The sequence below is a fragment of the Flavobacterium sp. genome (assembly GCF_040382755.1).
GTDB lineage: Bacteria > Bacteroidota > Bacteroidia > Flavobacteriales > Flavobacteriaceae > Flavobacterium.
In genome coordinates, this window is record NZ_JBEIET010000004.1 from 1 (window position 1) to 45,077 (window position 45,077).

Here is a 45,077-nt window from a genome sequence, read left to right on the forward strand (position 1 = left end):
AAAACAAACCCATTAAACGAATAAATGAATATATCATTAGTAATTCCCTTATTAAACGAACAAGAATCGTTACCCGAATTATCAAAATGGATTGAGAAAGTTATGACGAGTCATAACTTTTCTTATGAAGTATTGTTTATAGATGATGGTAGTACTGACGCGTCTTGGCAAACTATTTTAGACTTACAAAAGTCAAATTCCAACATTAAAGGAATAAAATTTTTACGCAATTATGGTAAAAGTCAAGCCCTACACGCTGGATTTGCGAAAGCATTAGGTGATGTTGTTATTACTATGGATGCCGATTTACAAGATAGTCCAGATGAAATTCCAGAATTATACGATTTAGTTCAAAATCAAGGATTTGATTTAATTTCTGGTTGGAAGAAAAAACGCTACGATTCTGTAGTATTTAAAAATATTCCCTCAAAATTATTCAATTGGGCAGCAAGAAGAATTTCTGGAGTGAAACTAAACGATTTCAATTGCGGACTAAAAGCTTATAAAAATACGGTAATTAAAAACATAGAAGTTTCTGGTGAAATGCACCGATACATTCCGGTTTTGGCAAAAAATGCAGGTTTTTCAAAAATTGGTGAAAAAGTAGTGATTCATCAAGCCAGAAAATATGGAAGTTCTAAATTTGGTATCGATAGATTTGTGAATGGATTTTTAGATTTAATTACCATTTGGTTCATTTCAAAATTCGGCAAACGTCCTATGCATTTCTTCGGATTGCTTGGAAGTTTAATGTTTTTTATAGGATTTATTCTAACAGTATATTTAGGAATCGATAAGCTTTTTATCCATAAAACAGCACGTTTAATTACGAATAGACCCGAATTTTATATCGCCTTAACTACTATGATTATTGGAACACAATTGTTTTTAGCTGGTTTTTTAGGCGAAATTATTTTAAGAACAAAAAGCAACGAAGAACGATATAAAATAGCCGAAATAGTTTAATTGAAAGGTTAAAAAAACAACGTTTGTCTCGCTGAAAGCGTCTCAACTTAGTTTTCGAGATGCTTTCATCATAACAAGATTGGGTTTAAAAATAATAAATTTAGACAATGCAAAAATACATTTTCATTCTTACTTTATTAATTTCAACGACTTTTCTTTTTGGACAAAATGAAGAAGAAATTAAGGCTATTAATAAAGTAGTTGAACTTATAAATAAGGACTCAACTTATATAAAAAAGGTTCTTGACAACGATCAATGGTTAGAAAATGGAACTGATAATGGTTCAGAGCTTACAGCTTATTTTAAAAACGGACAAGTAGTTAAAATAATTGAGTGGGTAGGACTCTCAAACTATACAAGCATTTATGAATACTACTTATATAACAACTCCTTAATTTTTGTTTATGGACAGGAAAAGGCGTTTAAGTATGACAATAAAACTGATAGTTTTGATTACAATATTCAAACTGTAATATGCGAAAATAGATATTATTTTAATAATGAAAAATTAATCAATTCAGAATTTAGCGGTGAAACACGAAATCCTAAAAGAGCAACAAATGATTATTCAAATAATTTATTAGTTGATTGTAAAAAATATTTGAAACTCTTTTTGAAATAATAAAAATAAAATAATGCACATAGAACAAAACATATTAGATCAAGTGAATGAATGGCTTACGCCTACTTTCGACCAAAATACAAAAACTGAAATTGAAGCCTTAATGACATCCGATCCAAAAGGTTTAGAAGATGCTTTTTATAAAAATTTAGAATTTGGTACAGGTGGAATGCGCGGCGTTATGGGTGTTGGAACCAATCGTATAAACAAATATACTTTAGGTAAAAACACACAAGGCTTGTCTAATTATTTAAAAAAATGCTTTCCTAATGAAGAGCTAAAAGTAGCTATTGCTTACGATTGTAGAAAAAACAGCGATACATTAGCGAAAATAGTAGCGGATATTTTTTCAGCAAATAATATAAAAGTGTATTTGTTTTCTGAATTACGCCCTACTCCAGAATTATCATTTGCGCTAAAACACTTAGATTGTCACGCTGGAATTGTATTAACAGCATCACACAATCCACCAGAATACAACGGATACAAAGTATATTGGCAAGATGGCGGACAAATTGTACCACCACAAGATGGCGAAATTATCGCAGAAATTGAAGCCTTAAAATACAGTGATATTCAATTTTCAGCAAATGAAAGTTTAATTGAATATATTGATGAAGCTGTTGATGAAGCCTTTATTAATTCGACCATTGAAAACGCCAGTTTTAATACACCAAAATCGGCTAAAGAAAATTTAAATATTGTTTTTACACCGTTACACGGAACATCTGTAAAATCAATTCCTGCTGTTTTAGCAAAAGCAGGTTATACGAATGTAAACATTGTTGCAGCACAAGAAATTCCAGATGGAAACTTTCCAACTGTAAAATCGCCAAATCCAGAAGAACCAGAAGCATTAGCTATGGCTTTAGAATTAGCTGACCAAGTAAATGCTGATATCGTAATTGGTACGGATCCTGATTCGGATAGATTGGGCGTTGCTGTTAGAGATACAAATGGTAAAATGATGTTGTTAAACGGAAACCAAACTATGGTAGTTATGACAGCATTTTTACTTGAACAATGGAAACGTGCTGATAAAATTACAGGAACAGAATTTATTGGTTCTACAATTGTTTCTACTCCAATGATGCTCGATTTAGCAAGTGCTTACGGAATTGAATGTAAAGTAGGATTAACGGGATTCAAATGGATTGCAAAATTTATTAAAGACTTCCCAAATCAGAAATTTATTGGCGGCGGCGAAGAAAGTTTCGGATTTATGGTGGGTGACGCGGTTAGAGATAAAGATGCCGTTGCAGCAAGTTTATTAGTATGCGAAATTGCTGCACAAGCCAAAGCTTCTGGAAGTAGTTTATATAAAGAACTGATTAACTTATATTTAGATTTCGGATTTTATAAAGAACATTTAATATCTTTAACCAAAAAAGGTAAAGAAGGTTTGGTAGAAATCAATCAAATGATGGTTGATTTACGAGACAATCCAATGGAAACTATAAATGGACAACGCGTAGTTTGTATTGAAGATTATCAAAACACAACGGCTCGAGATTTAATAAATAATGAAACGTTTGATTTAGACATTCCAAAATCGAATGTATTAATTTATTATTTAGAAGATGGTACTAAAATTTGCGCCAGACCAAGTGGAACCGAACCAAAAATTAAGTTCTATTTTAGTGTGAATGCCATTTTAGAAGAAGCAAATGATTACGAAGAAGCCAATAGATTTTTAGATACCAAAATTCAGAATATAATCACTGAAATGAAATTAAACTAATGGATCAAAATTTAAAAAAAATAATTCCTTTTGCGTTAAAGTATAAGAAAAATGCCATTTTAAATGTTGTATTCAATGTTTTTTATGCGTTTTTTTCTTCTATGTTAATGGTAACATTAATACCTATACTAAACGTATTATTCAAACAAACAGAAGAAGTTTTTGAAAAACCAAAATTTACAGGAATTTTAGAAATTAATAAGTATGCTCAAGAATATTTAGGATTCTATATTACAAAATTAAATGACGATTATGGAGCAAAATATGCTTTAATGTTAGTAGTTGGAATAGTAATCGTAACTGCACTTTTAAAGAATATTTTCAATTATTTAGCTTCTTTTCAAATTACAATTCTTAGAAATGGGGTTTTGAAAGACTTACGCGAAAAATTATATGCTAAAATTATCCATTTACCTATTTCTTACTATTCGGATCAAAGAAAAGGAGATGTAATGACAAAAATGCTTGGTGATGTGGGTGAAGTTCAAAATTCCTTTTTCCAAATTTTAGAATTAATTGTTAGAGAACCTATGACGATTGTTTTTTCAATCTTTTTAATGTTAGCTATAAGTGTAAAATTAACATTATTCGTATTTATATTCATTCCAATTTCAGGAATTATTATCTCAAGAATTGGTAAAAATTTAAAAGCAAAATCAATTCGAGCACAAAATGAACAAGGGATATTTATTTCAACTTTAGATGAAACTTTGACGGGATTAAAAGTAGTTAAGAGTTATAATGCGGAGAATTCTTTTATACAAAGATTCAATGATTCCTTAGATAAATTGCTTAAATTAACAACCAGTATAGCTAATAAAAACAACCTTGCTTCACCAATGAGTGAATTTTTAGGAATTGTTACAATTGCAGTTTTACTTTGGTTTGGGGGTATTATGGTTTTGGAGGAAGGAACTCTAAAGGGACCGCAATTTCTTGCATATATTGGTTTAGCCTATGCAATTCTTACTCCTGCAAAAGCTATTTCTAAAGCGTCTTACCAAGTAAAAAGTGGTTTAGCTGCAGCTGAAAGAGTGTTTACGTTATTAGAACAAGAAAATGTAGTAGTTAATAAGCCAAATGCGTTTGTAAAACATACTTTTGAAAATAAAATTTCTGTAAAAAATATCAACTTTGCCTACCAAGACGAAAATGTATTGAAAAACTTTTCATTTGAAGTGGAAAAAGGAAAAACAATTGCTTTAGTAGGACAATCGGGTTCAGGAAAAAGTACAATTACCAATTTATTAACGCGTTTTTACGATATTAATGAAGGTTCAATTGAAGTGGATGGTGTAGAAGTTAGAGATTGGGATATGCACGCTTTACGTGGTTTAATCGGATTGGTTACTCAAGATTCTATACTATTTAACGAATCTATAAAAAATAATTTACTTATTGGAAAGCCGAATGCCACAGATGAAGAAATTATTGACGCTTTAAAAATTGCAAATGCCTATGAATTTGTAGTTTCTCTTCCTAATGGAATTGATACCAATATTGGTGATGCTGGTGGAAAATTATCTGGTGGACAAAAACAACGTTTATCTATTGCGAGAGCCGTGTTGAAAAACCCTCCTATTATGATTTTGGACGAAGCCACTTCTGCTTTAGATACGGAAAGTGAAAAATTGGTTCAAGATGCTTTAGAAAAAATGATGCAAAACCGAACTTCTATTGTAATTGCACACCGTTTATCTACCATTCAAAAAGCAGACAACATTATTGTAATGCAAAAAGGTGAAATTGTAGAACAAGGAAAACACGCGGATTTAATTGCGAAAAACGGTACTTACGCGAGATTAGTTGCTTTACAAACTTTAGAATAACAAATTACAAAGGAAAATATTCCGATACTTTATTGTCTTTTAAATTAACTACGTGATAGTGGATTCTGTCTTTTTTATCGAATTCGCCGTTTTTGTTAGCATCTTCTATCGTTCTAAAAAATAGTTTATTTGACGATTCTATATGTTTCCAATCAATCAACTCTTGTAATTCTGTAGAAATTTTAGTGAAATTTTTTCCTAATTCTGAACTAATGTAAAGTGATTTAATATCATTCGAATCAATCATTGCGTCTTGATTGGTATCGGCATCAGCCAAAACATATACTAACATTTTATTGTTTTTTAGATACGAAACACGCTCAATTTGCATTACTTTATCTGATAAAACGTATAACGAATCAGAACCAATTTCTTGAAATTTTAAATTTTGTAAATAACCTGTAATTTCATTTTCCATTGAATTAGAAACGTGAAAACCTGAAACACCTTCGTAAGCAGAGCTGCTTTCATAACTTCCTTTTCTATTAATATCGCCAACGGTTAAATTTCCAATAGCATAAACCAATACATTACTGCCTTCAAACTGAATAGGCAAATCAACAACCTCTAACTTAGTGGTGTCTTTTTGTAATGATTTAACTTCTTTACCAGTATATTTTACTTTTGGTTTGGCTTTTTCTTCCTGACAAGAAAAAATCATCACACTAGACGCTAAAAGGATATATATGTAATTTTTCATATGTAAATATTTATTGTTTTTTAAAGTCATATGGTATCGCTTTATTTTTATTGGTGTTTGCAAGCAAACGAGTTTGTTTATGGCGATTTCATAGTTTCTGTTTTGAATATCAAATATACTAAATTCTAAATCATTTAGTTTTAAAAATCTGTCAAATCTGTGTTCCCCACCTTAAATTCTCATACTTAATTTCAAATTAAACGTTCGTGTGGTTAAATAATTTGGCACACCGTATTGCGTTTTGGTATACACATCTCGCACCCAAGTATTCGTTATTGAGTTTTGATTATTAAACATATTATAAATTTCAAAACCCAAACTAAATTCGGAAAAATTAGCTAACCATTTTCTATGTCCACCCAATTTTGCATCTTTAAAAACATAAGAAAATCCGGTATCAGCTCTTCTATAATCGTTTAATCTTGTTTGATATAAATAGGGATCAGCATAAGCAGGCGAACCTCCAGGTAAACCAGTATTATATACTAAATTTAAATACATTTTTAAACTTGGAATATTTGGCATATAATCTTGAAATAAAATTGCAAATTTCAATCGTTGGTCTGTCGGACGTGCAATAAAACCTTTACCACCTTGATTTTCTTCTGTTTTTAAATAACCAAACGTAAACCAAGATTCTACACCAGGAACAAATTCACCATTTAATCTTCCATCAATTCCATATACATAAGCCGTGGCGTTGTTATTTGCTTCATATCTAATTCTGACATTATCTATTGTATAAGCGTTTACATCTGTCATCGTTTTGTAATAGGCTTCACTTACTAATTTAAACGGTCTGTTCCACAATTGAAAACTATAATCGTGTCCAAAAACAAAATGAATGGATTTTTGATCTTTTACATTTGGATTTACCGAACCATCGCTGGCACGTAATTCTCTATAAAATGGCGGTTGATTATATACACCGACAGAGAATCGGAAAATCATTTCTTTGTTCCAATTTGGTTTTAAAATAAATTGTGCTCTTGGCGAAAAAGTGAATTGATTATTTCCTGAAATTCCATTATTTGAAGCCATCCAACTTTGCCCACGAACTCCAGCATTTACATAATAAGTATGCGAACCAATCATTCCTTCATAATTCCAATTTAAATAAGAATTGAATCGATTTATGGTGGTATTATTTTTAGCACGAACATTTTGGTATGGCGCTAATGGACCGAAATACGGATTATAAGGTTGGTCATTAATATATTCTAATTCTGGATTTGGTAATGAAAATCCTGCAGAATCAATTACTTCCCACTCTACTACTCTATCTCTAATGTTTTCGAAATTATGTTTAAAACTCCATTCTATCGCATTGTCATCATTTAATTTATGATTTCCCTTAATTTCATTCGTTACAATTAAAGCATCTAAATTATTTCTGGCGTGATTTAGTTGCGAACCGATTCCGCGAGAAAAAACAACATTTCCAAAGGTTTCAGATCCAATATTTGCATCTACTTCACCCAAACGATATTGTGCTAAAATATCATAATATTCTTGTTCTACAGTGTGATATATAGATGAAATATGTTTGTATTTATTATTTTTATTAGGTTCATATACCGATTTTAAAGCGCCAAAAAAGGTTGTATAAGTATCTTTTTCTTGTCCTTCGTACTGAATTAATAAAGCAATTGGCTCGCTAATCGTACCAAAATTCGTTTGACGAGAAGTCGGCTGATAGTTATAATTATTTTGTGCAATATTTCCTAAGAAACTAAAATTCCATTTGGTGTTTAAATTGAAATTAAATAGCGATTGCACATCTAAAAATGATGGGTTAAAATTAGCAGATTGCGTTTCCTGGCTGTTAACCAAAAGTGCATTATTTCTGTAACGTACTCCAGTGATATTACTCCATTTTTGATTTTTAGATACACCTTCAGCAAAAATACTTCCACCTAAAAAACTGGCTTCTAAACCGGCGTGAAATGATTTTGGATTTCGATACGCAATATCCAAAACAGATGCCAATTTATCACCATATTTGGCTTGAAATCCACCTGCGTAAAAATCGATATTTTGTACCATATCGGTGTTGGTAAAACTCAAACCCTCTTGTTGCCCAGAACGAACTAAAAAAGGACGATAGACTTCAATTTCGTTTACATATACTAAATTTTCATCGTAATTTCCTCCACGTACAGCATACGAAGTACTTAATTCATTATTTGAATACACACCAGGAAGGGTTTTTATCAAATTTTCAACACCCGCATTTCCTCCAGGGATTCGTCTCAATAAAACAGGAGAAAGCGCTGTGGCTCCATTAATTTTTCTGTTTTTACCTGATATTACAACGGTTTCAATTACTTCATTAATAGTTCCTAAAATCGGATTCCATTCAAAATCTTCATTCGGTTTTAAATTGACTTTATACGTAGACTTTTTAAATGACGAATTATAATACGAAATTATAACTTCCACATTCGCAGCTATTTCTAATTCATAAAATCCATTTTTGTTGGTGATGGTATTCGAAGTAGGTGAACTTACTGAAACATTTTCAATAGGCAACTGATTTTCGTTTAAAACCACACCTTTAATTCTGGCTTTTTGAGCAAACGAAAAGGTAGAAATAAATATAAAAAACAGAATAATTCGAAATAACTTACTATGTATAAGCATACTTAATATATAAAATTTGATGTAAATGTGGCTGTATTATCCAATTTATCCGTAACCACAATTTTAATGGTATTGTTTCCTGAAATTACTTTACCATCTTCAAAATTATGAATTAATTTTTTGGTTTTATAATCGTATTCCATTAAAATCCATTGATCATTTAAATAGGCATTATAACTATCAATACCTGAAAGCACATCGTTAATAGATACACTTAACGTTTTTAATTTAGAAATATTGCTGTTTTCAATAAAATTAGGGTTGTAAATTCGAGGTGGTACATTATCAACACCTACTTTATACTTTCCAAATGATTTTACTTTAGCAGCTATTTTTGTTCCTTTTTTGAAAGAAGAATTGTACTCTAACTTATATCCCGAAACGTTACCAATAAACGCTTTTTTTCTATCTTCTTCAGATAAATCTGACATATCCATTGTTACAGTAAACGCATTTTGTATGGCTTCGGAATTATTTTCTATATCTAAAACACCATCTTTCTCAACAATATTTAAAGTAGCATTTTCATACAAAGCATTCGGTGGAAAGTATACTGCCGTTTTATCAAATTCAAAATTATATTCCGATTTGTGTTTTATAAAATAGTTTTCTTTTGCTACTGGTTTTGATGTTTCAGAAAATTGAATTGCTTTTTCATAAGAAATTGGAACATTCACTACTGTGGTGTTTCCGTGAAAATCAGAAACTACAATTTTATAAGTATAATTTACATTGGGTTTAATATCGATAAACCCATTTTTAGTATTCCCGCTTACTATAGATAAAGGATAATTTTCTTTAATAAATAATTTTTGAAAGCGTTGCTTTAGTTTTTTAAACGTTTTAAAATCGATAAAATAATTTATATGTTTCGATTCGTCAAAAGCAAACGTTTCAAATTCGTATTTAAAATTTGGCGAACCATTTAAATAACTTTCTACTTTATATACTCCGTTTTTATTGTAATTATTGGTGGATATATCATACGAATTTAGCGCAAAACCAATTTTCCCACTGGCTACGACTTTTGTAGCTAAAAAAGTGCCGTCCACTTGTTTTTGTAACGACAAACTAACTGGGTTTCTACTTTTATTTACTGATATTGAATCGTTTGCAGGATATACCATTAAACTGGAAATCACAGGATTTGATTGATCTTTAATCAATTTATTCATTCCAAAAGCCATTGGATTGATGATTTTTTCAGTAGCCGTATTTCTAAATTCAAAATGCAAATGGGGTCCGCCACTTCCTCCAGAATTACCAGACAAAGCAATAATTTCAGATTGTGATACTTTAATGTTGCTGGGATATAATTCTACTTCAAAACTTTTCTGACGGTATTGTTGTTCTTTAACGTACGCTTCAATTTTATCGCTAAACTTCTGTAAATGCCCGTAAACGGTAGTGTATCCATTAGGATGTGCAATATATAACGCTTTTCCATAACCAAATGGCGATACTTTAATTCGTACAACCATTCCGTCTGCAGCAGCGTATACAGGTAAGCCTTCAATATTATTGGTACGAATATCTAACCCTGAATGAAAATGATTGGAACGTAATTCACCAAAAGTACCTGATAAATTTATAGAAATATCTAAAGGAGAACGAAAGTAATCCGTTGGATATTGCGCAAAAACTAAGTGGCATATAAAAAATAATAAAAAGAATGACTTCCGCATACTGATTCTGATTTGTGCTAAAATAGTAAATTCAGAAGCAACAGCAAAAACTAAATTCAATTTCGGTCTAATTTTTTACTTTTTTGAAATACAGATTTTAGAAATTTAAAAAATTAGTATAATCTATGTTGTAAATAACCGATGATAAATTGGTTGATATTCTTTAAATATTAAAATTAAAACACTAAATATCAATTCATTAGAAATCATTAACAAGTTATTATCAAATCGTTATCACATACATTTTTTCTTTTGGCATAGCAATTGAAAATAACTAAATAACAATAACAATTAGAAAATGTAGAACCTTTAAAATTTAGAAATCATGAGAAAAATTACATTTTTAGTGAGCAGTTTTTTTATCCTATTAAACGCAGTACATGCTCAAGAAATTAGAACCGAAAGACGTGGAAGCAGAAATGAACACCAAAATGGGTATCCTAATTATTACGCAATTGATTATAGAGATGCAGAACCTATTGTATTTTTAGAACGAGGTATTTTGTTTTATGTTTTTCCAAATGGTGATTTTGACTTCAATATTGGAAACAACAATTATATAGCTCGACGTGGAGGCATTCCAGCTACAACAAATATCGATGAAAGAGGTAGTAGAGGAATTAAAATTGAGTACGACTATTATGGTAGAATCAGAAGAATTGGAACGGTATTCGTGAATTATGACTATTATGGAAGAATTAAGCGAATTGGAAGTGTATTTATGACCTATAACAGTTTTGCTTTAACCAGAATTGGAGGCATGCGTTTATTCTATAATTACCACGGACAAATTGTTGGAGTTGTGGGTTTTGTTAACAGAATGAGTTATGGTTATACCTACAATCCTTGCCCTGCAGGATATAATGGTGGTAACTATCATAATGAAGATGCTGAAAACGATGGCGATTATTACTACTATAAAAAAGATGGTAGCAAAGAAAAAATGAAAAAAGAAGACATCGACGAAATTAAAAAAGATACCGAAGAACGAAAAAGAAATTAAATGTTAGTTTGTTAAAAGTCCCGTTCCGTATTTACGAAGCGGGATTTTTATTTTTTATTAAAAACCTTATTAAATACATTTCTAATCACAAAATTAATATCACTTGAAACCTTGAAATAATAATGTAAAGCCAAATATAAAACGGAAAGGAGTACCGATTTTAAACCAATATTAATAATGGGGTGAAAAGGAAATTCCCAATAGTAAAATCCGAAAAACAACGCTAATGTAATTGCAATTGAAATCACGGTTTTTTTAGTAAACGGAAATAATTTCATTTTAAAAACCACAAATAATAGCTTGGCTAAACTATACATTCCAATTGCGATTAAAGTCGCTAAAGCTGCACCGTTTATTCCGTATTTTGGAATAAAAATTAAATTTAATCCTACAATAACAAATACCAAAAGCACACCTAAAAGCAATACTGTTTTATAATACTTAGAATTAAATATTATGGAGTTATTATTACCTAAAATAACGTCAAAATATTTAGATAAACCAATGGTAAAAACAACAATCAATCCTTGACTATATCCTTCATTTGGAAGAATTTCATACACTTGATTTATGTTTACTAAAATTCCAATATAAATTAACCCTCCAATAACTTGAAGCGTTACAGACGATTTTTTATACAATTCGTTTAATTCTTGCCATTTATTTTCGCTAATTAATTTTGCCGTAATTGGATAAGTAATTTGATGCATCGCGCGTTGTGGTACAGAAATAACCATAGCCAAGTACACAGCTAAAGAATAAAAGGCAATATTTTCAATTTTTAAAAACTGATTGATCATATATTTATCAATATCTAATAGCATATTGGCTACACTTGCCGATAAAATAATGAAAATAGTAAATACAAAAATAGACTTGGTTTTCTTCGGGAACTTTTTACTTAACGTAATGCTTTTCGTTTTATTGGCATAGTAAATAATTACTAACAAACTAATACCGTACACCAAAACCAAGGAATGAACAAATTGTGGTAATGTTATGAATTTAAAATAAACGGCAAAAAGTGAAATAGTTACTAATATTCTTACGAATACTTCTTTAACAAAAGATCCAAAAACCGATTTCATATGGGCACGCAACCAGGCATAAAAAATCTCAAAATAACCAATAAATAAAGCAATTAGTGGAATTTCCCATACAAAGTCATACACAATTGTGTTTTTTGACGATTCATACAAAGCAATATTTTCGTAAAAAAGATAAAACAACGCAAAAAACGGAATAATGATAAGTAATGGCAACAACAGCATATAACTAAAATAACTGCTTAGCTCTTCTTCTGTTTTATTATTTTCATTGAAAAACTTTATCAATGTGTTTTGTATTCCAAATGATAAAATAGGATACAAAATATTAGCCGCCGATAAAACATAATTGGTTAATCCTAAATATTCCTTACCTAAAAAAACAGGATACATATACAAAACATTAATCGCACCAATAGCAAAACCAATAAAAGTAATGATGGTGTTTTTAATAGATTGTTTAATTACGATACCCATTTTAGATTGTTAGATTGTTAGATGGTTAGATGTTTAGATTATTTAGATGTTTTAACTTTTTTAGATTTTTTAGATTTTAAATATTTCTCTAATCTGTGTTATTAACATTACGTTTTACTATTAAATTTTGAAATTGTTTTTGCTAATTGTTCTGTTAAATTTTTTCTGCTAAATTGTTGTAAACCGACTGCATTAACTTTTAAGTTTTTATCTAAATATTGATTAAAATAGCTTAAAATTTGACTTTTTAGCTCGTTTTTCTCGTTATATTGATAAAAAACGCCTGTATTTGTCTGTTTTATAATATTCTCAAAATCGGAATTTTTAGGTCCGATGGCTAAAATAGGTCTTTCTGAAACCATATATTCAAAAAGTTTTCCTGGAATGATGCATTTTGTGTCATCCGAATCAATTTCTATTAACAATAGAACTTGTGAACTTCTTTGATGTATCAAGGCTTCTTCGTGCGAAACATATCCTAAATTTTGAACAAAAGTATCTAACTTATAATCTGAAATTGATTGTATAACTTCTTTACTAACCGCTCCAATTAATTTTAATTTAAAATGAGTTGCAAATGCTTCATTTTCATCGATTAATTCCGATAAAGATTCCCATAAAATTTGTGGATTTCTTTCCGATAAAAACGAACCAATATGCGCTAAAGTAAACGCTTCATCTAAAGGTTTTTTTTCAATTTTCTCTACATCATATCCATTTGTAATGACTTCAATAGGTTGATTTGTAATTCGTTCAAATTCAGATTTTGTTGTGGGTGAAGTTACTAAAATCGTATCGCAAGTTGTCATTACTTCTTTTTCCAAAGATTTGTGCTTGGCACTCGCCCACTTTGACAATTTAAGTTCTTTATGATAGCCAATAGTCGTCCACGGATCTCGAAAATCAGCAATCCAATTTACATTAAGTTGCTTTTTCAGATCCAAGCCTATTAAATGCAAACTATGTGGCGGACCTGAAGTAATTATGGTTTCAATATTGTTTTCTTGAATGTATTTTTTAAGATATTTTACCGAAGGTTTCACCCAAAAAACGCGAGCATCTGGTATGAAAACATTTCCACGAATCCAAAGCATTATTTTTTCAACAAAGGATTGCTTTTTCTTTTGAGTAATGATACCTGCTCCTAATTTCTTTGTTTTGTTTTTCGATAAAAATGAAGCCAAAGCATATGGTTCGAATATTTTGTTTTTCAGAATTATCGTTTTATCAGAAACATCAGAAAGTAATTTTTCATCAAGTAACGGATAACTTGGATTTTCAGGAATATATACAATGGGTTCTATACCAAAATCCGGTAGGTATTTTACAAATTTTAACCAACGCTGCACGCCAGGCCCACCAGCTGGCGGCCAATAATACGAGATGATTAAAACCTTATTTGTACTCAAAATGTTATATTTATAAACTTGTCAGGTTTAATATGAATTTATTTTATTTCAGCTAATTGATTATTTTGTTTTCTCCAATAAAAAATCCCTAATCCTATAGCGATAAGCATTAAAAGAGTGGAAATTAAAGCAATTGTACTTCCTGTTTTTACAACATCTGGTTCAAATATAAACTCGATTTTATGTTTTCCTGCTGGAATTTCTAAACCACGTAATACGTAATTTACGTTTAAAATTTTAGCTTCTTTTCCATCAATTGTAGCTTTCCAACCTTTTTCGTAATACATTTCAGAAAATACACCAAAACCATTTTTAGAGTTATTAGAAACGTATTTTAAATGATTGGGTTTGTATGACATCAGCTCAATAATTGAAGTGGAATCTTTTGAAATTTTACCCAATGATTTAATCGACATCGCATCATTTGATGTAAAACTAATAACGGCTTCATCATTCGTTTTCAACTTATCTAAAGCTTTCATTTCTTGGTCTGCAGTCATTACATCTTTTACTCTCGAAACAAACCAAGCACTTCCATTCGCATTAGGATTTTCTAATGCCTGTTGATTGCCTTCCTCATTAGATTTTAAAATATATTTCACATTTAGCATATTCAAGACTTCAAAATTGTTTTTTGCAATTTGATAATCGAATACTTCTTGGATTTTCTTAGGTTTCGCTGCGTGATATCCTCCGATAGATTGGTGATAAAAAGACGTTCTTGCACTATTCATATTTCCATCTACATCAAAAACACGGAAATGTGTGGAATCTTCTAAAATTCGTAAATCAGCTTCTGTTGGTTCGCCAAATGGTCGTTCTATTTGACTTTTCGAAACAAAATCATCAGCTTTAACGTAGTTTTTCGCCACTATAAATAAATCTAATACCATTACAATTCCCACTAAAAGAACTGTTGTGAATTGTGAGAATGTCCTTTTAGTATAAAAATATAATATCCCGAAATCGACAACTAAAAACCCTAATGAACGATAAATGGTAGACATATACATATTTGCTCTGTCTTCTTTTAAGACTTTCATAAATTCAGGACCGTATTGTTGTGTATATATTTTATCATTATCACAAGTAAAATCGAACATACTGCTTCCAAAAAACAATAGAATTAAAATACCACCAACAATTGCTAATGAATATAATAACGGTTTTTTTCGCTCAGCTTCTTCAGTATTTATATAAGCTGACAAGCCTAAAATAGCTAAAACAGGTAAACATAATTCTAAAATTACTTGAATAGAAGAAACCGCTCTAAATTTATTATACATTGGCATATAGTCAATAAAAAAGTCAGTTAATACCGATAGATTTTTACCATATGAAAGTAACAAAGAAAGCGTTATTGCTCCTGCTAAAGCATATTTAATTTTACGTTTTTCTAAAAACATAGCCAAAATAGCTAAGAAAAACACCACTATTCCAATATACGCTGGAGCGGCTACAATAGGCTGATCGCCCCAATAGGTTGGCATATGTTTTACTAAATCTCTTGCTTCCGTTTCTGGCACATTTTGCCCCACAATAAACTGATACATTGATGATTTATCGCCTAAATCTTCAGTATTGGATCCTCCAAATAACTTAGGGGCAATTAAATTTAAACTTTCAGCAACGCCGTAGCTATATTGTGTAATATAGTCGTAGCTCATTGCATTCGTATCGGTTTTCTTTTTGCCGTTTTCATCAAAAGTTAAATTACTATTACTTCTCGTAGAATATTTAGCATATTCAGCGGTAGCTAATAAATTTGTTGCATTCGCGCCAATAGCTAAAATAGCACCTAAACCTAAAATTGCGAATGATTTATATAAATGTTTGAAATCTTTTTCTTTAACAATTTCGTAGATATAAAATCCAATTACGAAAGCAAATAAGAACAAGAAATAATACGTCATTTGGAAGTGATTCGCCTGAATTTCTAATCCAGCAGCAAGCATCGTTACAATTCCACCAATCAAATATCGTCTACTAAAAACAAATATAATTCCTGCTAAAACCATTGGAATATAAGCGATTGCGTGTGCTTTTGCATTATGTCCTACTCCTAAAATAATGATCAAATACGTTGAAAATCCAAACGCTAAAGCCCCAAAAAACGCTTGTAAGGGTTTCACTCTTAAACTCATTAATAAGATATAAAAACCTAAGAAATATAAAAATAAATAATCGGCAGGACGTGGTAAAAAACGTAATGCACTATCTAAACTTTTAATATAATTATGAGGATATTTTGCACCTAATTGATACGTTGGCATACCACCAAATGCGCTATTTGTCCAATACGGCTCTTGATGAAATTCATTTCTAAAGTCGTTTTGTTCTTTTGCCATTCCGGTATATTGTGCAATATCCGATTGCATTATTTGTTTTCCAGACAATACCGGATAAAAATAAATAATAGCAATTACTATAAAACCAAAAATGGCATATAAATGTGGTGCAAATTTTTCTAATTTCTTCATTTTATTTTAAAAAATAATATAGGTTTTGTCAATCTGAACTTGTTTCAGATTCTTAAAATATGAAAATAAAAAAACGATAGATTCTGAAATAAATTCAGAATGACAACCGTTAGATTTTAATTTTTATTCAACTTCTTCATAATCGATGTAATCACCAACTACTTTTTTATCTTTTTTTGGAACTTCCTGATTGTTATCTGCTGTTGACTGATAGTTTTGTTGCTGTTGCTCAAACTGTCTTTTAATATGTTCTTCTGCTTTTTTCGCCACTTTTTGCATCAAATATGGTGCTAATAGCCTCATTGCGAACTTAAATAAATAATAAAACAAAATGATGTAGAAAATGGTTCTAATAAATCCCGGCACACTTGCTGTATCCATAATTGTATTTTTTTTGTCAAAAATAAGGAATATATCAAATCTAATACTTAAAATTATGATAAAATATTTACATTTGGGTTTTAAATGAATCATTATGACGTTTTCCTCAAAAGTTGTTTTAATTACAACATTACTTATATCATCTATTTGCGCGGCTCAATATACCGATGAAGTCAACTCAAACCGTCCTGGAAAATCTATGATGGCCTTTGCAGTTGGTAAAAGTGTCATTCAAACAGAAACTGGTGTAAATTACATTACTGAAAACCACGATAAACTGAACTATAACGCTAAAGGATATTTTGCCGATTTAGCTTTACGTTGGGGATTATTTAAAGAAGAATTGGAGCTTATTGCCGAAATTCAATACCAAAAAGATTCGTATCAAAAATTTGATGTTACTTCTAACAGAAGTGCCTTACGTCAAACTACTTTTGGGGCAAAATATTTAATTTATGACCCATTTAAAAAAGGACCCGAAAAACCAAGTATCTACAGTTGGAAAGCCAATCATCGATTCAAATGGAAACAATTTATTCCAGCATTTTCAGCATATGCAGGAGCCAACTTGAACTTTTCTGAAAATAATTTGTTTGCAAATACGTCCGTAGTGGAAGCAAAATTTAGTCCTAAAATTATGGCGATTGCACAAAACCATTTTGGAGATAGAACGGTTTTGGTAACCAACTTAATTTACAACAAAATAGGAACTGATTTTGCCAGTATCGATTATATTTTAACCGTAACGCACGGAATCAATCAAAATTTATCTGTATTTATTGAAAATCAAGGTTACAATGGCAAATATTATAGTGATGGTATTTTCAGATTAGGTGCGGCATTTTTACATAAAAAAGATATGCAATTTGATGCTTCGATTGGTACCAGTATTAAAAATACTCCAGGTATATTTTATGGTGGTGTGGGTTTCACTTGGCGTTTTACTAAAAATTACAAAGAAGTAAAAATGGACAAACCCGGCACCAGAAGTAAAATGGATAAAAAAATGGATAAAAAAGCAGCGAAAAACAAAAGAAAAGACGGGGTGGAATAATGATAAAAGTAAAAGAAATTTTCTCGAAACAAGAACTGAAAGCATTTGTAACCTTTCCTTTCGAGTTGTATAAAAACAATAAAAACTGGGTGCCTCCGCTTATTCAAGAAGAATTAGAGACGTTTGACAAAACCAAAAATCCTGTTTTTAAAACGGCTGATACTCATTTTTATTTGGCCTATAAAAACAATAAAATTGTAGGTCGTGTAGTGGCAATTATCAATTGGGATGAAGTAAACATTTTAGGCAAAAAGAAAGTGCGTTTTGGTTGGTTTGATGTCATTGATGATATTGACGTTACGAAAGCACTTTTAGATAAAGTAATTGCTTTTGGAAAGGAACATAATTTAGAGAATATTGAAGGTCCAATGGGATTTTCAAATTTGGATAAAGTGGGTTGCTTAATTGATGGTTTCGAAGAAAGAGGTTTAATGATTACTTGGTATAATTTCCCTTATTACGCGACGCATTTTGAGCAATTGGGTTTTGCTAAAGAAAAAGTATATTTAGAGAGTAAATTTCCTTTTTCAAATATTGATGCTACAAATTTTCAGCGCGTAGCGGATATGATTGAAAAAAGATACGATTTAACCCATTTGAATTTTACAAAAACCAAAGACATTATGCCGTATGTAGACAAAATGTTTACGTTATTTAACGGAAGTTATGCCTCTTTACAATCATTTGTGCCTATTAACGATATTCAAATTGAGTATTTTAAGAAGAAATACATTTCGTTTATCAATCCTGAATTTATAAAGTTTGTGATGGACAAAGAAGGAAAAATGGTGGCTTTTAGTATTGTAATGCCTGATTTTGCTGAAGCGTTACAAAAAGCAAAAGGAAAACTATTTCCAACAGGATTTTTACATTTATTAAAGGCAAAAAATAAATGTAAAACCGCAGTTTTTTATTTAATTGGCGTTTTACCCGAATACCAAAGTAAAGGCGTAACTGCAATTTTGTTTAATGAAAACCACATCAGTTTTAAAAAAATAGGAGTAGAAAATTGTATGCGAACACCTGAATTAGAAGACAATCACGCGATACACAATTTATGGAAAAATTTCGATCCAGAATATCATAAAAAACGTTGTACGTTTATAAAAGTATTGTAAAAAAATAAAATTAAAACACATACAAAATGGACTTAATGGGAATGATGGGTAAATTAAAAGAAACCCAACAAAAAATGGAAGAAACTAAAAACAGATTAAACAGCGTTTTAGTGGACGAACAAAGTAACGACGGTTTATTACAAGTAACTTTAACAGCTAACAGAGAAATTAAAAACTTCAAAATTTCCGATGAATTACTTCAAGATAAAGAAATGTTGGAAGATTATTTGGTAACTGTTTTAAACAAAGCCATTGCAAAAGCAACAAACGTAAACGAAGCTGAAATGGCTGCCGTAGCCCAGTCAGGAATGCCAAGTATTCCTGGAATGGATATGTTTAAATAAATTTATTTTCTTAAAAATTGAACTATCTCATTACTATAATCGGACCCACTGCTATTGGAAAAACATCCTTAAGTATTGCTTTGGCACAACATTTTGGTTGCGAAATCATTTCGTGCGATAGTCGGCAATTTTTTAAAGAAATGAAAATTGGTACAGCTGTGCCTTCGGATGATGAATTGGCTGCTGCACCTCATCATTTTATTCAAAATAAATCGATTTTAGAACACTATTCAGTGGGTGATTTTGAGAAAGAAGCGTTAAACAAATTAGACGCACTTTTTACTAAAAACAACATCCAAATTATGGTGGGTGGTTCTGGTTTATATGTAGATGCCGTTTTAAAAGGTTTTGACGAATTTCCGGATATTGAGGAAGGTGTTCGTACAGAAATTAACCATAAATTTGATACTTTAGGCATAACCTTTCTTCAAGAAAAATTACAAGAATTAGACCCCGATTATTATAAAAGATTGGAAATAGAAAATCCGCAAACCTTACAGAATCCTCAACGAATGAAACGTTTTGTAGAAGTTTGTGTTGGAAGTGGTCTGCCCTATTCAGATTTCATTGGTAAAAGAAACATCAAACGTAATTTCACTCCAATTATCATTGGTTTAGAATCTGATAGAGAAATTATGTACGATCGAATTAACCAACGTGTCGACCTAATGTTTGAAGCAGGTTTGGTTGAAGAAGTAAAACAATTACTTCCTCATAAAGATAGAAATGCCTTACAAACAGTAGGTTACAGAGAATTATTTGATTATTTTGAAGGGAAAAGCACATTTGAATTTGCTGCAACACAAATAAAACAAAACACCCGCCGATTTGCTAAACGTCAAATGACTTGGTTTAAGCGTACAGAAAATGCTGTTTGGTTTGATTTTGAAACAGATAGAAATAAAATTATTGAAATTATAAATTCAAAAATCCAAAATAGGTAAATCCCAATTCGTAAATCGTAAATCGTAAATCTCAAATCGTAAATCAAATGCCAATTTCATCCAACTTTACCTCTATTTACAAACAAAATTTTGAAATTGGTTTTCAACATTGCTATCCAAACGGCTTTTTAAAACATACCGAAATTTGTAATTTATTTCAAATAGTTGCGGGCATTCACGCCGATTTAGGCGGTATTAGTTATTTAGACATGCAGCAGCATAATCAAGCTTGGGTGTTGAGTAGAATGCGAATTGAAATATCAAAATTACCAAAATGGAAAGATGTTATCACCATTAAAACCTGGATTAAAACCTTAGAAAATTCGCGCTCCATTCGTTGTTTAGAAATGTATTTGAATGATGAAAAACTAATAGGTTGCGAAACTTTTTGGGTGGTAATAAATACAACTACCAGACGACCAGATAATTTAGCATTACCGCATTCGCATTTTGAAAAATATGATACAGATAGTATTGCACAACCTATTCAGAAAATAACAATTCCGGAAGTGTTTACAAATAAAAACGAAAGAAAAATTCTTTTATCGGATATTGATATTGTAAATCACGCCAATAATGTCAAATATTTAGAATGGTGTTTGGATGTAGCTAACGTAGAAATGGTATTGAGTAATTCAATTAATGCATTAAACTTAAACTACTTACAAGAATTAAATTATAATGATACGATTGAAATTCAGCACAATGAAAATTCATTTTTAATTACTAAAGAAGGAAAAAACTGTTTTGCTTTGGAGATTGAAATGTAGTTTATAAATTCGTAAATGAAAAAATTTCTTTTTTACTTTTATCTCTTAAAATATAAAAACAATTAATTCTTATTGTTTCATATTTGATACTATCTTTTAAATTATATTTTATAAACCATTTAGGTTCTAAATTTTTTAATTTATTAATTTTAGAGTCAAATTCTAAAAAAGTAATTTTTTGATTATTTAAAAAAATCACATCGTAATTAATATCATTTGAATAATTAAATTTACTATAAGCATTACTTTCAATATAAGAACAACTTTTTAAATCAAAAGCATCAGATTTTATTATATCTGGAAATTTTCCACTTAACCTTTTATTATACTTAATTTTTAAATAATCTGAATGATTTGAGAATTGTTGATAAAATGCCCCATCATTACAAGAAATTAATATAAAAAAAGATATAAATAATAATACTTTCTTCATTTATCAAATACTTATTTTAATCAACGTTTCCATTACATAATCGTGCATTACTTGTTTGTAATCCAAATGAGTAACCATTCGTAATTTACCTTGTCCCATATTGCTGATATTGATGTTTTTCTCTTTCAACTTATCAATAAACTGCGTTTCATTGATATCACTTTTCAGTTTAAAAATAACTATATTGGTTTCAATAGGTTCTACTTTATAAATAAAAGGTAGCGTGGCTAAAACCGTTCCTAATTCTTTAGCTTTTTTGTGGTCTTCTTCCAAGCGAGTGATGTTATTTTGTAACGCATACATTCCAGCCGCAGCTAAATAACCTGCTTGACGCATACCGCCCCCAAATATTTTACGAATCCGAAGCGCGCGTTTCATATCTTCTTTTGTACCTAACAAAACCGAGCCAACAGGTGCACCTAAGCCTTTAGATAAACAGACTGAGATGGTATCAAACAATTCGCCATACACTTTTGGATGTTGTTTTTTGGCAACTAAAGCATTCCAAAGTCGCGCGCCGTCTAAATGAAATTTCAAATTATGTTTTGTGCAAACTTCTTTTATTTTCTTTAATTCTTCTATATCATAACAAGCGCCGCCGCCTTTGTTTGTTGTGTTTTCCACACAAACTAATTTCGTCATTGGCGCATGATAAAACTCAGGATCATTTATAGCGTTTTCTACTTGTTCAGCGGTAATCATACCTCTTTCACCATCAATTAAATTACAAGAAACACCGCTATTAAAAGCTACTCCACCCGCTTCGTATAAAAATACGTGTCCCCATTTATCGCAAATTAATTCGTCACCCGGATTGGTGTGTAATTTTATAGCAGTTTGATTTGCCATCGTACCGGAAGGAAAAAACAAAGCGGCTTCTTTACCAAATAAATCAGCTAAAGACGCTTCCAATTCATTAACTGTCGGATCTTGTTTAAAAACATCATCACCCACTTTCGCGTTAAACATATATTGTAACATTTCTGGAGTGGGCTTGGTAACCGTATCGCTGAATAAATTAATTTCCATAAATCGTATAAATAGTCTATTTTTGTTGTGTAAAATTACAAATAAAATGGTAAATACCGAACAAATAAAAGACATTATTAATCGCCTTGGTGCGTTAAGGAGGTATCTTTGACGTTGATGCCAAGCTTGTAGAAATATCTAACGAAGAAGAAAAAACCTTTGCTCCCGACTTTTGGAACAATGCTAAACAAGCAGAAATTGTAGTACGAAATTTACGTTCGAAAAAGAAATGGGTAGACGACTACACCAATTGTGAAGATTTAGCTGAAGAATTGCAACTGACTTATGATTTTTATAAAGAAGACGCCGTTTCGGAAGAAGAATTAGATGCAATTTTTGAGAAAACAATCAACCATATTGAAGATTTAGAATTTAGAAATATGCTTTCGGAAGAAGGTGATAATTTAAGTGCTGTGCTTCAAATTACAGCAGGTGCAGGTGGAACTGAAAGTTGCGATTGGGCAAGTATGATGATGCGAATGTATTTGATGTGGGCTGAAAAACAAGGGTATAAAGTAAAAGAATTAAATTATCAAGAAGGCGATGCTGCTGGAATAAAAACCGTAACATTAGAAATTGAAGGCGATTTTGCTTTTGGTTATTTAAAAGGTGAAAATGGCGTGCATCGTTTGGTACGAATTTCGCCTTTTGATAGTAATGCCAAGCGCCATACTTCATTTGCTTCGGTGTATGTATATCCTTTGGTTGATGATACCATTGAAATTGAAATTAATCCTGCAGATATTGAAATCACTACCGCTCGTTCAAGTGGTGCTGGTGGTCAAAATGTAAATAAAGTAGAAACTAAGGTTCAATTATATCATAAACCTTCTGGAATTCAGATTCAATGTTCGGAAACGCGTTCGCAACACGACAATAGGTCGCGTGCCTTACAAATGTTAAAATCGCAATTATACGAAATTGAGTTGAAGAAACAATTAGCACAACGGGACGACATTGAAGCCGGTAAGATGAAAATTGAATGGGGTTCGCAAATTAGAAACTACGTTTTACATCCGTACAAATTAATTAAAGATGTGCGTTCTGGTTTTGAAACCTCCGATTCTGAAGCCGTATTAAACGGTGAAATTGATGGGTTTTTAAAGGCCTATTTAATGATGATGGGACAAAAAGAAGACTAACAAATTAGATAAAAAAATTCGACCTGTCGAGTTGTAAAACTTAACAGGTCGAATTAAACAACTCGACAGGTCGAGTTTAAAAGTTTAACAGGTCGAAATTTATTGCTTTGGTTTCATAGCATTTTCAATTCTTGCCACTAAATCATTTAAGTGAAATTTAGTTAAACGATCTGTAGAAACTGCACTTGCTTTTTTCAATTGTGCTTTCAATTCCAACAATTGTCCTTTAGCAATAGAAGGAATATCAGTATCTAAAACACTAATTCTTTTTCCATCAAAATTTCCAGTAGCGGTTTTATCAGCTAAGGCAACATCAATAATTCTACTTACAAATACTTTTTGAAGATTTCTTCTGTAAATATCAATAGCAGCATTTGATTTTAATTCTGAGAAAATACCTCTTCTTAAATCTGAAATTAATTCATCAACTGAATAATTGGCTTTATTTAACGATGAAGTTTCAATTAATCGAACCAATCTATCATTTGATAATAAACTTGAAAGTGTTGCATCTTGCATACTCTTAATCGCATCTACACCAACATCGCCTTTTATTTTAGAAATAATATTTTGATTTAATAACCAAGTTGGCGTTTTAAACAATTGCTCATTTAAGAAAGCTACTGCTTCATTTTGAATTGCTGAAGGTGTAACTTCGTAAGCATTTCCTGCCATATCATAGGTTTTCGGGTTTTCATAAACACCACCTACGTTTTTAGTTACGTGCCCCATATATCTTCTAAACTGTCCAACTAATGAATTGTATAATCCTTCTAATTCTGAATAGTCTTCGCCATTTTCTTTACTCCATTCCGTTAGATTAGGTAAAATTCTTTTCAAATTTTTAATTCCATAAGCTGATGCTTTCATAGAATTATCTCCTAAATCTTCTGTTTGATAACGAGGATCGTATGGATTTGTTTCTGTACCAAACCATAGTCTTCTATCTTTGTAAGCGTCTTTAGTCATTTCATTTAACAATGCTTTTTCCACTTTTTCATCGGCAGCATCTTTAAAATAAGAATACCCCCATTTGATTGCCCATTTGTCATAATCTCCAATTCTTGGAAATAAATCTTTCACATTATCTTCAGGTTGTGCAACATAATTGAAACGTGCATAATCCATAATTGATGATGTATGTCCGTTTTTCTTTTGGAACTCTGGATTTCTCAACATTTCTACTGGAGTAGCATTACTTGCTCCCATATTATGACGTAATCCAAGCGTGTGACCTACTTCGTGAGCCGCCACAAAACGAATTAATTCGCCCATTAATTTGTCATCTAATTTTTTATGTCTCGCGTTTGGGTCAACTGCAGCCGTTTGAATTAAATACCAATCGCGTAATAAACTCATAATATTGTGGTACCAACCAATATGGCTTTCCATAATTTCGCCCGTTCTTGGGTCGTGTACATTAGGTCCGTATGCATTTTGAATTTCTGCAGCAAAATATCTTAATACAGAAAAACGTGCATCTTCTAAACTCATAGTTGGATCGTTTTCTGGCCAATATTCACCACGAATGGCGTTTTTCCATCCTGCAAATTCAAATGCAGCTTGCCAATCATCGATACCTTGTTTGATAAACGGTTTCCATTTATCTGGCGTAGCAGGGTCTAAATAATAAACGATAGGTTTTTTTGGTTCAATTAATTCACCTCTTTTTTGTTTTTGAGCGTCTTCTTCATTTTTTGGTTCTAAACGCCATCTAACAGCAAAAACATCTGTATCTGCTTTTTGAGAATCTTCTTCAAAAACATCGTATCCATTTGCAAAATAACCTACTCTTTTGTCAAAAGTTCTTTTACGCATTGGATTTTCTGGTAATAAAATAAACGATGTATTTAATTCCATTGTTACTACACCAGCATCAAGAGCTGCTGGAAAATCAACACCAATTTTAGGCATTGGCGTTCTTGAAATTTGAGGTGCTACAGTTGTAAACGTTTTTGTAGTTCTAATTTCCGTGTTGATTGGAAAACTTTTTATAAACTGAATAAACGATTTGTCCTTTTGAAACGCCTGAATGCTTAACATTTGCTTGTTAATTGAATTCAAAGAAAACGTTTGTAAATCAGCATCAAAAGCCGCGTTCATATCGATTACGCTTGCGATATTGTTTTTTCCAGTTTCGTCTTTTTTATAAGCCAAAATATCATAAATACCAATAATTGGGTCGGCACTAGAATTTTTTACCGATTTTGTAATTGGTTTATCTTCATCTGGAGTCATAATTACATACGTAATTGAACGTAAAATGATGGTATTGTTTTGCCCTTTTTCAAAACGAACAACTTGTCTGTTAATTTCTTCTCCACCAAAAATTCCACCTCCAGCAGGAGTTTTAGAATATCGGGTAATGGTCATAATTTCTTTACCAATTAAAGCATCAGAAATTTCAAATAAATATTTGTCTGCCACTTTATGTACATCAATTAGACCTTTTTGCGTAACGGCTGTAGAGTCAATTACTTTTTTGTACGGTTTTGGTTCTTTTTTAGCCTCTGGTTTTTTTGCGTCTGCTGCTGGTGGTGCAGGAGCATTTTTACTTTTTTGGTCTTTCTTTTGTGCCACACTATCAAAGGTGCCTAAAAGCAAAAAGCAAAATAAAATTTGTATTGATTTTTTCAACATAATACTATTTTTTTGGTTAGTTATATATAAGACTCTAAATATACATTTATGTTACTCAAATGCTAAAAATTTTATGTTAATTTTAACAAATGATGAAACATAAAAAAAGCCGATTCTCTATTTTGAAAATCGGCTTTTTTTATTAAAAATTAAATTGTGCTTGCAATCGCAATAAACTTCCAGTTTGTTTGTTATCCGATAAAACAGCGTCTTCATATCGTCTAGATGAAATTGTATAATCTGCAACTAATTCAAAACTTTTAAAAGGTTGCCATTCAATTCCTATTTCTAAATCATTTACTTTATAACTTCTTGCATCTAATTCATGCTTTTTACCTCCATTGTAATAGTGATATTTCAAAAATGGAAATACAATATTATTATTAATTTTTGTTTTTGCATTTAACAATACATACCCTCCTTCAAGGTGGCTATTTTCAATAGTATTGGAAGCTGGGTTATATCTTGGACCACGCCCAATGTTATACTCGGCTTGAAATCCAAAAGGTTTTGGATATAGAATTAAAGAAGCTGCCGTTCTTTGATCTAAATATTCTGGATTGTTATTTTCTAATTTTGCTTTTGCAGCACCAGTAGTTAAAGTATTTACAACATATTTACCATTATATGCCTGAACACCCGCTTCAAAAATTTGTCCGTTATCAAACTCTATTGGATAGGTAAATCTAGCTACAACATGTTGATTATTGTTTCTTTCAATTGAATTAGCTGTTTGTCCATTATAAATACCTATTCCAAGTAAACCATAATCGCCACTACCTTTTAAACCATCATCAACTAATTTCTTAAACAACTCTCTTTTTTGTTTTGTAGCCCAATAGAAAAACACACCCAAATCCCTTTCATTTGAAACAGCACTATTTAGGCCATCATTTCTATCCAATGATAATCGATTTTGAGACGATTGCATGTTTTCAAATCCGAAAGGAACTTTACTTTGTCCTATACGAAAACGGTATTCTCTATCTTTATCTAATGATAAATCAAAATAAGCATCTCTTATTTGAAAAATATGGTTTGTAGTACCTGCAGATGATGCGAAATCAGGTTGTATGTAAATAAAAACTCTGTCATGAACTTGTCCTGATAAAATTATCCTTCCACGTCTTATAAAAAAACTATTATTTCCTCCCCAAGATCTATCACATTGCTCACAGCCTAAATTAGAATTTGTTTCAAATAATTTATTATATCTAACTTGAACATAACCTCTAATATTAACTAATTCAAACCATTTTTTCTTTAATGATTCTTCATTTTTAATCTCTATGAGTTCTTTATTATTCACTTTCGGTTCAATAGAATTTTGAGAAAATGATGTAATAGAAATAAAAAAAACAAATAGATTAAGGTATAATAATTTTTTCATTTGTGTTTACTTTACAATGTTAAGAATTAGTTGTTTAATTGTATTTAGATTGCAAATTTAATGTTAAGAACCTAACTGTAAATACATTTAATATTAACTTATCTTTAAGATATTTTATTAAAATTTACAATAACTTAACATATACTTTTTTTTCACAAAAAAACCGTCTCAAATGAAACGGTTTTTATAAAAAATTATAATATTTTTATACAAATAAAGTTGTAATATAATAAAACAAAGCTGCAATTAATGCCGAAACTGGAATGGTAAGTATCCAAGCCCATAATAAGCTAATAGTAACACCCCATCTTACCGCACTTAAACGTTTGGTTGCTCCTACTCCAATAATAGAACCCGTAATAGTATGTGTAGTTGAAACCGGCACACCCATTTGAGAAACTGTAAATAAAGTTAAAGCACCAGCTGTTTCAGAACAAACGCCTTCAAGTGGAGTTACTTTGGTAATTTTGGTTCCCATCGTTTTTACGATTTTCCAACCTCCCATTAAAGTACCTAAACCAATCATTAAATAACATCCAAATGCAATCCAAGTTGGCATCGTGTCTTTAGTTACTTTCGTTTCTAATTTATGACCTTCTATTAATTTACCTTCTTTATCGATGTATTTTGAAAAGATTTTAGCGTATCTGTAATCAGGATTAATTTCTTTGCCTTTAAATATTACTTCGTTAGTAACAACATCTTTAATGTCTTTTTTATCCGAATATACTTCTAATTTAGTAAGTTTTTTTGAGGCTTTTTCAAAGTTTTTTATATCTACTTTATCTTTAATTAATGATGATAAAAAAGGATTAGTAGAAACATTAACCTTTGAATTTAATTTTTCATCTTCATATATTTTTTCGCCAGTTGATAAATCAATAATTTTTTTACCATCTACAAACAAAGTATCTTTTCCAAAAACACCAACCGCAGGTTTAAACTTCTTAATTTTTCCCTCATCATTTTTATATACAACTTGAAGAATTTCTGTTGTATTTAAAAGATTATGTTCTTTAACAAAGTCTGGCATATTTGCATCAGGATTTGTTCTATAACCATTTGCATAAACGATACAAGCAGCACAAATAATACCCATTACTTTTTGAGAATCGGCACCACCATGTCCTAAAGAAAAAGCAGCTGAAGATAATAACTGAAGTTTTTTATACATATTTCCTTCTTTAGTATGCGAAGGATTTTTACTGTTTACAATTTCGTACCAACAATATACTATAATGAATAATGCTAATAATGATCCTATAATCCAAATCATAATCGGCTTAATATCTAAAGTGTCTTTTAATGCATATGTTACATAAACCGTTAACACAGATATTAAAATAGAAATACTGATTTTTTTGAAGAAACTTCTTTGAATCGTCACCATAGCAATAAAGAAAGATATAATACCTCCAATAAATGGCGCTAAGAAAATAAACAAAACTGTAAAACCAATAGATTCTAAATTTAGAACTCCGAAACCTGCATGTGCAACAGCAGCACCTGCAAAACCTCCAATTAATGTATGTGATGATGAAGACGGAATCCCTAATTTCCATGTTAATAAATTCCATACTGTTGCTGCCAATAATCCAGATAAAATTACCCAAAGATTAATTACAGAACCATCCACCGTTTTTGCTACTGTATTTCCCACACTCATATCAAATACCCAATAGGCTATGAAGTTGAAAAAGGCAGCCCAAATTACAGCTTGTGTTGGAGATAATACCTTTGTAGAAACTACAGTTGCTATTGAATTGGCGGCATCGTGAAACCCGTTAACCAAATCAAACAACAATGCAATTACTATAATTACTATTAATAATGTAAACATAGTACTTAATTAAGAATGTTTAACAGCTACCGCTTCTAATACTCGTGCCACAGCCTTGCATTTATCTGAAGCTTTATCTAAAGAAGCTAATACTTCTTTATATTTGATGATATTTTTAACGTCAGTTTCGTTTTCAAAAATATCAGCAATCGCTTTTTCAAAAACAGAATCCGACTTTCTATCTAACTTGTTTATTTTCTTAACCGATTCAAAAATATTTTTGAAATTACTCATTTCTTTCAATTCTTTCACAGAAACCATAATAAGCTGACAAGCCTCCAGGTTAATTTCTGTGATTTTTCTGATTGATTTGGTAATTTTTTCAACCTGATACATTCTAATTCTATTAGATGCTTCTTGAAGATTACTTGACACATCTTCAATAGTTGTCATTAAAGCATGAATATCTTCTCTATCAAATGGAGTAATAAAATTTTTACTTAATTCGATATTCATTTTATGAGAAATTTTCTCAATACTTTCAGACAATTCATCAATTTTTTTAAAATAATTTTCTCTTTCTGTTTTAGAAGCATTAACTCCTTCGTGTAATGCATCAGAGAGTTTTGTTAATTTATTAGTCGCTTCCTCGAATAATGGAAAAAATGTTTTGTCTTTTGGAGAGAAAAAATTTAAAATGTTTTTAAAGCTCATCTTTTTATATAGTTAAAATTACGAGGCAAATGTAAAAACACAATGTTAAATTAATGTTATGTAATTGATAATAGTAGATTAATTGTTAACTAATTTTTAACAATTTTTTAAAAAAAGCAGACCTATAAGCCGGATTCTGTCTCCAATAAAATTGGAGCCTTATCATTTATCTAGTTCCGAAATTACTCGCGGAATCTATCTTTCTACCCTTCAACAACGGACGAGAAACCCTTAAATGCTGATATACTTGAAATTTCACCGCATAGAGTTTACCTGGTTTCACTACAGCTTAACCTGTACATACTTTCTGTTGCACTTGTCCTCCTCCGATACTTCGGAGTGACGGGCGTTACCCGCTATGCTTCTCTGTGGTGTCCGGACTTTCCTCTCCTAATAATTTAGAAGCGATAAGGCGGTCTGCTTGGCAAAGGTAATTTAAATTGGGCGTTTTTAATAATTAAATTGATTTTCTGAATAATATTTAGAAACACAGATTAAAGAAATCATATAAATTTTATAAATTTCTTTAATCTGTAATGTAAAGTTTATGACTAACAAATTCTTAATAACTTTTTACTTTTCACTTTTGACATTTCGTATTTTAAATCTATATTTGCTTTCAATAATACGTTATGGAACAATTTATAGTATCAGCAAGAAAGTACCGACCTCAAACATTTAAAGATGTTATTGGGCAACTTGCTATTACGAATACTTTGTTGCATGCAATTGAAAACAACCATTTAGCGCAAGCATTACTTTTTACAGGACCTCGTGGTGTTGGAAAAACAACTTGTGCCAGAATATTAGCCAGAAAAATTAACCAGGAAGGATACGATGATCCGAATGAAGATTTTTCTTTCAATGTTTTCGAATTAGATGCCGCGTCTAATAATGGTGTTGATGATATTAGAAGTATTATCGACCAAGTAAGAATACCTCCACAAACTGGTAAATATAAGGTATACATTATTGATGAGGTACACATGCTTTCTGCTTCGGCATTTAATGCATTTTTGAAAACATTAGAAGAACCACCAAAGCACGCTATTTTTATTTTAGCTACGACTGAAAAACATAAAATTCTTCCTACCATATTGTCTCGTTGTCAAATATTCGATTTCAAACGAATTACGATAAACGACACAAAAGAATATCTAATGGAAATTGCTCAAAATCAAAATGTGCAGTTTGAAGAAGAAGCGCTTCGAATCATTTCGCAAAAAGCTGATGGCGCCATGCGTGATGCCTTGTCTATATTTGACAGAGTAGTTTCGTATTGTGGAAATAATTTAACACGACAAGCAGTAGCTGAAAACTTAAACGTATTAGATTACGATTATTATATAAAAGTTACCGATTTAATTTTAGAGAACGATATTCCGCAATTACTTTTAACGTATAACGATATTTTATCGAAAGGATTTGACGGACACCACTTTGTTGCTGGTTTAGCTTCACACTTTAGAGATTTATTGGTTTGTAAAAATCCAGCAACACTTTCGTTGTTAGAAGTCAGCGAACAAACCCAACAAGAATTTGCAGTTCAGGCACAAAAAGCGTCTCAAGAGTTTTTATTGCAAGGGATTTCTATTGCTAATGAATGTGATTTAAAATATAAAGTGAGTCAAAACCAACGATTGTTTGTTGAACTTACGCTTATGCAATTGGCTTCATTAACACATGATGCCGAAAAAAAAAAGCTAAATACTATATAATTCCATCCAATATCTTTCATTCATCGAAAGAAATTCAATCTTCAACAATTTCAAATCAACCACCTATTTCAGCACCTGAAATTAAAGCAATTCCTCAGGAAGAATTTCCAAATGCGGAAGAAAAAGTAGAGACAAAAATAGAACAGATTCAGCAAAAACTTACGCCTACAATAGATACCAGTAATCGAATTTCTTCTTTATCTATTAAAGGATTAAAACAAAAAGCAGATGTTTCTAATTTAGCAAAATCAGAAACTTTATCTGTAGGCGAACATTTAGCCGATCCATTCACACAGGAAGATGCCATAAAACATTGGAATGATTTTATAGATATTTTAGAAAATAAAGGGAAAAAATTATTTGCAAGTTATATGCGATTGAGTAAACCTGTATTAATGGGCACCAATATATTGTTAGAATTTCCAAATCAAGGTTCTAAAGAAGATTTTGAAAATACAAATTCTGAATTGGTGAGTTATCTAAAAACAAATTTACGCAATTACGATTTGAAAATTAAAATAACGGTAATCGAAACCTACAAACCTAAAGTAATTTATACCAACGAAGAAAAATACAAACATTTTAAGGAGTTAAATCCTAACATTGAATTATTTAGACAAACATTCGAATTAGACTTATAAAAAAATGGATATTAATTTCAATAAAAACGAAGACCACAACAAACTTTTGGTGTCAGATATGTTGCAAAAATTTGCAAAAGTAAAACTTGGTGGCGGTCAAAAACGTATTGATAAATTACACGCTGAAGGCAAAATGACAGCCAGAGAGCGTGTCGATTATTTATTGGACAGCAATGCTAAAAGTATCGAAATTGGTGGCTTTGTTGGAGAAGGTATGTACGAAGAACACGGCGGATGCCCTTCTGGAGGTGTGGTTATAAAAATAGGATATATTAAAGGTAAACAATGCATAGTAGTAGCCAATGACGCAACTGTAAAAGCAGGTGCCTGGTTTCCTATTACCGGAAAAAAGAATTTAAGAGCACAAGAAATTGCTATGGAAAACCGTTTACCAATTATTTACTTGGTAGACTCGGCGGGTGTGTATTTGCCTTTACAAGATGAAATTTTTCCTGACAAAGAACATTTCGGGCGTATTTTTCGTAATAACGCCATTATGAGTAGCATGGGAATTACACAAATTGCTGCGGTTATGGGTAGTTGTGTTGCTGGTGGGGCGTATTTACCAATTATGAGTGATGAAGCCTTAATTGTAGACAAAACAGGAAGTATTTTCTTAGCTGGAAGTTATTTAGTAAAAGCTGCAATTGGCGAAACTATTGATAATGAAACACTTGGTGGTGCAACGACACATTGCGAAATTTCAGGTGTTACCGATTTTAAAGCTAAAGATGATGCAGCTGCTTTAGACAGAATTAAAAGTATTGTTTCTAAAATTGGCGATTATGACAAAGCTGGATTTAACAGAGAAACTTCTGTAAAACCCGCTTTAGATCCCAAAGACATTTACGGAATTTTACCTAAATTACGTACGGATCAATATGATATGAACGAAATTATCAAACGTTTAGTGGATAATTCAGAATTTGATGAATACAAAGCCGGTTACGGACAAACCATTATTACTGGTTATGCCAGAATTGAGGGCTGGGCAGTAGGAATAGTGGCCAATCAGCGTTTGGTTTCAAAAACTAAAAAAGGTGAAATTCAGTTTGGTGGGGTAATTTATTCTGAAAGTGCGGATAAAGCCACTCGATTTATTGCGAATTGTAACCAAAAGAAAATTCCTTTAGTGTTTTTACAAGACGTGACAGGTTTTATGGTAGGAAGCAAATCGGAACACGGCGGAATCATTAAAGATGGTGCCAAAATGGTAAATGCAGTTGCCAATTCTGTTGTGCCTAAATTTACAGTTGTAGTAGGAAATTCTTATGGCGCTGGAAATTACGCTATGTGTGGAAAAGCCTACGACCCACGATTAATTTTTGCTTGGCCAAGTGCTGAATTAGCCGTTATGGGTGGTACGCAAGCTGCAAAAGTACTCGCACAAATTGAAGCCGCTTCTTTAAAAAACAAAGGAGAAGTTGTAGATGAAGCAGTAGAAAAAGAATTATTTGATAAAATTAAAGCCAAATATGATGCGCAAGTGTCGCCCTATTACGCCGCTTCCAGATTATGGACCGATGCTATTATTGACCCATTAGATACCAGAACTTGGATTTCTATGGGAATTGAAGCCGCCAACCACTCGCCTATTGAAAAGAAATTTAATTTAGGTGTGATTCAGGTTTAGTTGGCAGTGTTCAGTAATAAGTTATCAGTAAAAATTCGCAAACTTGTATTGCTGAAAGCATCTTTATAATTTATAAATTACGTTTCATATTTTAAATTTACTTTCTTTACTATGAAAAAAATACTACTATTTACCCTTTTTCTATTCGTTTTCAAACAAATTGAAGCACAAGAATTTTCTCGTAAAGATTCGCTACAAGGTGGACTTCGTGAAGAAAGAACGTGTTATGATGTGTTGCGATATGATTTAGACATTAGAATTGATCCTGAAAAAAAATGGCTATTTGGTTCCAACACGATAACATTTAAAGTTGACGATGATACAAATAAAATCCAAGTGGATTTGTTTGAAAATATGGTACTTGATGGAATAACTTTAGATAATACACCTAAAATTGAATTTAAAAGAGAATTTAACGCCGTATTTATTCATTTTCCGAAAATATTAAAAAAAGGAGAAATCTATAAATTAAGAATTTCGTACTATGGAAATCCTATCATTGCTAAAAATGCACCTTGGGATGGTGGTTTTGTATTTACAAAAGATAAAAAACAAAATCCTTGGATTGGTGTGGCTGTGCAAGGAACCGGTGCGAGTTTATGGTACCCTTGTAAAGATTCGCAAACGGATGAACCTGACAATGGCGCCAGCATAAAAGTAGCCGTACCAAACGGATTAATGAATGTTTCCAACGGAAGATTTTTAGGTTCAACCGATTTAAAAGACGGCTATACGCGTTGGGATTGGGAAGTAAAAAACCCAATTAATAATTATGATATTACAGTAAACATTGCCGATTATGTGCATATTCACGATAATCACGAAGGTCTGGATTTAGATTATTATGTGTTGCGATACAACGAAGAAACAGCTCGTAAACATTTTGAAAATGATGTGAAACCGATGATGAATTGCTTTCAATCGAAATTTGGGAAATATCCATTTTTTGAAGACGGTTATAAATTAGTGGAAACGCCTTATTTAGGTATGGAACACCAAAGTGCTGTAGCATACGGAAATAAGTACAAAAAAGGGTATCTTGGAATGGACTTATCAGGAACGGGTGCCGGAATGTTTTTCGATTATATTACGATTCACGAAACCGGACACGAATGGTTTGGTAACAGTATTACAAGTAAAGACATCGCCGATATGTGGATTCACGAAGGCTTTACAACCTACACAGAAACCGTTTTTATTGAATGTATTAAAGGATATGAGGAAGCCATAAAATATGTAAACGGACAATCAAGAAGTGTACGAAACGACCGTCCAATTATTGGTCAATTTGGTGTCAACCGAGAAGGGAGTGGCGATATGTATTACAAAGGTGCCTTAATGCTGAATACCATTAGACATATTATTAATGATGATGTAAAATGGTGGAAATTACTTTACGATTACTCTGAAACCTACAAAAAACAAATTATTGATACGAAAACAGTAATTAATTTCTTTAATAAAGAAAGTGGTATCGATTTAACTTCTGTATTTCAACAGTATTTAACGACTACAAAAATTCCGAAATTGGTACTCTCAAAATCTAATAATAAACTGAATTATAAATGGGAAAATGTAACTGCCGATTTTAAAATGCCCGTTGATATTATCATTAACGAAAAAACAACACGTTTACAAGCCACTACTGAAAATCAAGAGATTAAAGTGGATAAAAAGGTAGTTTTGGAAGACGTTACAGTAAAAACCAATCAGTTTTATATTAAAGTGGAAAGAAAATAATATATTGAAAAGTATTTGTTTACACTAATTTTTCCAATGATTTCTTTCTATTGATTTTTTGCGTTTCTGTTCTTACAAATGACTCTAAAAAAAGAATCTCTTTAGGTATTTGGTATTTTGATAATTCTGAAAACACGCTATTATCAAAAGAAAACGGAGTGGCTTCAAGCACAAGAATTACTTTTTCGCCTAAAATATCATCTGGTTTACTGGCAACAAAAAATGGAACTGGAATGAATTTAGCAAGTATTTCTTCTACTTCTTCTGGAAAAATTTTGATGCCTCCAGAATTAATTACATTGTCAATTCGTCCTTTTAACACAAATTGAGTTGCATTTAGGATTTCTACAATATCATTTGTAATAATTTTTTTCTTAGAAAGTTCTAATGCTTCAATCACCAAACAACTTCTTTCATCTACAGATATTATTACATTTGGTAAAACTGTAAATGCATTTGCTCCTATTTTTTTAATGGCAATATGCGAAATGGTTTCCGTCATTCCATACGATTCAAAAGCATTGCAATTGGTTTTTAAGATACTTTCTGATAAACTATAACTCACTTTTGCACCACCAATTAATATTTTATCAACCAAATGTAATTTTGATAATGATTTTTGCACCTGCATAGGAACCATTGCTGTAAAATTGTACTTTTTTGTAGATAATGGTTCACTTGTTGGATCAATTGTATCTAAATGCAATCCTAAAGCAATAGCACGAACCAATATCATTTTTCCTGCAATATAATTGGCTGACAAACATAATAAAGCGGTGTTTTTTGGTTGTAAGTTAAAAAACAATCCTGTTGCTTTGGCAGAAGCGATCATAGCCGATTTTTGTAAGACAATTTGCTTTGGTATTCCAGTAGAACCAGAAGTTTGCACCATAATAAAGGATTCAGTATTCAACCAATCCAATAGAAAATTCCCAATTGCTTTTTCAAATAATTGTCCGTTTTCTTTTAAATATAAAGCTTCGGCTAAAAGTTCTATATACGTAAAACTTTTTCCGTTTAATTTAAAATCGGGATGAATAATTTGATTCATTATTCTGATACTTGAATTGGTTTTATGGTTCCGAAAAGTTTTTCTTTCCAATTATTCCATTTGTACTTTTTGGAAAAAATATAAAGTAAAAATGGAAAAATCACTAAAATCGGGATAAATATCTGAAAATTAGCACTTGGTACAGAAACATCTTTTAAAATAGAATGCGTTTGAAATGCCGACCAATCGGAAGTAACCAACAATGCGCCAATTAAATTATTTGCTGCGTGAAATCCTAACGCTAATTCCAAGCCTTCATCCATTAACGTTAAAATACCTAAAAACAAACCCGTTCCAATATAATAAAACATAATAATCATACCCATTTTATCAACTTCTGGGTTGCCAATATGCATTATTCCAAATAAAAATGAAGTAACTAACAGTGGCACCCATCTTGTTTTTGTAGCCAAACCTAAACCTTGTAACATATGTCCACGAAATAAATATTCTTCAAAACTCGCTTGAAAAGGAATTAAAAGGACAGCCAACACAACAAAAACAGCAAATTTTTCAGGATTAAATTGAACTACAAAATCTTCTGGAGCACTATAATAACCTATAATGGTTGTAATTATCGTAATACCTCCCCAAACTCCAAATGAGAAAAAAACTCTTGACCAATCGATTTTTGGACGAGACGTAGTTAATATGCGTAAGGAATTATTTTGAATGAATTTGTTATAAAACAAAACAATAAATAACATAAATGATAAAGGTGCAACAAGCATTATAAAAGTACCATTTATTCCATACTTTTCAATCGTTTTTTTTATCACTTCATTTGTATCAACACCTTCTGATGAAATATAATTTGTTACCATTAAAGCTAAAAAAAGAAATGGAATTATAGTATAAGACCATAAATTAATTTTAAACTTTTGCAATTGTTCTATATACATATTACGAATTTTTAAGACCACTAAATTACAATTATTACCTTTGTAAAAAAAATATTTATGTTAACCATTTATCACAACAAAAGATGTTCGAAATCCAGAGAAGGTGTTTGTTTTTTAGAAAACCTTAAAATACCCTTTGAAACCATACATTATCTGGAAAAATCGCTTACTTATACTGAGTTAGAAACAATTATTAAAAAATTAAAAATCAAACCAATTGAATTGGTAAGAGTTAAGGAAAGAGATTGGATTGAAAATTTTAAAGGCAAAAATTTGACAGATAAAGCAATAATTGAAGCGATGTTGCAATTTCCAAAACTAATTGAAAGACCTATCGTAATTAATGGAGAAAAAGCGGTAATTGCGAGACCATCGGAATTAATAAACACAATTTTATAAAATGATTTAACATAGTTTTAATACTTGTTTGAATCCAGAACACTACATTTGTACTGTAAAATGTCACAAAATATGTTATTTAAAAAATCAATGCTGCTACTAACTTTCTTATTCGTTAGTACTACAGCCATCTCTCAAATTTCGTTAAAAAAAGTAATTGTTACTGGAAAAATTATCGATAAAGAAACTACAAAACCTATAGAATTCGCTGTAATTACGATTTCAAAATCGGATACTAAAAAAATTATTACTGGAGGCACTTCTGATGCAAATGGAAACTTCAGCATCGAATTAAACAACGGAACTTATAATTTTAAATACGAATTTCCTGGATTTAAAACTCAAGAAAAAGTAAACCAAAATATTACTTCAGATTCAAATTTGGGAAATATTGCCTTAGAATCTGATTCAAACCAAATTGAGACAGTCGTAATTCGAAGTGAAAAAACGTCGGTTGATATTAAATTAGATAAAAAGGTTTACAATGTTGGACAAGATTTAATGGTAAAAGGCGGAACGGTTAGTGACGTTTTAGACAACATACCAAGTGTTGCGGTTGATGTTGAAGGAAATATTAGTTTGCGTGGTAATGAAAGTGTACGTGTTTTAATTGATGGAAAACCTTCAACTGCCATAAATGTCGCCGATGCCTTACGAATGCTTCCTGCAGACGCTATTGAAAAAGTTGAAGTAATTACCAATCCATCAGCGCGATACGATGCTGAAGGTGGTGGTGGTATTTTAAATATTATCCTTAAAAAAGGAAAAAATAAAGGAATCAACGGAACGGTAATTGCAACTGCTGGAGATCCTAAAAATCAAGGTATTTCTGCAAATATCAATTCAAAATCAGATACTTACAACTTATTTGCAACTTTAGCTTATAATGACAGAAACAATCCAGGAAATACCAAAATCAATCAAGAAAATTTTGTGGCAAATACCTATATTGAAGAGCGTAGAAATGCCAATAGATTTAGCGATGGAGTCAATGTTAATTTTGGTATGGAAGTATTTCTAAACAAAGACAAATCGGCAACTTGGACAAATAGTATCAATTATAGAAACAACGACGGTAAAAATTTTGAAGATGTAACCTACAAAAATTATACATTAAATAGGAGTAACTTTTTATTTACGCGTTTCAGAGACAACCAATCACTTACTAGAAATGAAGCAGTAGAATACACTTCTAATTTTATAAAGAAATTTAAAAAGGATGGACACAAATTAACAATTGACGCATCCTTTTCTTTAAGCGAAGAAGATGAATTTTCAACTATTTATGGAAGTATTTTAGAAACAAATACATTTGTATCGGACGAAACAACTTCAAAAATTGGTAGACAAACTAGAAATTTAATTCAGGCTGACTATGTTTTACCTATAACCAAAGACTTACAGTTTGAAGCTGGTTACAGAGGAAGTTATACAAATTCTACAAGTAATTATGAAGTTTTAGAACGCGTAAATCAAAATAGTTCATACACAAATATTCCTGGATTTACAAATAATTTTGAGTATATTGAAAATGTTAGTGCTATTTACACTCAATTAGGAACTAAATTCTTTAAAAAGTTATCTGTTTTAGGAGGGTTACGATTGGAAAACACCAATTTGGAAATCAATCAGTTACTAACAAATGATTTAAACACAAGAAATTACAACAACTTTTTTCCAAGTTTATTTTTAACATACGAATTAAATAACGATTCTAATATTTCCTTAAATTATAGTAAAAGAATTACCCGTCCAAGAGATCGATTTATTAATCCGTTCTCTTCGTACACCAGTAATATCAATTTATTCATAGGAGATCCAAAATTAGATCCATCCTTCACAGACGCATTTGACATTGGCTATTTGAAAAAATGGGATAAAATCACACTAAGCACTTCTGCGTATTACAATCACACTACAGATGCATTTCAAATTGTTAGAAAAGAAAGTGGACAATTTATAAATGGAATTCCAGTAATTTTGAATACACCTTTTAATTTAGGTGAAGACAATAGAATTGGAATGGAAGTTACCTTTAATTATAGTGTAAAAAAATGGTGGAAATTAAATTCAAACGTCAATTATTTTTATAATGAAACGAAAGGAAATTATCAATTTATAAATTCTAATAATACTTTGGTAAATCAAAATTTCAATTTCAAATCAAGTACTTGGACTGCTCGATTAACGTCTAAAATTAATTTACCTTATAAAATTGATTGGCAAACTAACGGAACATATAACGCTGGACAAAAAACAGCACAAGGGAAAACATTAGGAATTGCAAGTATGAATTTGGCTTTTAGTAAAGATGTTTTAAAAGAAAAAGCTACCATTTCACTTAATGTGAGTGACGTTTTTAATTCAAGAAAAAGAATTCAAGATTTACAATTACCAACTGTAAATTCATATAGCGAAATGCAATGGAGAGTTCGACAAGTAACGGTTTCGTTTACCTACCGATTTAATAAACTGAAAAACGAAAAAGAAATAAAACCAAAAAGCCTTGAACAACAAGAAGGCGGTGGCGGAGAATTCTAATACAAAATAAAAAAATCCCGATTCGTACGAATCGGGATTTTTTATTAACTTAAGAAAATTACTTTTCTTGTTCAGCTAATTTTTTTGCTTTCTTTTCTTTGTATAATTCTATTAATGATCCGCCAATCCAATATTGAACAAATCCTACAAGAAAAAACATTAACCAAAAACCTATAGTTAAAATGGTTAAGAAAAGTATAAAGCCTAAATACTGTTGAAATTCAAACATATTTTCCGGAATTTTATTTGTGAATTCTTGTCAAAGATAAATCATAAATTTATTTTTAACAAATAATATCTTTTTTTTAATACCATTTTCTAAATTATACTTCAAAAACAAAAAATAAAATTAAATAGTTGGCAGTAGAAAAGCAGTTTAGTGCAATTTAATTTAGAAACATATTTCTACAAATCGCAATAAACTATATAACAGATTACTTTTTTTTGTAACTTTGCATTCCAAAATAATGAAGAGATGTTAGATAGATTACAATACGTAAAACAACGTTTCGACGAAATATCAGATTTGATTATTCAACCTGATGTTATTGCCGACCAAAAGCGTTATGTACAATTAAATCAGGAATACAAAAGTTTAAACGCATTAGTAGAAAAACGTGAAGAATATATTAATCTTGATGCTAATATTAAAGAAGCACAAGAAATAATTGCAGATGGTTCTGATGCCGAAATGGTAGAAATGGCTAAAATGCAATTAGAAGAAGCTAAAGAACGTTTGCCTTTATTGGAAGAAGAAATCAAATTTATGTTGATTCCTAAAGATCCAGAAGACGCAAAAAATGTAATGGTTGAAATTCGTGCCGGTACTGGTGGTGATGAAGCGTCTATTTTTGCTGGAGATTTATACCGTATGTATACCAAATATTGCGAAGGTCGAGGTTGGAAATGTTCTGTAGTAGATATGAGTGATGGAACTTCTGGTGGATTTAAAGAGGTGATTTTTGAAGTAACCGGAGAAGATGTGTACGGTGCTTTAAAATATGAAGCTGGTGTACATCGCGTACAACGTGTTCCTCAAACAGAAACACAAGGTCGTGTGCACACCTCAGCAGCTACAGTTATGGTTTTACCAGAAGCAGAAGAATTTGACGTGCAAATAGATATGAATGATGTTCGTGTGGATTTCTTTTGTTCTTCAGGACCTGGAGGACAATCTGTAAATACTACTAAATCGGCAGTACGTTTGACTCACATTCCTTCTGGATTAGTAGCGCAATGTCAGGATCAAAAATCGCAACATAAAAATAAAGATAAAGCGTTAACTGTTTTACGTTCTCGTTTATACGAACAAGAATTGGCGAAAAAACAAGAAGAAGATGCGAAAACTCGAACTTCTCAAGTTAGTTCAGGAGACCGTTCGGCTAAAATTAGAACCTACAATTACCCACAAGGACGTGTAACCGACCATAGAATTGGCGTAGATGTTTTTGATATGGACGGTGTAATGTCTGGAAAAATTCACAAATTTATTGACGAATTACAATTAGTTGCCAATACAGAAAAGTTAAAAGAATCGGAAGTATATTAATAAATTTTCGATTTGAGATTTTATAAACACTTTTCCGAGATTTTACTAATTTAATTTTCTCTTATGAAAAACAAAATTCTATTTACAGTTGTATTCTTTTGTTTAAGTTTTGCTAATGCACAAAGTTATTTTGGCTATTTAAATGACAACTATGCCGGAGTACATGCAGTGCTTAATAATCCTGCAAATATTGTTGATAGTCGATTTCGAGCAGATATCAACTTATTTTCATTTAGCGGATTAGCAACAAATGATTATTATGGCGTTAAATTTGGTGACTTAATGAAAAGTGATTATGAATTTGAAAAAGATGCAAAACTATATCCATCGAGTTCAAATAATTTTTTAACAAACTTTGATGTTCTTGGACCTTCATTTATGTTCAATTTAAATAGAAAAAGTTCTGTAGCATTATTTACTAGAGTTAGAAGTATTTCACATCTAAGTAATATTAATAGTAACACATTAAATGAAATTCAAAATGAAAATAATGTAAGTTACCAAATAAATAATCAAAATTTTAGCATTGCTGCCAATTCTTGGGCAGAGTTTGGTGCTTCATATGCCCGAATTATAATGGATAATGATCAACATTTCTTAAAAGGTGGTTTTTCAGCAAAATACCTTTATGGATTGTTTACCGGGTATGCAAAAGCAAATAATATTAATTTAGCCTTCAATTATACAGGAGATCCGAACACAAGCACATTTTCATCTTCTGGATATTTAGAATCCGGAAATTTGAATTCTATTGATAATTTTGAAGATCCAACTGAAAATGTTGGAACAGGTTTTGGTGCTGATTTAGGATTTACATACGAATATCGTCCAGACCATCAAAAATACAAATACACTAACAAAGATGGTGTAACAAACTATCATAAAGAACAAAATAAATATAAGTTCAAATTAGGTGTTTCTATAACAGATATTGGGGCTATACATTATAATGACGCAACTGTAAATGTTTATAATGTAAATACTACTTATACAGACGCACAATATAATGCCAATCCGAGTTTCAATAATTTGTACAATACAATTAGTCAAACAAAATCAGTGAAATTTAAATTGCCAACTGCGATTCATTTAAATGCAGATTGGAGAATGAACAAAAGTTTTTATTTAAACCTAAATACTGATTTTAGTGCTGTTGCTGCAGAAGTTAAAAACTCTTCATACATAAATAACAATGTTAGTATAACTCCACGATATGAAGCAAAATGGTTGAGTGTATATACACCAATTAGTTATTTAGAATATTCTGGTTTACAAGCTGGTTTCGGATTTAGATTTGGTCCTTTATTTGTAGGTTCTGGTTCTATAGTAAGCGCATTGCTTTCTGAAACTAAAGCATTCGATGCACATTTAGGATTAAAAATCCCTATTTATCAAAATAAAATTAAAAACATAGAAGTTAATGAATTAAAAAACTAAATTTAATTTTTTAAATTTATAAATTAAGTTTGAATCAAAACAATATTAAATAATATATTACGATTTATAATATTTTAAAAACTCTGGATTGTTTTCAGAGTTTTTTTATAAACTTTTCTTAAACAATAGTTTTTTACAATAGAAATTTTTACTTTTATCACAAATATTGATATAATGACCATTACCCAACTTTACTACGTATTAGCCGTAGCCGAAAACAAAAATTTTACATTAGCTGCCGAAAAATGTTTTGTGACGCAGCCGACATTAAGTATGCAAATTCAAAAATTAGAAGACGAATTAGGGATTCAAATTTTCGATAGAACTAAAAAACCGATCGGTTTAACAGAAGTAGGTAATAAAATCGTTATACAAGCTAAAAACATCGTAAACGAAGCAAATAGAATTAAAGACATTGTAGACCAACAAAAAGGATACATTGGTGGCGATTTTCGTATTGGTATGATTCCTACTATTATGCCTACATTACTACCTATGTTTTTAAATACATTCATTAAAAAGTATCCAAAAGTAAATTTAATTGTAGAAGAATTAAACACGGCAGATATTATTACCAAATTAAAAAATGGTCATTTAGATTGTGCCATTGCCGCTACGCCTTTAGATGAAGAAAAACTTAAGGAAATTGTATTGTATTACGAGCCTTTTGTTGCATATATACCGGATAACAGTCTTAATAAAGCAAAAAAAGAAATTGAAGTTGCTGATTTAGATGTGGAAAAAATATTGCTTTTACAAGACGGACATTGCTTTAGAAATAGTGTATTGAATCTTTGTAAAAACAATAATTTTATTGGTGAAAATCATTTTCAACTAGAAAGTGGAAGCTTTGAAACTTTAATTAAATTATCTGATGAAGGTTTGGGGACTACACTACTTCCCTATTTACATACCTTAGATTTAAACGAAAAAAACAAATCCAAACTAAAACAGTTTGTTAACCCAAAACCATCAAGAGAAGTGAGTTTAATTTTCTCTAAAAACGAATTAAAAATTCATATTATTGATGCGTTAAAAACAACCATTCAAGGTGTGGTTCGAGGTGCGATTGCGTTTAGTGATGTGGAAATTGTAAGCCCGAAGTAATTTACGATTTGGGATTTA

General features: G+C 30.9%; 37 protein-coding genes and 1 other RNA gene. 20 read left to right on the top strand and 18 right to left on the bottom strand.

Translation table 11 applies throughout. The features are described 5' to 3' along the window. The first annotated feature begins 24 nt into the window (after nucleotides 1-24). The 4 genes from ABWO04_RS00940 (at nucleotide 25) to ABWO04_RS00955 (ending at nucleotide 5,159) form a co-directional block, all read left to right on the top strand. Nucleotides 25-966, top strand: a complete 942-nt coding sequence (locus ABWO04_RS00940) for a glycosyltransferase family 2 protein (protein WP_353076584.1) — start codon at nucleotides 25-27, stop codon at nucleotides 964-966. Between the two features lie 107 nt (nucleotides 967-1,073). Further along, nucleotides 1,074-1,589 carry a hypothetical protein gene (locus ABWO04_RS00945; RefSeq protein ID WP_353076585.1) on the top strand — a complete coding sequence of 172 codons (516 nt, stop codon included), beginning with the start codon at nucleotides 1,074-1,076 and terminating at the stop codon, nucleotides 1,587-1,589. Between the two features lie 13 nt (nucleotides 1,590-1,602). Continuing rightward, nucleotides 1,603-3,330 carry a phospho-sugar mutase gene (locus tag ABWO04_RS00950; protein WP_353076586.1) on the top strand — a complete coding sequence of 576 codons (1,728 nt, stop codon included), beginning with the start codon at nucleotides 1,603-1,605 and terminating at the stop codon, nucleotides 3,328-3,330. Next, nucleotides 3,330-5,159: an ABC transporter ATP-binding protein gene (locus tag ABWO04_RS00955; RefSeq protein WP_353076587.1), complete on the top strand. Its 1,830-nt coding sequence runs from the start codon at nucleotides 3,330-3,332 to the stop codon at nucleotides 5,157-5,159. Before ABWO04_RS00950 ends, ABWO04_RS00955 begins: the two co-directional genes overlap by 1 nt. Before the next feature lie 4 nt (nucleotides 5,160-5,163). Here ABWO04_RS00955 and ABWO04_RS00960 read toward each other — a convergent pair whose 3' ends face one another. From ABWO04_RS00960 to ABWO04_RS00970, 3 genes are all read right to left on the bottom strand, one after another. Continuing rightward, the gene (locus tag ABWO04_RS00960) at nucleotides 5,164-5,859 is read right to left on the bottom strand and encodes a hypothetical protein (protein WP_353076588.1); all 696 of its coding nucleotides are present in this window, start codon (nucleotides 5,857-5,859) and stop codon (nucleotides 5,164-5,166) included. A gap of 171 nt (nucleotides 5,860-6,030) precedes the next feature. Then, nucleotides 6,031-8,502 (bottom strand): TonB-dependent receptor, encoded by a 2,472-nt coding sequence (locus ABWO04_RS00965; RefSeq protein WP_353076589.1) that lies wholly within the window; start codon nucleotides 8,500-8,502, stop codon nucleotides 6,031-6,033. 2 nt (nucleotides 8,503-8,504) lie between these two features. Next, nucleotides 8,505-10,247 (bottom strand): M23 family metallopeptidase, encoded by a 1,743-nt coding sequence (locus ABWO04_RS00970; protein ID WP_353076590.1) that lies wholly within the window; start codon nucleotides 10,245-10,247, stop codon nucleotides 8,505-8,507. A 265-nt stretch (nucleotides 10,248-10,512) separates the two neighbouring features. Here ABWO04_RS00970 and ABWO04_RS00975 point away from each other — a divergent pair, with 265 nt between their 5' ends. Then, nucleotides 10,513-11,190, top strand: a complete 678-nt coding sequence (locus ABWO04_RS00975) for a hypothetical protein (protein WP_353076591.1) — start codon at nucleotides 10,513-10,515, stop codon at nucleotides 11,188-11,190. A 47-nt stretch (nucleotides 11,191-11,237) separates the two neighbouring features. On the opposite strand, the gene ABWO04_RS00980 is transcribed toward ABWO04_RS00975, so the two are convergent. The 4 genes from ABWO04_RS00980 to ABWO04_RS00995 form a co-directional block, all read right to left on the bottom strand. Continuing rightward, nucleotides 11,238-12,713 carry an oligosaccharide flippase family protein gene (locus tag ABWO04_RS00980; RefSeq protein ID WP_353076592.1) on the bottom strand — a complete coding sequence of 492 codons (1,476 nt, stop codon included), beginning with the start codon at nucleotides 12,711-12,713 and terminating at the stop codon, nucleotides 11,238-11,240. Between the two features lie 107 nt (nucleotides 12,714-12,820). Then, nucleotides 12,821-14,122, bottom strand: coding sequence for a glycosyltransferase family 4 protein (locus tag ABWO04_RS00985; protein ID WP_353076593.1), 1,302 nt, complete (start codon nucleotides 14,120-14,122; stop codon nucleotides 12,821-12,823). A 38-nt stretch (nucleotides 14,123-14,160) separates the two neighbouring features. Continuing rightward, nucleotides 14,161-16,602, bottom strand: coding sequence for a YfhO family protein (locus ABWO04_RS00990; RefSeq protein ID WP_353076594.1), 2,442 nt, complete (start codon nucleotides 16,600-16,602; stop codon nucleotides 14,161-14,163). A gap of 123 nt (nucleotides 16,603-16,725) precedes the next feature. Then, nucleotides 16,726-16,983: a DUF4834 domain-containing protein gene (locus tag ABWO04_RS00995; RefSeq protein WP_353076595.1), complete on the bottom strand. Its 258-nt coding sequence runs from the start codon at nucleotides 16,981-16,983 to the stop codon at nucleotides 16,726-16,728. A 94-nt stretch (nucleotides 16,984-17,077) separates the two neighbouring features. Here ABWO04_RS00995 and ABWO04_RS01000 point away from each other — a divergent pair, with 94 nt between their 5' ends. From ABWO04_RS01000 to ABWO04_RS01020, 5 genes are read left to right on the top strand one after another with little or no spacing between them, the layout of a single operon-like run. Next, entirely contained in the window at nucleotides 17,078-18,037 is a 960-nt protein-coding gene (locus ABWO04_RS01000) for a transporter (RefSeq protein ID WP_353076596.1), read from the top strand. Continuing rightward, nucleotides 18,037-19,155: a GTP cyclohydrolase gene (locus tag ABWO04_RS01005; RefSeq protein WP_353076597.1), complete on the top strand. Its 1,119-nt coding sequence runs from the start codon at nucleotides 18,037-18,039 to the stop codon at nucleotides 19,153-19,155. Before ABWO04_RS01000 ends, ABWO04_RS01005 begins: the two co-directional genes overlap by 1 nt. Before the next feature lie 26 nt (nucleotides 19,156-19,181). Then, on the top strand, nucleotides 19,182-19,499 hold the full coding sequence (locus tag ABWO04_RS01010; protein WP_291242000.1) for a YbaB/EbfC family nucleoid-associated protein: 318 nt from the start codon (nucleotides 19,182-19,184) through the stop codon (nucleotides 19,497-19,499). A 17-nt stretch (nucleotides 19,500-19,516) separates the two neighbouring features. Continuing rightward, nucleotides 19,517-20,443, top strand: coding sequence for a tRNA (adenosine(37)-N6)-dimethylallyltransferase MiaA (gene miaA, locus ABWO04_RS01015; RefSeq protein WP_353076598.1), 927 nt, complete (start codon nucleotides 19,517-19,519; stop codon nucleotides 20,441-20,443). 47 nt (nucleotides 20,444-20,490) lie between these two features. Continuing rightward, entirely contained in the window at nucleotides 20,491-21,213 is a 723-nt protein-coding gene (locus tag ABWO04_RS01020; RefSeq protein WP_353076599.1) for an acyl-[acyl-carrier-protein] thioesterase, read from the top strand. Between the two features lies 1 nt (nucleotide 21,214). On the opposite strand, the gene ABWO04_RS01025 is transcribed toward ABWO04_RS01020, so the two are convergent. Together ABWO04_RS01025 and ABWO04_RS01030 are read right to left on the bottom strand one after the other, a co-directional pair. Beyond that, a complete protein-coding gene (locus ABWO04_RS01025) occupies nucleotides 21,215-21,646 on the bottom strand; it encodes a hypothetical protein (RefSeq protein ID WP_353076600.1) in 432 nt (143 codons plus the stop codon). A 3-nt stretch (nucleotides 21,647-21,649) separates the two neighbouring features. Next, nucleotides 21,650-22,675, bottom strand: coding sequence for a threonine aldolase family protein (locus ABWO04_RS01030; protein ID WP_353076601.1), 1,026 nt, complete (start codon nucleotides 22,673-22,675; stop codon nucleotides 21,650-21,652). 46 nt (nucleotides 22,676-22,721) lie between these two features. Here ABWO04_RS01030 and prfB point away from each other — a divergent pair. Then, nucleotides 22,722-23,817, top strand: a protein-coding gene (prfB, locus tag ABWO04_RS01035; RefSeq protein ID WP_353076602.1) for a peptide chain release factor 2 whose coding sequence is annotated in 2 segments (ribosomal slippage) — nucleotides 22,722-22,784 and nucleotides 22,786-23,817 — 1,095 coding nt in all. Because the reading frame shifts where the segments join, the coding sequence is not laid out codon by codon here. A gap of 99 nt (nucleotides 23,818-23,916) precedes the next feature. Here prfB and ABWO04_RS01040 read toward each other — a convergent pair. The 5 genes from ABWO04_RS01040 to rnpB all read right to left on the bottom strand — a co-directional run bounded on the left by ABWO04_RS01040 (nucleotide 23,917) and on the right by rnpB (nucleotide 30,765). Continuing rightward, nucleotides 23,917-26,457 (bottom strand): zinc-dependent metalloprotease, encoded by a 2,541-nt coding sequence (locus ABWO04_RS01040; RefSeq protein WP_353076603.1) that lies wholly within the window; start codon nucleotides 26,455-26,457, stop codon nucleotides 23,917-23,919. Between the two features lie 142 nt (nucleotides 26,458-26,599). After that, nucleotides 26,600-27,847 (bottom strand): porin, encoded by a 1,248-nt coding sequence (locus ABWO04_RS01045; RefSeq protein ID WP_353076604.1) that lies wholly within the window; start codon nucleotides 27,845-27,847, stop codon nucleotides 26,600-26,602. Between the two features lie 205 nt (nucleotides 27,848-28,052). Continuing rightward, on the bottom strand, nucleotides 28,053-29,687 hold the full coding sequence (locus ABWO04_RS01050) for an inorganic phosphate transporter (RefSeq protein ID WP_353076605.1): 1,635 nt from the start codon (nucleotides 29,685-29,687) through the stop codon (nucleotides 28,053-28,055). A 9-nt stretch (nucleotides 29,688-29,696) separates the two neighbouring features. Further along, nucleotides 29,697-30,341, bottom strand: a complete 645-nt coding sequence (locus ABWO04_RS01055; RefSeq protein ID WP_353076606.1) for a DUF47 domain-containing protein — start codon at nucleotides 30,339-30,341, stop codon at nucleotides 29,697-29,699. A gap of 109 nt (nucleotides 30,342-30,450) precedes the next feature. Continuing rightward, an RNA gene (gene rnpB / locus ABWO04_RS01060) (RNase P RNA component class A) lies at nucleotides 30,451-30,765 on the bottom strand. A 208-nt stretch (nucleotides 30,766-30,973) separates the two neighbouring features. Here rnpB and dnaX point away from each other — a divergent pair. Beyond that, on the top strand, nucleotides 30,974-32,059 hold the full coding sequence (dnaX, locus tag ABWO04_RS01065) for a DNA polymerase III subunit gamma/tau (protein WP_353076607.1): 1,086 nt from the start codon (nucleotides 30,974-30,976) through the stop codon (nucleotides 32,057-32,059). A gap of 148 nt (nucleotides 32,060-32,207) precedes the next feature. Here the strand turns inward: dnaX and ABWO04_RS01070 are convergent, their stop codons facing one another. After that, nucleotides 32,208-32,366, bottom strand: coding sequence for a hypothetical protein (locus ABWO04_RS01070; RefSeq protein ID WP_353076608.1), 159 nt, complete (start codon nucleotides 32,364-32,366; stop codon nucleotides 32,208-32,210). A 25-nt stretch (nucleotides 32,367-32,391) separates the two neighbouring features. Here ABWO04_RS01070 and ABWO04_RS01075 point away from each other — a divergent pair, with 25 nt between their 5' ends. The 3 genes from ABWO04_RS01075 to ABWO04_RS01085 all read left to right on the top strand — a co-directional run bounded on the left by ABWO04_RS01075 (nucleotide 32,392) and on the right by ABWO04_RS01085 (nucleotide 36,073). Beyond that, a complete protein-coding gene (locus ABWO04_RS01075) occupies nucleotides 32,392-32,700 on the top strand; it encodes a DUF8439 domain-containing protein (protein WP_502903956.1) in 309 nt (102 codons plus the stop codon). A 4-nt stretch (nucleotides 32,701-32,704) separates the two neighbouring features. Next, complete coding sequence (locus ABWO04_RS01080; protein ID WP_353076610.1) at nucleotides 32,705-34,333, top strand: acyl-CoA carboxylase subunit beta; 1,629 nt, start codon at nucleotides 32,705-32,707, stop codon at nucleotides 34,331-34,333. A 111-nt stretch (nucleotides 34,334-34,444) separates the two neighbouring features. Then, on the top strand, nucleotides 34,445-36,073 hold the full coding sequence (locus ABWO04_RS01085) for a M1 family metallopeptidase (protein WP_353076611.1): 1,629 nt from the start codon (nucleotides 34,445-34,447) through the stop codon (nucleotides 36,071-36,073). 19 nt (nucleotides 36,074-36,092) lie between these two features. Here ABWO04_RS01085 and ABWO04_RS01090 read toward each other — a convergent pair whose 3' ends face one another. Next, a complete protein-coding gene (locus tag ABWO04_RS01090; protein WP_353076612.1) occupies nucleotides 36,093-37,124 on the bottom strand; it encodes an AMP-binding protein in 1,032 nt (343 codons plus the stop codon). Beyond that, on the bottom strand, nucleotides 37,124-38,026 hold the full coding sequence (locus ABWO04_RS01095; protein ID WP_353076613.1) for a CPBP family intramembrane glutamic endopeptidase: 903 nt from the start codon (nucleotides 38,024-38,026) through the stop codon (nucleotides 37,124-37,126). Before ABWO04_RS01095 ends, ABWO04_RS01090 begins: the two co-directional genes overlap by 1 nt. Nucleotides 38,027-38,083: 57 nt before the next feature. On the opposite strand from ABWO04_RS01095, the gene ABWO04_RS01100 reads away from it, so the two are divergent. Then, nucleotides 38,084-38,425, top strand: coding sequence for an ArsC/Spx/MgsR family protein (locus ABWO04_RS01100; protein WP_353076614.1), 342 nt, complete (start codon nucleotides 38,084-38,086; stop codon nucleotides 38,423-38,425). Between the two features lie 60 nt (nucleotides 38,426-38,485). Then, nucleotides 38,486-40,966, top strand: coding sequence for a TonB-dependent receptor (locus ABWO04_RS01105; protein WP_353076615.1), 2,481 nt, complete (start codon nucleotides 38,486-38,488; stop codon nucleotides 40,964-40,966). A 58-nt stretch (nucleotides 40,967-41,024) separates the two neighbouring features. Here the strand turns inward: ABWO04_RS01105 and ABWO04_RS01110 are convergent, their stop codons facing one another. Continuing rightward, complete coding sequence (locus ABWO04_RS01110; protein WP_353076616.1) at nucleotides 41,025-41,195, bottom strand: hypothetical protein; 171 nt, start codon at nucleotides 41,193-41,195, stop codon at nucleotides 41,025-41,027. 246 nt (nucleotides 41,196-41,441) lie between these two features. Here ABWO04_RS01110 and prfA point away from each other — a divergent pair, with 246 nt between their 5' ends. The 3 genes from prfA to ABWO04_RS01125 all read left to right on the top strand — a co-directional run bounded on the left by prfA (nucleotide 41,442) and on the right by ABWO04_RS01125 (nucleotide 45,059). Next, on the top strand, nucleotides 41,442-42,515 hold the full coding sequence (prfA, locus tag ABWO04_RS01115) for a peptide chain release factor 1 (RefSeq protein WP_353076617.1): 1,074 nt from the start codon (nucleotides 41,442-41,444) through the stop codon (nucleotides 42,513-42,515). A gap of 63 nt (nucleotides 42,516-42,578) precedes the next feature. Next, the gene (locus tag ABWO04_RS01120) at nucleotides 42,579-43,952 is read left to right on the top strand and encodes a DUF5723 family protein (protein WP_353076618.1); all 1,374 of its coding nucleotides are present in this window, start codon (nucleotides 42,579-42,581) and stop codon (nucleotides 43,950-43,952) included. A 174-nt stretch (nucleotides 43,953-44,126) separates the two neighbouring features. Then, nucleotides 44,127-45,059, top strand: a complete 933-nt coding sequence (locus ABWO04_RS01125) for a LysR substrate-binding domain-containing protein (RefSeq protein ID WP_353076619.1) — start codon at nucleotides 44,127-44,129, stop codon at nucleotides 45,057-45,059. Nucleotides 45,060-45,077 lie beyond the last annotated feature (18 nt).

Coding starts and splice junctions, on each gene's coding strand:
- ABWO04_RS00940 (WP_353076584.1), top strand. CDS start 25: ATGAATATATCATTAGTAATTCCCTTATTAAACGAACAAGAATCGTTA.
- ABWO04_RS00945 (WP_353076585.1), top strand. CDS start 1,074: ATGCAAAAATACATTTTCATTCTTACTTTATTAATTTCAACGACTTTT.
- ABWO04_RS00950 (WP_353076586.1), top strand. CDS start 1,603: ATGCACATAGAACAAAACATATTAGATCAAGTGAATGAATGGCTTACG.
- ABWO04_RS00955 (WP_353076587.1), top strand. CDS start 3,330: ATGGATCAAAATTTAAAAAAAATAATTCCTTTTGCGTTAAAGTATAAG.
- ABWO04_RS00960 (WP_353076588.1), bottom strand. CDS start 5,859: ATGAAAAATTACATATATATCCTTTTAGCGTCTAGTGTGATGATTTTT.
- ABWO04_RS00965 (WP_353076589.1), bottom strand. CDS start 8,502: ATGCTTATACATAGTAAGTTATTTCGAATTATTCTGTTTTTTATATTT.
- ABWO04_RS00975 (WP_353076591.1), top strand. CDS start 10,513: ATGAGAAAAATTACATTTTTAGTGAGCAGTTTTTTTATCCTATTAAAC.
- ABWO04_RS00980 (WP_353076592.1), bottom strand. CDS start 12,713: ATGGGTATCGTAATTAAACAATCTATTAAAAACACCATCATTACTTTT.
- ABWO04_RS00990 (WP_353076594.1), bottom strand. CDS start 16,602: ATGAAGAAATTAGAAAAATTTGCACCACATTTATATGCCATTTTTGGT.
- ABWO04_RS00995 (WP_353076595.1), bottom strand. CDS start 16,983: ATGGATACAGCAAGTGTGCCGGGATTTATTAGAACCATTTTCTACATC.
- ABWO04_RS01000 (WP_353076596.1), top strand. CDS start 17,078: ATGACGTTTTCCTCAAAAGTTGTTTTAATTACAACATTACTTATATCA.
- ABWO04_RS01005 (WP_353076597.1), top strand. CDS start 18,037: ATGATAAAAGTAAAAGAAATTTTCTCGAAACAAGAACTGAAAGCATTT.
- ABWO04_RS01010 (WP_291242000.1), top strand. CDS start 19,182: ATGGACTTAATGGGAATGATGGGTAAATTAAAAGAAACCCAACAAAAA.
- ABWO04_RS01020 (WP_353076599.1), top strand. CDS start 20,491: ATGCCAATTTCATCCAACTTTACCTCTATTTACAAACAAAATTTTGAA.
- ABWO04_RS01025 (WP_353076600.1), bottom strand. CDS start 21,646: ATGAAGAAAGTATTATTATTTATATCTTTTTTTATATTAATTTCTTGT.
- ABWO04_RS01030 (WP_353076601.1), bottom strand. CDS start 22,675: ATGGAAATTAATTTATTCAGCGATACGGTTACCAAGCCCACTCCAGAA.
- ABWO04_RS01040 (WP_353076603.1), bottom strand. CDS start 26,457: ATGTTGAAAAAATCAATACAAATTTTATTTTGCTTTTTGCTTTTAGGC.
- ABWO04_RS01045 (WP_353076604.1), bottom strand. CDS start 27,847: ATGAAAAAATTATTATACCTTAATCTATTTGTTTTTTTTATTTCTATT.
- ABWO04_RS01050 (WP_353076605.1), bottom strand. CDS start 29,687: ATGTTTACATTATTAATAGTAATTATAGTAATTGCATTGTTGTTTGAT.
- ABWO04_RS01055 (WP_353076606.1), bottom strand. CDS start 30,341: ATGAGCTTTAAAAACATTTTAAATTTTTTCTCTCCAAAAGACAAAACA.
- dnaX (WP_353076607.1), top strand. CDS start 30,974: ATGGAACAATTTATAGTATCAGCAAGAAAGTACCGACCTCAAACATTT.
- ABWO04_RS01070 (WP_353076608.1), bottom strand. CDS start 32,366: ATGGCATCTTCCTGTGTGAATGGATCGGCTAAATGTTCGCCTACAGAT.
- ABWO04_RS01080 (WP_353076610.1), top strand. CDS start 32,705: ATGGATATTAATTTCAATAAAAACGAAGACCACAACAAACTTTTGGTG.
- ABWO04_RS01085 (WP_353076611.1), top strand. CDS start 34,445: ATGAAAAAAATACTACTATTTACCCTTTTTCTATTCGTTTTCAAACAA.
- ABWO04_RS01090 (WP_353076612.1), bottom strand. CDS start 37,124: ATGAATCAAATTATTCATCCCGATTTTAAATTAAACGGAAAAAGTTTT.
- ABWO04_RS01095 (WP_353076613.1), bottom strand. CDS start 38,026: ATGTATATAGAACAATTGCAAAAGTTTAAAATTAATTTATGGTCTTAT.
- ABWO04_RS01100 (WP_353076614.1), top strand. CDS start 38,084: ATGTTAACCATTTATCACAACAAAAGATGTTCGAAATCCAGAGAAGGT.
- ABWO04_RS01105 (WP_353076615.1), top strand. CDS start 38,486: ATGTCACAAAATATGTTATTTAAAAAATCAATGCTGCTACTAACTTTC.
- ABWO04_RS01110 (WP_353076616.1), bottom strand. CDS start 41,195: ATGTTTGAATTTCAACAGTATTTAGGCTTTATACTTTTCTTAACCATT.
- prfA (WP_353076617.1), top strand. CDS start 41,442: ATGTTAGATAGATTACAATACGTAAAACAACGTTTCGACGAAATATCA.
- ABWO04_RS01120 (WP_353076618.1), top strand. CDS start 42,579: ATGAAAAACAAAATTCTATTTACAGTTGTATTCTTTTGTTTAAGTTTT.
- ABWO04_RS01125 (WP_353076619.1), top strand. CDS start 44,127: ATGACCATTACCCAACTTTACTACGTATTAGCCGTAGCCGAAAACAAA.